Raw genomic sequence first — 57,671 nt, 5'->3', positions numbered from 1 at the left:
CTGCAAGACCGAAGGTAACTGGAAACCGCGGCCGGCCCCGGGTGCCGTTCGTGCAGCCGTGCGTGAGCTTGGCCCCCTGATTCCCTATGCCCTGACAGCAGCAGCTGTGATCCTGGTCATCTGGGTTGTGCTCGGGCTTCAGTTCAATGAATACAGTGCGCCACTGATTCTGCCGCTGGTGATGCTGGCTGTGGTGATGCTGGATGCCGGCAAGGCAGGCCAGGAAACCGGCCAGTCCAGAACCCAGGCGTTCTTCGATCGCAGCAGCTCTGCTGCCAGTGATTCGGCCGTGCATATCGGCGCCTTGCTGGCCCTGATCGGTTTCTCGATCTGCCTGGGTGGTATTCTGGAGCGTTCCGATATCGTACACGCCCTGTTCCCCGAAAGCCTGACCAGCCCCTGGTTGGCCATGATGGTGATCGTGCTGATGCTGACCGTGATCGGCATGGTGATGGACCCGTTCGGTGCCGTTATCCTGGTATCGGCCACCATTGCCCAGCCGGCCATCCAGATTGGTATCGACCCGCTGCACTTCTGGATTGTGTGCCTGGTGGCGTTCGAGCTGGGTTATCTGAGCCCGCCCGTGGCCCTCAACCACCTGCTGACCCGGCAAGTGGTTGGCGAAACCGAAGTGCTGGCTGCCGAGCGCACCGGTTCCTTCTGGCATCGTTATCAGCGCCTGTTGTTGCCGCTGGCGGTAATGGTACCCACGCTGTTACTGGTGGCGTTTGTGCCCATGCTTTTCTACGCTTTATAAGCGCAGTAGCATAAACAAAACCCGCGAAGCTCTGCTCTCGCGGGTTTTTTTACGATCAGGCTGGTGCAATATGCCTGTAAAGGTCGGTCAGGGAAGATTGGCCGTATAACCGGTAAACCTGTTGATAACGGAAAACATGCCCCGTGAAATATCTAAGTCGATCTATGGTTCTGGTGTCAGGGATGGCGGTGTTGGCCGGCTGTGGTGGCGGAGGCTCCAGTTCGTCGGTGCCTGCTTTGCCGCCTTCGCCGCTGTCCGGCGTGATCAGTATTGAAGCCAACAGCCGGGTTGACCAGGATACGATGGACCAGCTGGGGCTTGAGGGCGCACAAGCTGCAACCGGCATACAGGCTCTGCCTGCCAGCTTTGTGCTGGCCGGCTATGTCAGCGGAGCGGCAGGGACCTATCCTTCCGCCTCTGCCCAGTGCCAGCCTTTCGCCTATGCCGAGGATGCGGTGGACGAGTACTCGGTGCCCCTGGCGGCGGGGGAGACCCTCGTTCTGGAAAGTTTTGGCAGCTGCCTGGCTGACCCGGAGCTCGAGTTGCAGGTTGAAGGTGCCGGCCCGCTGCCAGCCTCTGTCAACGCTGGCCCGGCCCGTTATACCCTCACAGCCGGCGATAGCACGGAATACCGCGTAACGGTGCGCAACGCCGGGAATGCGCCCGCCCGCTACATACTGGCCAAGTCAGTCGCTTTTGGCGCCGAAGGGATGGCGTTTGACTGGCCCCGCTATCGCTTTATTGAAGGCGAAGCCGTTGTTGCCCTGGCCGACGATGACACTGTCCGAGCTGCCATGGCGACACCTGCCGCTGAAAAGGCTCGTGGCCTGGGAGCGGGTAAATGGCTGATGACCATGCCCGGCAACCGGGTTCGCAGTGCACAGGCCGGGCCAGTGGCCGACGATACACTGAACTGGATCCGGGAGTTGCGGGCGACGCCCGGTGTGCTGTCGGCTACGCCTAACTACGTGGTTTCCAGCCAGCAAACCGGTACGCCGGTGTCTGAACCGCTGTACACCCGGCAGTGGCATTATGACCTGATCAACGGGCCTGCGGCCTGGCAGCTGGCGCCCGGCGGTGGCACTGGTGTGAACGTGGCGGTGCTGGATAGCGGTTTGTTGCGTGTGCTGCCATCTGGTAACTGGCATCCGGATCTGAACGCGAATGTCTTGGCAAACACGAAGGACTTCGTTGATGGTGACAATGATCCGGAAGACCCTGGCAGCAGCGTTGGCGGCGATGTGTTCCATGGTACCCACGTAGCCGGCACGGTTGCAGCCGTGGTGAATGATGCCGGCAGTGGCGGGGTAGCTTACGGAGCGGGGCTGGTTCCGGTGCGGGTGCTGGGTGAGGGGGGTACAGGCTCATCTGCAGACCTGATTGCCGCCATCAACTGGCTGGTGGCCGGGAGCGATGGCCGGCCCTATGCAGATGTGGTCAATATGAGCCTGGGCGGTTTGCCCAGAATTCAAGACCTGGAAGACGCGATTGCCAGGGGAGTCGACAAGGGAATGGTTTTCGTGGCCGCTGCAGGTAACGCAGCTACGTCAACTTTGTCCTATCCGGCCGCATCTCCTAACGTGCTCGCTGTCAGTGCCGTGGACGGCGGAGGCCAGCTGGCTGGCTACTCCAATTTTGGCAGCTGGATTGACCTGGCAGCCCCCGGTGGTGATGCCAGCCGCGATGGCAACCTCGACGGTGCCGGTGACGTGGTCTGGAGTACTAGTGGTGAGCGGGACGGAGATATTTCGATTGCGGGTTACCGGGGGCTGCAGGGTACGTCTATGGCCTCGCCCCATGTGGCGGGCGTGCTGGCGCTGATGAAGGCCCGTGACCCGGCCATGAACTATGACAAGGTGCGCGTTTGGCTTCAGGGCGGTCAGATGACGGACGGCCAGGCACGCCGGAATGACACCCTGGGCTGGGGTGTACTGGATGCTGCCCGGGCAGTTTCTGCGGCTGGTACCGGCTTTGCGGATACCATTCTTTCGGCATCGCCGGCCCTGGTGTCACTCAGCAACGAGGGCGAGCAGAGCGTATCGGTAGAGCTCAGCGTTTTCGGCGATGGTAATGTTTCCAACCTGTCGCTGGGTGATATGCCGGCCTGGATAGACGTCACCGGGTGCCAGTCCGCGCCGCCATGCGCACTGCAGGTAACGTTGCTCAAAGACCAGCTCACGCCGGATGAACCGGCCCGGGGCTCTATCGTGGTGAACTACCAGGTAGATGGTGCCAGTGCAGATCCGCTGTCCATCCCGGTCATCGGCCAGCTGGTCAGCGACGAACAGGCCCGAAACGCCGGCCGGCACTTTGTGCTGCTGGTTAACACCGAGCCCAATGAAGATAACCTGTATATGGCCGAGTCCCAGGTGACCCTGGATGCGGAAAACGGCGTCTATTCGTTCCGCTTCGAGAACGACGATGGCGAAGAGCCGCAGCAGCTTCGCGAGGTGCGCCCGGGAGACTACTATCTTGTAGCTGGCAGTGACCTGGATGGTGACGGAATCATCTGCCAGCCGGGCGAGGCCTGCGCCGAATATCCGATTACCGGCTTGCGGGAGGTGATTACCATCGAGGAAGGCCAAAGCCTCTCGGATATCCGCCTGACCACCGGTTTCTCCCGGCCCACGATTTCTGCGGCTTCACCGGATATACTGCCCCGGCCCGGTTTTCAGGGGTATCAGCTGAGGACTCCGGAGACACAAACCGGCCCGGCCGACAATCGAATCAGGATGACGCAATGAACCGATTTCCCCTTAAACCTGCAACCGCAGTACTCGCTGCCACGCTGCTGGCGGCCTGTAGTGCCAATGCCCCCAAGGAAGCCCAGCCTGCGCCGCAGGTGCGGCAGGTTACCCAGTCGGCCCATTGCGGCCTGACCGGTCCCGGTGTGGCGCCGGTCAGCTCGCCGGAAGCGCTGGAGAAGCTGTTGGGTGTCAGTGGCCAGAATATGGCCACCGGCGTAATCCGGCAGGTGGACCTGGCGTCAGAGCAGCTCATTATCGTGACTCTGGGGCAGAAACCTACGGCCGGCTACAGTGTCGGCCTGCAGGATTTCCAGTGGCAGGAGCCGGTACTGAAACTGGCCATGCAGGTGAATTCACCGGCACCGGATATGATGGTGGCGCAGGTGATTACTTCACCTTGTGTGGTGCTGGCGGTGAAGGGCGACCACTGGCAAAGGCTGGAAGTGTCTGGCCTTACGCCTCAGCCCATCGTCAAAACCGCTGGAAAGTGACGCGGTCCGGCACCGGCACAAAACAACCGTTGATCTTTCAGCGTGAATCCCTAAGCTATGGCTCAGCTTTCACGACCAATTGCGGAGTCATGCCGTCCCTATGAGCCAGCAACAATATAACGCCGACGCTATTGAAGTCCTCAGTGGCCTGGACCCGGTGCGCAAGCGCCCGGGCATGTACACCGACACCTCAAGGCCCAACCACCTGGCTCAGGAAGTGATCGACAACAGTGTGGATGAGGCACTGGCCGGGCATGCCCGCAGAATCGACGTAGTTCTTCACAGTGACAATTCCCTGAGCGTGGAAGACGACGGCCGGGGGATGCCCGTCGATATTCACAAAGAACAGGGCGTGCCCGGGGTCGAACTGATCCTGACCCGCCTGCACGCCGGCGGCAAGTTCTCTGAAGGTAACTACAACTTCTCCGGTGGTTTGCACGGTGTGGGTGTCTCGGTTGTGAATGCCCTGTCCACCCACCTGGAAGTGCTGATCAAGCGTGACGGCCAGCTGCACCGGATGACCTTCGCCAACGGCGATAAGGCTTCCGAGCTGGAAGTGGTCGACACTGTTGGCAAGCGCAACACCGGTACCCGCCTGAAGTTCACGCCGGATCCGAAATACTTCGACAGTCCCAATTTCTCGGTCAGCCGCCTGCGCCATAACCTGCGCGCCAAGGCCGTACTGTGCCCGGGCCTTCGGGTGACCTTCCTGCAGGAAAAGACCGGCGAAAAAGACGAGTGGTTCTACGAGGACGGCCTGCGGGATTATCTGCGCACGGCGCTGGCGGATATCGAAGCGGTCCCGCTGGAACCGTTTACCGGCAGCTTCTCCGGTAACAAAGAAGCCGTAGACTGGGCCATCCAGTGGTTGCCGGAAGGCGGCGACGCGGTGATGGAAAGCTACGTAAACCTGATTCCTACCGCCCAGGGCGGCACCCACGTAAACGGCCTGCGTACCGGCCTGCTCGAAGCCATGCGGGAATTCTGCGAGTTCCGCAGCTTGCTGCCCCGGGGCGTTAAGCTGTCACCGGAAGATATCTGGGAGCGGGTGGCCTATGTGCTCTCGTTCAAGATGCAGGAACCCCAGTTCTCCGGCCAGACCAAGGAGCGTTTGTCGTCCCGCGAAGCCGCGGCGTTCGTGTCTGGCGTGGTCAAGGATGCCTTCAGCCTGTGGCTGAACCAGCATACCGACATCGCCGAGGTACTGGCCGAGCTGTTTATCAGCAATGCCCAGCGCCGTCTGCGGGCCAGCAAGAAAGTAGCCCGTAAGAAAGTCACCTCCGGCCCGGCGCTGCCCGGCAAGCTGGCCGACTGTTCCGGCTCGGACACCAACCGCTCGGAGCTGTTCCTGGTGGAAGGGGACTCGGCCGGTGGTTCTGCCAAGCAGGCCCGGGACCGGGAGTTCCAGGCGGTCATGCCGCTACGGGGTAAGATTCTGAATACCTGGGAGGTGGATTCCGGTGAAATCCTCGCGTCTCAGGAAGTTCACGACATTGCCGTTGCCATCGGGGTAGACCCCGGTTCTGACGACCTGGCCGGCCTGCGATACAACAAAGTATGCATCCTGGCCGATGCCGACTCCGACGGCCTGCACATCGCGACCCTGCTGTGTGCGCTGTTTGTGAAGCACTTCCGGCCGCTGGTATCCGCCGGCCATGTGTTTGTCGCCATGCCGCCGTTGTACCGGGTGGATCTGGGTAAGGAAACCTTCTATGCCCTGGACGAGCACGAGAAGCAGGGCATTATTGACCGGCTGGAAGCCGAGAAGCGCCGGGGCAAGCTTCAGGTAACGCGCTTCAAGGGCCTGGGTGAGATGAACCCGCTTCAGTTGCGGGAAACCACCATGGCCCCGGATACCCGCCGCCTGGTGATGCTGACCCTGGAAGACGGTGATGACACCGACGAGCGTATGGACATGCTGCTGGGCAAGAAGCGCGCCTCGGACCGCCGGGCCTGGCTGGAAGCCTACGGCAATATGGCAGACGTTGCGGTTTGATATTCCTTAATAAACTATAAAAATCGATAGTTATTCTTTCTCAGAATTTGTCTGCCTCGCTATCCTGCCAGTTTTTGAACCGGAAAAGACCGAGTTATGGACTGGCAAGGATGGTTTTCCCTGGGGCTTGCGCTGGCGGCCCTGTTATTGATGAGTTCCGGCCGCTTTGCACCGCACATGGTGATGATGGCGGCCTTGGTGGTGCTCAGTGCCAGCGGCATTATCTCGGCTGACCAGGCACTGGCCGGGTTCAGCAATAGTGGTCTGATTACTGTTGTCGCCATGTTTGTGGTAGCGGCGGGTATTCATCATTCCGGCGGCGTTGATCTGTTGGTGAACCACCTCCTGCGCAGCCCCAAATCCGTCCGTTCCGCCCAGGCCCGTATTGCGCTGCCCGTCGCCTTGTTGAGCGGTTTCCTGAACAACACGCCGGTGGTTGCCACCATGATCCCCGCCGTTCATGCCTGGTCACGGAAGATCGGCATCGCACCCTCCAAGCTAATGATTCCGTTAAGTTACTCGGCCATTCTGGGGGGCACCCTGACGCTGATCGGCACCAGTACCAATCTGGTGGTCAACGGGCAGTACCAGCAGCTGACAGGTGAAGCCGGATTCTCGATCTTCTCGATCAGCGTTGTTGGCCTGCCGGTGGCCATCATCGGGCTGGCGGTGATGTTGCTGGTGATGCCACGGGTGTTGCCAGACCGTAAAGACCAGCAAAAGTTTGGCTCCATGAGGGAGTTCACCCTGGAGGTGGCGGTGTCCCCCGGCGGCCCACTGGTCGGGAAAACCGTGGGTGAAGCCGGATTGCGGGAGCTGGAGCGCCTGTACCTGGTGGAGATCGAGCGGGACGGTAGCCTGGTTACGGCGGTACCCTCCGAGGAACGGCTGCGTGGCGGCGACCGGCTTGTGTTTGCCGGTGACACCCAGGCGATTTCTGACCTGCTACGCATCAATGGCATCGTGCCGTCGGTGCACGATGATGAGCCCAGCCTCAGTAAGGACCGTGCGGAGCGGAGGTTGGTTGAGGCCGCGCTGTCTCCCCAATCTGACGTGCTGGGGCTGACCATCCGGGACGCAAGGTTCCGGGACCGTTACGGTGCAGTGGTGCTGGCGGTTGCCCGGGGTGGCGAACGGGTGTCCGGCAACCTCGGCAATATCCGGCTGAAGCCCGGGGACGTGTTGCTGCTGGAGGCGCGCCCGGCGTTTGTCAGTCGCCAGCGCTACAACAAGGATTTCCTGTTGATTAATGACCTGGAAACCGAAACGCCACGGCATGACCGGGCGTGGTTATCCTGGGGTATCCTGCTGGTTTTTGTGGGGCTGGCGGCTTGCGGAGTGCTGAGTATGCTCAATGCGGCCCTGCTGGGGGCTGCAATGATGATACTTTTAGGTTGCTGCTCGGTGGGCCAGGCCCAGAAGTCGGTGGATGTGCCGGTTATGCTGACCATTGCCGCGTCCTTTGCACTCGGAGCAGCACTGGAAGAAACGGGAGCGGCCACGTTTATGGCCGAGGGCATTCTGGCGCTCAGTACAGGTCAGGCTTTGCTGACGCTGTTTCTGGTCTACTGCGCGGTTTCGTTTCTGACGGAAGTGATCACCAATAATGCAGCCGCAGTGTTGGTCATTCCGGTTGTGCTATCGATGACCAACAGCATGGGCGTTCCGGCAGAGCCTTTCGTGATTGCCGTGATGATGGCCGCCTCTGCCAGCTTTGCCACGCCCTTGGGGTATCAGACCAATATGATGGTTTTCGGGCCCGGAGGTTACCGCTTTTCCGACTTTGTGAAAGTGGGGTTGCCAATGAATCTTTTGGTGGGGCTGACGACGGTGGCAGTCATTGCCACTGTGTATGGGTTGTAAAAAGAAAACCCGGCCTTGGCCGGGTTTTCCAGAAATCAGTTGTTGCTGGGTACTACTACGGATTCGTCGAAGTCGAGTTCCATGTCGTTTCCTCTCGGTCACTGAGGCCCCGCGACGGGGCGGATTTAAAGTATGAGTAAATTTTATATCCGACATGAATTTCGACAATCCGTAGAACCGCATACGCCAAAAGTGGTGGATGTCAACCTCTGTGGATTCTTGATCAGAAATTCTGATGCTGGCCTGCAAAACATTCTGGTTGGTTCACTGTCGGAGGCTCTCTAGACTAGCGCTTAAAGATTGCGAACTCGATTTCAGCCCGGGAGGGGCATTGGCATGTCGCTAAAGAATTCTGAACATCACTATGGCTGGCTGGCCGTTGTCCTGCACTGGCTGGTAGCGGCTGTCGTGGTTGGGCTGTTCGCCCTGGGATTCTGGATGGTGGATCTGTCCTACTATGATGAATGGTATCGAAAAGGGCCGGACCTGCACCGGAGCATCGGGCTGATACTGTTTGCGGTGGTGGTGTTCCGGTTGCTGTGGCGGCTTGTAAACACCAGCCCCAGGCCCCTGGCCAGCCACAAGCGCTGGGAAGTCGTCTCGGCCCATGTGGCCCACAGCCTGCTGTACGTGCTGATGTTTGTCGCGATGGGCAGTGGCTACCTGATTACCACGGCAGACGGTTCGTCGATCAGTGTCTTCGGCTTGTTTGACGTGCCGTCGCTGACCGGTCGGGTGAAGGGTATGGAAGACACTGCGGGTGCCGTTCACTACTGGAGTACCTGGGCACTGGTCGGCCTGGCGGGACTACACGCCCTTGGCGCCCTGAAACACCACTTTATAGACCGGGATGAAACCTTACGCCGGATGTCAGGCCGCGCCTGATTGCCGGAATGTTGTAGAAATTGCTCAAATAAACTGTGTAACAGGAGAACACCATGAAAAAGATTTTCTTGGCATCTGCATTGTCACTGGCCGTTGCCGGCACCGTCCAGGCGGATGATCACAGCGGCACCTACGCGTTTGATACCCAGGGTGCGCACCAGTTCGTTACCTTCAAGATTTCTCACCTGGGTTACAGCTGGCTGTATGGCCGCTTTAACGACTTCGATGGCGAGTTCACCTACGACGCGGAAAACCCGGAGAACAGCTCGGTATCTGTAACCATCGATACCTCCAGCGTCGACTCCAACCACGCCGAGCGGGACAAGCACCTGCGCAGCGAAGACTTCCTGCACGTGGGTGAGTTCCCGGAAGCCACCTTCAAGAGCAAGCGCGTAGTGCTGGATGAAGAAGGCGAGGCAGACATTATCGGCGACCTGACCCTGCGCGGCGTAACCCGTGAAGTGACCCTGGATACCGAGCTGCTGGGCCACGGCCAGGATCCCTGGGGCGGTTACCGCATGGGTTTCGAGGCTGAAACCGAGCTGAAACTGAAAGACTTCGGTATTCCGATGGACCTGGGCAAGGCCTCAGAGACAGTGAAAATCGAGATTTCTGTAGAAGGTATTCGTCAGTAAGTACGAAAAAAGGCGCCCCGGGAATAACCCCGGGCCGCCTTTTTCAGCTATTTCCTTTCCTGAGCGCCGCTCAGCTTTCCTGGGCGCTTCCTGTGTGTTCTGCAGACCGGCACAAATACCGCTGCCGCCAGAACTGTCCCGAAAAAACCACGATCCAGATAACGAAACCCGCCCATAAATAGGGCTCGGGTACCTGGAACGTGCCACTGATAGCAAACTCCACCAGTAGCATCAGGACAACCGCCAGAACGGCGTTGACCAGGGCCGTGACCATGGCATGCCCGCAGGCTTTCAGATTGGGTTTCATAGGTTTCCGCTTGGTTAAAGATAAGACGGCTTTCTACTCACTGTGGCGAGAATACGGCGCACCTTACAGACTCTCCATGCGGGAATTCCGCTATTGGAAATTGGTGTATCCGGGCTGGCGTCCATATAATGTGCCGACATTGCCCGAAGCACACGGCGGGCACAGAGGTTAGCACCACAACCACATTTCAAAACAGGCAGTTAAGGCAAAGAGGCATCTATGCCAGAGTTTCAGACAACGGATGAAGGTTTCGAGCGGGTCTCCCTCAGGGATTATACCGAGAAGGCCTATCTGGACTATTCCATGTACGTCATCCTCGACCGGGCATTGCCCAACGTGGGTGACGGGCTCAAGCCGGTACAGCGCCGGATTGTATATGCCATGTCGGAGCTGGGACTGAAGTCCACCTCCAAGTACAAGAAGTCCGCCCGTACCGTGGGTGACGTGTTGGGTAAGTTCCATCCCCATGGCGACAGCGCCTGTTATGAAGCCATGGTGCTGATGGCCCAGCCGTTTTCCTACCGCTATCCGCTGGTAGACGGCCAGGGTAACTGGGGTTCCCCGGACGATCCCAAGTCCTTTGCTGCCATGCGTTATACCGAATCCCGCCTGGCGCCCTTCGCTGATGTGCTGCTGGGAGAGCTGGGGCAGGGCACCGTGGACTGGACGCCTAACTTTGACGGCACCATGGAAGAACCTTCGGTACTGCCGGCACGCCTGCCCCATGTGCTTCTGAACGGTACTACCGGCATTGCCGTGGGTATGGCGACCGACATTCCGCCCCACAACGTGCGGGAAGTGGCAGCTGCCTGTATCCGCCTGCTGGATGAGCCGGATGCCACCGTTGACCAGCTGTGTGAACACATCAAGGGCCCGGATTTCCCGACCCGTGCTGAAATCATTACCCCGCGCAAAGACCTGCGGCAAATGTACGAAACCGGCCGCGGTTCGTTGCGCATGCGCGCCCGCTGGGTTCGCGAGAGCGGAGAGGTCGTCATTACCGACCTGCCGCACCAGGTTTCCGGTAACCGGGTGCTGGAGCAGATTGCCCAGCAGATGCAAACCAAGAAGCTGCCCATGGTGGCAGACCTTCGGGACGAGTCAGACCACGAAAATCCCACCCGCCTGGTGATTGTACCGCGTTCCAACCGGGTAGACCTGGACGGCCTGATGGCCCACCTGTTTGCCAGCACAGACCTTGAGAAAACCTACCGGGTGAACATCAATGTGATCGGCAATGACGGCCGCCCCGGGGTGAAAGGCCTGCGTACCATGCTGACCGAGTGGCTGGCGTTCCGGAAAACCACCGTCACCCGCCGCCTGCAGCATCGCCTGGATAAGGTCCTGGCGCGCCTGCACATTCTGGAAGGCTTGCTGATCGCCTATCTGAATATCGATGAAGTGATCGAGATTATCCGTACCGAAGACAAGCCCAAGGCCGAGTTGATGGCCCGTTTCGGGCTGTCGGCGGACCAGGCCGAAGCCATCCTCGAGCTGAAACTGCGCCACCTGGCCAAGCTCGAGGAAATGAAGATCCGTGGCGAACAGGACGAGCTGGCCGCCGAGCGCGACGAGCTGCAGTCCATTCTGGGCTCGGAAGACCGTTTGCGGGAACTGATCAAGACCGAGCTGAAGCAGGATGCCGAAACCTTCGGTGATGATCGCCGTTCACCGATCGTTGAGCGGGAAGAGGCCCGGGCCTTCAGTGAAACCGACCTGGTATCTAACGACCCGGTTACCGTTGTGCTGTCTGACAAAGGCTGGGTGCGGGCCGCCAAGGGCCATGATATCGATCCGGCAGGCCTCAGCTACAAGTCTGGCGACCGCTTTGCCCTGGCTGCCCGGGGCCGCAACAACCAGCATGCCATCTTCCTGGACTCCACCGGCCGGGCCTATGCCCTGATGGCTCATAGTCTGCCCTCTGCCCGGGGGCAGGGTGAGCCTTTGACCGGCCGCATCAACCCGCCGTCCGGCGCCACCTTCTCCGGCTTGCTGATGGGTAATCCTGAACGTAAGGCGCTGCTGGTGACCGATGGCGGCTACGGCTTTGTGACGTCACTGAACGACATGGTCAGCAAGAACCGCGCCGGCAAGGCGGTGGTTTCGGTGCCGAAGGGGGCGCGGATCATGCCTCCGGTCGTAATCCCGGAAACCGCGTCCACCCTGTATCTCGCGGCGGTTTCCAACGAGGGCCGGATGCTGGTGTTCCCGCTCACAGAGCTGCCGGAACTGGCCAAGGGTAAGGGTAACAAGATCATCAGTATTCCCTCGGCCCGGGTACAGAGCCGCGAAGAGTATGTGGTTGCGGTCGCCGTGTTCGGCGAAGAAGACCAGGTGGAAGTGAAGGCCGGCAAGCGCAAGCTGGGGCTGAAATTCGGCGACCTGGAACATTACCTCGGTGAGCGTGGGCGTCGTGGCCACAAGTTGCCGAGAGGCTTGCAGCGGGTAGATGGCATTGATGTGATTCCGTCTGCCTCCCGGGCGCAGGAAGAAGCACAGGAACAGGAAGGGGAGAGCACAGACAGTGAGTGAGCTGGTACTGGTAAACGTATCCGGGCGCGACAAGCCCGGGCTGACGTCGGAAATTACCGGCATCATGGGCCAGTATGATGTGCGCATCCTGGATATCGGCCAGGCGGTGATCCACGATCACCTGACCTGGGGCATCCTGATCGAAATTCCGGACGAGTCCAAGTCGTCTCCGGTCATCCGGGACCTGCTGTTCCGCCTGCACTCGCTGGACCTGCAGGTGCGCTTTGCGCCGATTACCGTCGAGGAATACCAGGCCTGGGCGGAAGGCCGTAACCGTGCCTGTTACATCGTCACCCTTCTGTCCCGTGACATCAAGGCAGAACAGATTGCCCGGGTGTCGGCGATTACCGCCCGCCATGGCCTGAACATCGATAACATTACCCGGCTGTCGGCCCGGCCTTCGCTCAATCCGAGCGACAACCGGATTGCCTGTGTGGAGTTTTCGGTGCGCGGCACGCCGTCAGACCTGGAACAGCTGCGGGCGGATTTCCTGCACATTGCCGGCGAGATGAATGTGGATATCGCCTTCCAGGAAGATTCCATCTTCCGGCGTAATCGCCGCCTGGTGGTGTTTGATATGGACTCCACCCTGATCGAGGCGGAAGTGATCGACGAGCTGGCCCATGAAGCCGGTGTCGGCGAGCAGGTGGCCGAAATCACCGAGCGGGCCATGCATGGCGAGCTGGATTTCAGCCAGAGCTTTGCCGAGCGCCTGGCGCTGCTGAAAGGCCTCGATGAATCCGTTCTGGAGGGTATCGCTAACCGCCTGCGTATGACCGAGGGCGCCGAGCACCTGATCCGCAGCCTGAAGGCGCTGGGCTATCGTACGGCTATTCTGTCTGGCGGCTTCACCTACTTTGCCCGCCACCTGCAGCAGAAGCTGGGCATCGATTATATCTATGCCAACGAGCTGGAGATTGTCGACGGCAAGGTGACCGGCCAGGTAAAGGGCCAGATTGTCGATGGCAAGCGCAAGGCCGAGTTGCTGCTGGAGATTGCCGGTAAGGAGCATATCTCCCGGGAGCAGGTGATTGCCGTGGGTGATGGTGCCAACGACCTGCCCATGCTCAGCCAGGCTGGCCTGGGCGTGGCGTTCCGGGCCAAGCCGCTGGTGAAGGAGTCCGCCCGGCACTCCATCTCCACCCTGGGGCTGGATGCGATTCTCTACCTGATCGGTTTCCGGGAAAGCGAAACCAACCTGTTTTTGCAGAATCCCGACCGCTGAAACGAACAAAGGGCGAGGTATCACACCTCGCCCTTTGTTTTTCTGGCACCTGTTGCCGGATCAGCCTGCCCCGAAATCGTAGTTCATGGCCGGCGACGGTGCCTGCAGGTAGTTACCCTGGATAAAGTTCACACCCGCCTGGTACAGCAGGGCCAGCACGCTGGCATGCTGCACATCCGGGATGATGGTGATCTTGCCAGCGTTCTGAAGGCCCTTCACCATGGCTTTCAGTTGCTCCTTGCCGGCATCACCCTTGTCCACTTCCTCCACAAAGGATCCATCCAGGCGAACGTAGTCGGCTTCAATGTGTTTCAGGGTGTTGTACGGGTCCAGCGCGCAGCCGAACTGGGAGATAGACACCTTGCTGTGCAGCTGGTGCGCCGCCTTGGTGAACTCCTTGGCCTGCTTCATGAAGTTGTTGGCATCGCCTTCACGGAACTGGAAGATCAGGGCATCACCGGGCAGCCTCGCGGCTTGCAGGGCAACGCTCAGCCAGGGTGTGAAGGTCTTGTCCTGAACGGTTTCAGCAGACAGGTTGAGGAACAGCCGGGTATCGTGGCCGCTGGCACGATGGCTGGCCAGTTGCTTGATGGTCTGCAGGATCATCCAGCGGTCAATCCGGGTGGCGGCATCGTCACGGCCAACCGGCGGCAGCTTGTCGAAGGGCGAGACTTCGTTGTTGTCTTTATCCAGCATCAACACGGTGACTTCGTAGTGCTCATCGCCTTCACCGCGCAGGTTCATGATCGGCTGGTACATCACCCGGAACCGGCCATCTTCCATGGCCTTGAGAATCGCATCGGCGGAATTGGATTCCTCGATGGTTTCGTAGTCTGCGGGGTTGTATACCTTGACGCCGTTGCCGCGCTCGTGGCCTTCCAGTTTCTTTACATCGCCGGAAGCGACATGGGCACGCCCCATCAGTTCTTCAGCCTTCGGGGAGTTCTCCGTAATGGCGGCAACACCAATGGATACCGTTAGCGGCACGGTACGGCCATTGATGTCGAACAGGTGATCATCCACCGCCTTGCGAACGCCCTCGCACAGCATGGCCATGCCTTTCTCGTCACAGGGCATGCACATCATGCAGAAGGCGTCGTCGCTGAGCCGGGCCAGGGTAATGCCCTCGCCGCTGTTGTCCTTGAGCAGGGCGGCAACATCGCCCAGCAACAGGTCTGTGCCGGAGATGCCGATCTGGTGTTTGATGCTCTGGAAGTTGTCCAGGGCAATGTAGGCAAGGGCACCGGTCTGGTTGTTCTTGCCTGCCTCGGCGATGGTGCGGGCCAGTTCGTCCATTAGGTACTGACGGTTGTAAAGGCCGGTGAGCAGGTCCTGGCTGCTGATCTGCTTCAGCTTTTCTTCCAGCTCGGCATCATTGTGTTCCGGTTGCAGCACAATCTGGGTGCAGGCTTCGCCGTCGTAGGTGGCGGCAGAGACCGACATGGTAACGGCCAGCTCCTGGTCGTCGCTGCGGCGGGCGGTGCAGTTCATGGTCATGCCGTCTTTGCGTTCTTCGGCAAAGGCTTTCATGAATTCCTTGTACCGCTCCTGGCTCTCCGGCGTCAGGGTATCCAGGACCGGGATGCAAATCAGGTCGTCGATATCGTCGTAGCCGAGGAATTCCATGTACGACTGGTTGGCGTAGATGTGCATGCCGTCGTTGATGTAGGCAATGGCATCCTTGGAGCTTTCCAGCAGCAGCTGGCAACGCTGCTCGGCTTCGCGCAGGTGGGATTCGAGGGTTCGGCGCCGGCGCCGGTCTTCCAGTGCGGCAAGCTCACGCTTGGCCACCAGAACCAGCAAGTCTTTGTATTCAAAGGGTACTGCATCCTGGGCGCCGGCCCGGATGATGTTGACGGTACGCTCGCGATCGTATTCTTCAGTCAGCAGAACAAAGGGAATGTCCTTGTCCATCCGTTTGATGGTAGCCAGGGCATCATCCGGGCCGAATTCCTGCTCCAGGTCCCGGGCCAGGAACAGGTCCCAGTTGGAGTTTTTCAGGGCGTCTTCGAGGTCTTCTTCGGATGTGATTCTGTGCGCCCTGGTCGCTTTGCCGGAGTTGCGCAGCAAGCTGACCATGGATTCTGCGTCGTTCTGGGAGGGATCCAGAATCAGAAGGTGTACGGTCGCGGTTTTTTTCTGCATTCCGAGGGCTCTGCATCAAGAAAGGTAGACATACGTTAATGCCTGAATGATGCAGGGGTTGGCGACCAATAACAACCCTGAAGCGCCCCGGTTGTGGCAGGCGTCCCGTTACAGGGACGGCCAGAGGGAGTCGAATTCGTCTTCCCGGCTACCTGGTGCAGACGGCGGATTCTGGTTATCTCCGGGGAGTATTTCCGGGCTGCGCAGCTTCAGCTCGAACTGGCTGATGCTGCCGGTTGAGGAGACTTTCTTCAGCAGTTGACCGTGGTCTTCCCGGCCATCGTGCATCAGTGAAATGCGGCTGCCGGTCTGGAATGGAAGCCGGGGCGTAATCAGGGTGGCTGCGTGATGCACCGCACTGATTTCCGGTAACAACAAGCCCCGGAGGTATTCACTGCTGTTGCCCATTTTCTGGATCAGCCGGATGGCGCAGGGGGCTGCACTGGGGGCCAGCAATTCAATGCCGATCTGGGTGCCCTGGTTGCGTACTTGCCGCAGCCAGCGAACCACCGCAATGCTCCAGGGGTGGCTGCTTTGCTCCCGAACCCCGAGAACTTCTCCGGCCTGCAGGGTTTTGGGTACGTTGTTCTCCCAGGCCACGCAGTAACCGCCGGGGCTGGTGTTCACCAGCAGCGCTTGGTGGGACTTGGGCAGGTTGCGGTCGTGGTGTTCGGTGACTGCATGGCTGCTGCCGCGGAAGTTGATCGGGGTGTCGGCCGAGTGCAGGCGGTCGTCGTGGGGGCCGGCATCATGGGCGTTAGACCAGGGATCGGCCTTGCGGTTGGCATTGCGGATAAAACGGTTGTCCTGGTGGTGGCCGTTGTCGTTGCCATCCAGGAACTCCGCAAAGCTCTTCTCGCCCGAGACGAAGTAATGGGTGGCCGACAGGCCAACAGAGATTTCCAGGGTGCCCTGGCTGGCGATACGGTTAAAGTTACGCTTGGCAATGATGCCGAGCGCCTGGCTCAGGTGGGTGAGCAAGGTATCGCTGACCCGGCCGGGAACCTCCAGGCGGGTCTGGGCCTTGCTGTGGGATCTGCGGGCATCAAGGGTTTCGGACAGATAGCCGGATAGCTCCTGGGTGTCGAAGCCGAATCCGTTGTCGCCTGCCTTGCCTTCCAGCAGGCTACGGTAGACCGGAGCGCTGTCCCGCTCCATATTGACCACGAACAGGCTGTCAGGGCCGACATCAGGGCCGCATTGGCAGTATTTTGTCCAGCCTTCGAACAACTCGTAGATCTGGGTCAGCTCGGATTGCCGCAGCTGGTTCGGGCGCGCGCATCCGAGTAACAGGATGCGTATATAGCTGTCGGCCACGGTGCTGCCCCGGCTTGCGCTCAGGGTGTCGTCTTCCACATCGTGGTCTGCCAGCTTGTTTCGGCAGGCAAAGCGGTACAGCCGGTGACATTCAAGCCAGCTGTGGGCCGGGCTGGGGCAGTAGAGCTGGTGCGAACGGACAATGGTGGCCGCCAGTTCGGAAATCGCCCGATGGATGGCGATGGCAATGTGTTTGCGGTTCTTGTCCAGGCCACCGTTATCCAGGTATTCCAGCAGGCAGAGCTTATAGCCGGAAGCCAGGTGCAGCTGAAGGGCCTGGGTCAGGTTGGCAATCTTGCGCTGTTTTTCCGGCAGGGCGACGGCCAGGCCCAGGAAGTGGCGCGAAAGCTCGTTGCACACGAAGTGGATGCTGCCGCGGATAGCCTCCAGGTACTGGATGCGCATCTGGGGTGTCAGAAACAGGTGGTTGAGCTCGATAATGGCGTGGTAAAGCTGCCGCGATGATTCGCCAATATTGGCCATCGGCAGCTGGTCGACCCAGGCCCGGAATGCCTTCGGCGTTGTATCGCAAAACGACAGGCTTGCTGTTTTCTGCTCGGGAACCTTGAGCTCTGGTTTGAGTATCGTGCCTTCCATGTTCTCACGCCAATGTCTGGGCAGCATCGTATTCGGGCTGAAATTGCCACAAATACAGGCCGTTATTGTTAGTCGATCATGAACTCTAAGATAGCAAAGCGGCAACAAAAAGCGAGAAAAACACGAGTTGACAATGTTTTACAAGTTGCGGTGCGCCAACTTATGCGACAGGTCTCAAACTCCGACAGGAATCGGGGTCTTGCTGGCCTCTCCGGGCAGCTCCCGAACCAGCTTTGGCACCAGGAATCCCGGGAGTTGCTCCATGAGTTCCCGCACCAGTGTTGCAGCCCTGGCATCACTGACATCGAAATGGTGGGCGCCGGCGACCGGGTCGAAGGCATGCAGGTAGTAGGGCAGTACGCCGGCCTCGAACAGGGACTCGCTCAGCTGAGCCAGGGTTGCCGCTGAATCGTTCACGCCGCGCAGAATAACGCTCTGGTTAAGCAGGGTGACACCGGCGGCTTTCAGCTTCCGGAAGGCCTCTCGGGTGGCGTCATCGATTTCTGCCGGATGGTTGATATGCACCACCAGCACGGTTTGCAGTCGGGTGTTCGACAGCCAGTCCAGCAGCTGGTCGTTGACCCGTTGAGGGATCACCACCGGCAGCCTTGAGTGGATTCTCAGCCGGCGCAGGTGCGGCACGGTATCCAGTTGTTGTGCCCAGCTGGCCAGCAGCTGGTCGTTGACGGCCAGGGGGTCGCCACCGCTGAAAATAATCTCGTTGATCTCGGGGCTCTGATGCAGGGTGTCGATAACCTGCCGGCGGTCCTCCGGGCCAAGCTTCTGGGAGCCATAGGGGAAGTGGCGGCGGAAGCAGTAGCGGCAGTTGATCGCGCACTGGCCGGTCACCATCAGCAGGGCGCGGCTGCGGTATTTCCGGATCAGCCCGGTGGTCTGGATGGCGTTGTCTTCCTGCAGCGGGTCGCGAACGAAGCCCGGTTGCTCGGCGGTTTCTTCCAGCAGGGGCAGTACCTGCCGCAGCAACGGGTCGTCCGGGTTGCCCGGCTGCATGCGTTCGATAAAGGGTTCCGGAACCCGTATCGGGAACAGCTTATGGCCCGCCTGTGCACCGCCCAGCCAACGCTCAACCGGTAACCTGAGGCGCTCCAGCAGCTGTTCCGGCCGGGTGACAGACTGGCTCAGGATCTGCTGCCAGGAGGGGCCGGAACCCTGCTTTGGGGCAATGTTCTGTGTGCGGGATGCGGGTTGGGTCAAATCACGGGCTTCTGTCAAATCATGGGCTTCTATAGGGGAGGGGGTTCGCTGTATCATAGCGACCTTTGAAAATTTAACGACAGTCTGTCAGGTGGACATTTCATGGCTTCATATTCTACCAACGAATTTCGTAGCGGTCTCAAGGTTTTGCTGGATGGCGACCCTTGTATCATGCTCGAGAACGAATTCGTCAAGCCGGGCAAGGGCCAGGCATTCAACCGTGTAAAACTGCGCAACCTGATGACCAACCGGGTCTGGGAACGTACGTTCAAGTCCGGCGAATCCCTGGAAGCGGCCGACGTAGTCGAGCAGGACATGGAATACCTGTATACCGACGGCGAGTTCTGGCATTTCATGCTGACTGACGGCTCCTTCGAGCAGTTCGCTGCCGATGCCAAGGCGGTAGGCGATACCGTGAAATGGCTGAAAGAGCAGGACGTATACACGGTGACCCTGTACAACGGTGCGCCGCTGTCTGTTACGCCGCCTAACTTTGTGGAACTGGAAGTGGTGGATACCGATCCGGGCATGAAGGGCGACACAGCCCAGGGTGGCTCCAAGCCGGCAACCCTGTCTACCGGCGCCGTGGTGAACGTGCCCCTGTTCATCACCATTGGTGAGGTGCTGAAAGTAGACACCCGCTCCGGTGAATACGTGAACCGCGTCAAGAGCAGCTGATCCCTGCCCATGACTGACAAACCTGTCTGGCAGCCCACTGCCTCGCGGGATGTTCTGAAAAGCCGCGCACAGCTACTGGCATACGTGCGCGGCTTTTTTGCACAACGGCAGGTGCTGGAGGTGGAAACCCCGGTGCTTGGCCGCCATGGCGTAACCGATGTGAACCTGGACGGCATCCCGGCTTCGGTCAATGCGCCCGGCATCACGTCCGGCTGGCTGCAGACTTCCCCCGAATACCATATGAAACGGCTGCTGGCGGCCGGTTCCGGCTCTATTTTCCAGGTTGCCCGGGTGTTCCGGAATGGCGAGCGCGGGCGCCGCCACAACCCGGAATTCTCGATGCTGGAGTGGTACCGGGAGGGTTTTGACGACCGGCAGCTGATGGCCGAGGTGGCGGACCTGGTTTGCGGCTGGCTCGGTTGCAAGCGCCCCCTGGTGCTTGCCTACCGGGATGCGGTGCAGGCCTATGCCGGTTTTGATCCGATGACAGTCAGCGATCGGGACCTGGCCCGCTATTGCGAACAATGGCTGGAGCCGGAGCAGCTGGCCGGCATGGGGCGGGATGCCTGTCTGGACCTGGTGATGAGCTTTGTGGTGGAGCCGAAGCTGGGCGTAGATGCCCCGGTATTCCTTACCCGTTATCCGGCCTCGCAGGCAGCTCTGGCCAGGGTATCCGATGACGACGGCTTTGCCGTTGCCCACCGGTTCGAGCTCTATATCAATGGCCTGGAGCTGTGTAACGGCTACTGGGAATTGACCGACCCGCAGGAACAGCGGCAACGATTCGAGGCGGATAACCGCCAGCGCCGGGCGGCAGGAAAATCGGAAATGGCGGTCGACCAGGCGTTTCTGGATGCGCTGGATGCCGGCTTGCCGGAGTCTTCCGGGGTTGCGCTGGGCCTGGATCGGTTGTTAATGCTGAAGGTGGGAGCAGCCAGCATCGAAGAGGTGCTGGCATTTCCGGTCGAGCGGGCCTGAGCTCGCCGCCCTGGTCAGGCTTTTGAGGCACGCAAGGTGCCGAAGGCTTCGCCCATGCGCACGGTTTTACCGGGCACCTGGTTCGGCTTCCATTTCATGGAGCCCCTGGGCATCACCAGCACCACGGTAGAGCCCAGCCGGAACCGACCCATTTCCTCGCCTTTCTCGAAGCTGACGGCCTCGTCGCCCTGATACTGCCAGTGGGATACCTTATGGGGGTTGGGTGCAATCACACCGCCCCAGGTGGTTTCTACACTACCGACAATCATTGCGCCGACCAGAACCAGTGCCATGGGGCCGGCTTCGGTATCAAAGATGCAGGCCACCCGCTCGTTGCGGGCGAACAGGTTGGGTACATTTTCCGCGGTTACCGGGTTAACGGAGAACAGCTTGCCCGGCACGTAGACCATTTCCCGAAGAGTGCCGGCCAGCGGCATGTGCACCCGGTGGTAGTCCTTCGGTGACAGGTAAATGGTGGAGAACTCACCTTCGGCAAAAGGCTTTGCCCGGTCCTCGTCACCACCGAGCAGTTCGGTCAGGCTGAAAGACTGGCCCTTAGCCTGGAACACCCGGTCGTCGCCGACCTGGCCGATCTGGCTGATGGCGCCGTCTACCGGGCTGACAAAGGTATCGGCAGCTTCTGCGACCGGCCGGATGCCGGGCTTCAGGGCCCGGGTAAAAAACTCGTTGAAGGTGGCGTAGGCCTCGGGGTTGGACTCGGCCGCCTCGCTCATATCCACGCCATAGCGATTGATAAACCAGCGGGTGAAGCGGTTTTTAAATGCGGGTGATTTGTCGCTGTCGGCAAAACGGCCAGCCAGGCGGGAAACCGCCAGTTGCGGCGTTACGTACTGGCTCAGGACAAACAGTTTATCAAGCATCCGGAAAGTCTCTTACCTCGGGAAAGCGGCGAAGTTTAGCAAAACGCAGCCGCCGAATAGAAATGAATTCGTGCCATAAGGGGTGTTGAGGTCACGGTCAGGGCAGCTTCAGGCCGCGGGCCTGTTGTTCTGCCATGTCTTGCAGAATCCGGTGGAAACTCTTCAGTCGCTCGGTGGAAATCTCCCCCTCCGCAGCCGCCCTCTCCAGGGCGCAACCCGGATCGCCCATGTGCCGGCAGTTACGGAACTTGCACAGGCCAATCAGCGGCCGGATTTCCCGGAATCCGTACTCCAGCTCCTGGGGTGTCATATGCCACAAGCCAAACTCCCGGATACCCGGAGAATCAATCAGGTCACCGCCGCCGGGCAGGTGAAACAGCTTGGCGGTCGTGGTGGTGTGCACACCTTTACCGGTACTCTCTGAGACCGCGCCCACCCGCAACAGTTCATCCGGCAGCAGGGTCTGGATGATCGACGACTTGCCCACCCCGGACTGCCCCACAAACACACTGGTCTTGCCCCGCACCAGCGCCTCGACTTCCGGCGCCGCTTCGCCCTCGCAGGCCGCAGCCGACGTGCGTTCAACCTGGTAACCCAGGGCTTCGTAGCGGGTCAGCAGGGTTTCGATCTGCTCCCGGTTACGATCGTTAATCAGGTCGGTCTTGTTCAGCAGAATCACCGCCGGAATATCGGTGCTTTCCGAAGCCACCAGGTAGCGGTCAATCAGGTTGTCATGGGGCTCGGGCTCGGGGGCGATCACCAGGATAATGTGGTCAATATTCGCCGCAACCGGCTTCAGCGCCCCGAAATTATCCGGCCGCTGCAGCAGGTTATCCCGCTCACACCGGGCCACAATCACTCCGGTTTCACTCTTACCGGGCCGCCAGACCACCCGGTCGCCGGTTACCAGGCTGTCGATATTGGCCCGGACAAAACACCGGAACACCTGCCCGGTGTCTTCGCCTTCCAGCGCCTCGATATCCAGTTGCTGCCCGTAGTGGGCAATCACCAACCCTTCCTGCTCCGGCCCCAATTCCCCGGCCTCGGCCTGGGCCTCCACGGCTTTTTCTTTGCGGGCCATGCGCTCGGTGCGTTCTTTCTGGATTTTCTCGATGCGCCACTGCTGGCGTTTATTCAGTTTTCTCTTGGCCATCGGCTCTCAAATGTTCCGGGGGAAGTGGTGTGACACATGATACGTGAATCATGGACAATAGGCAGAGTTTCTGATGTTTGGCGCATGTCTGTCTGGACTCTGACTTAGGTGCAGGTGCTGGCCGGGGACACCTTTCCGGGAGACGCTACGAGCACGTCCCTGTGCGCTTGACTGAAGCCATCCTTGGCTTCAGACACTCCCGGAAAGGTGTCCCCGGCCAGCACCACTAACCACGGCGTGGGTTTCAGCTCAACACGCGGCCAGCAATGTAGCCCGAAGTGCAGGTGTGGTTGTGCTTTCCGGAAATGTGCGGAGCCATGGATGGCGGAGCAGAAGCGCCACATGGATGTGCCGCAAGGAGCGGTTTCCGGAAAGCACAACCACACCTGCACCAGCTCCCAAACTAAACCGCATAGGACAAAAGAATGCCCGACCACAACCGATTAGTGTGGATAGACCTCGAGATGACCGGCCTGGATCCGGAGAAAGAGCGGATCATCGAGATGGCCACGATTGTTACCGATTCGGAACTGAACCTGGTGGCCGAAGGCCCGGTGATAGCCATTCACCAGCCTGACAGCCTGCTGGACGCCATGGACGAATGGTGCACCAACACCCACGGCGCCAGCGGCCTGATCCAGCGGGTGAAGGACAGCAAAACCAGCGAGGCAGAAGCCGAGCAGGAAACCCTGGCGTTCCTGAAGCAGTATCTGTCTGCCGGCGAATCACCGCTGTGTGGCAACAGCATCGGCCAGGATCGCCGGTTTCTGGTGAAGTACATGCCGGAACTGGAAGCCTTCTTCCACTACCGGAACCTGGATGTATCAACCGTCAAGGAGCTGGCTCGCCGCTGGCGGCCGGATGTGCTGGATGGTGTGAAAAAGAAAGGCAGCCACCTGGCGCTGGACGATATACGCGATTCCATCGAGGAACTGCGCCACTACCGCGAACACTTCTTCAAGCTGTAAGGCCGTGCCGGCGCAACGCCCAGGTTACGTGTTCCCGCACCAGTTCTGACGGGTGGTCCGCCCGTTGCTTCAGTGCCTCGATCACCGGAATGGTGCTCGGGGCATTGCCTAGTCCTACGGCCAGGTTGCGCAGCCAGTTCTCGTAGCCGGTTCTGCGTATAGCAGAGCCTTCGGTGTTTTTCAGAAACTGTTCTTCAGTCCACAGGAACAACTCGGCCAGGTTGGTGTTGTCCAGGCCGTGTCTGGGCTGGAAGTCGTCTTCCCGGGTGGGCTTGCTGAATTTGTTCCAGGGGCATACCAGCTGGCAATCGTCGCAACCGAATACCCGGTTACCCATTTTCGAGCGTAGCTCTTCCGGGATCGGACCTTTCAGTTCAATGGTCAGGTAGCTGATGCAGCGGCGGGCATCCAGTAAGTGAGCGCCAACAAAGGCATCGGTCGGGCATATTTCCAGGCAGGCGGAGCAGGAGCCGCAGTGCTGTTTGTCGAAGGGCTCATCCACCGGCAGCGGTGCACTGGTGAAGATTTCACCGAGGAAAAAGTAAGAGCCGGCTTTCGGGTGAATCAGCATGTTGTTCTTGCCGATCCAGCCCAACCCGGCCCGTTGCGCCAGCCCCCGCTCAAGGACCGGGGCGCTGTCCACAAAGGCCCGGTAGTCGTAGCCACTGACGGCTTCATCGATCTGTTTGGCCAGGGTTGCCAGGCGTTTGCGCATCAGCTTGTGGTAGTCCCGCCCCAGGGCGTAGCGGGTGATGTAGGCGGTTTCCCGGTTAGTAAGCGCTTGTTTCGGGTTGTCGGGCGAAGGCAGGTAATCCATGCGCACGGAGATGACCCGCAGGGTGCCGGGTACCAGGGAGTCCGGGGTGTAGCGTTTGTCGCCGTGGTCGGCCATGTAGGCCATGTCGCCGTGGTAACCGGCGGCCAGCCAGCGTTGCAGGCGTTCGGCATGGGGGCCGGTGTCGGCCAGGGTAATGCCAGCATCGGCAAAGCCGAGATCCCTTGCCCACTGCCGGATTTGCTCCGGCAGGGCGGTCAGTTCGGTGCCGGGCGGTTGGTTTTCTGTGGTCTCGGGCTGGCTGGTCATGATCGCAACGTCGGCCTTTGAAGCCTGCAGAGATTTAATTTGATTAAGTTATGACCTTTTTTCCTGTTTTGCTATGCTTAACAGGTATCTGGCCAATTTTCTTAAACCGGTTTCTTTAACGGGATACCCCATGCGCTATGCGGACAGTCTACCAGAAGCTCTGTACTCCGCCGACTCGGTTCGAGCGATGGATCGGTATCTTATTGATCAGCAGGGTGTTGATGGCTTTGAGTTGATGCAGTCCGCGGCCAGGGGAGCGTTTCGCCAACTGCTCCGGCATTGGCCGTCGCCTGCTTCGATTCTGGTGCTGTGCGGGGCTGGCAATAATGGCGGCGATGGTTACCTGATCGCCCTGAATGCCCATAAGCAGGGGATTCCTGTGCAGTGTGTGGCGGTCAGCCCAGCCGGCAAGCTGTCGGGGGATGCTCTCAAGGCCTTCAAGGCAGCCGAACAGGCCGGTGTTGCAGTGGCCGATTTCGCCGGGTTGCCGGAAGGTGATCTGGCCCGACGGCTTGCCGTTGCCGGCGTGGTGGTGGATGCCATGTTGGGTACCGGTGTGGCGGGTGCCCCCCGGGAACCGGTTGTCGGCATTATCCAGGCATTAAACCAGGCCCGGGTGCCGGTGCTGGCAGTGGATTTGCCTTCCGGCCTGAATGCTACGACGGGTGCGGCCGAAGGCGAGGTGGTTCGTGCCACTGTTACGGTCACGTTTATCGGCGCCAAGGCCGGGCTGTTTACCGGTGCAGGTGCCGGTGTTTGCGGGCGGGTGGTTTTTGAATCCCTGGGCGTGCAGGAGCAGCTGCAAGGCTATGCCGGCCAGCCGCTGGCAAGTTTGCAATCCTGGGCCCGGTGCCGGGCCTGGTTTCCTGAGCGGCCCCTGAACGCCCACAAAGGGCAGTTTGGCCATGTGTTGGTGGTGGCGGGTGATCGTGGCTTTGGTGGCGCCGGCATCATGGCAGCCGAGGCGGCGGCCCGTTCCGGTGCGGGGCTGGTCAGCCTGGCTACCCGGCCCGAGCATGTAACCGCAGCCCTGGCCCGGTGTCCGAATGTCATGTGCCATGGCCTGATTCATGGGTCGGAACTGGCGCCGCTGTTGCAGCAGGCAGACATTGTGGTGTGTGGCCCTGGCATTGGCCGCTCGGCCTGGGGCCAGCAGATGTTGCAGCAGGTTCTCGACAGCGGGAAACCGCAGGTGCTGGATGCCGACGCCCTGAATCTGATGGCTGCCCGTGCGGTGGCAACGGCCGACAACCGTGTACTGACCCCGCATCCGGGCGAAGCGGCACGGCTGCTGGAATGCAGCGTGGCCGAGATTGAAGCAGACCGTATGAGAGCGGCCACACGGATTCAGAAGCTTTGGGGTGGTATCGTTCTGCTCAAAGGCGCAGGAACCGTGATTACTGACGGGACCAACACGCCGTTTGTGGTGGCCGGGGGCAATCCCGGTATGGCAACCGGAGGCATGGGTGATGTGTTGTCCGGCATGATTGGAGCGTTTCTTGGCCAGCTGGAGGATTTTACCCGGGCCACGGTTGTGGCGGCCTCTGCCCACCTGGCAGCGGCAGACCTGGCATCGGAAAGGGTTGGATACAAATCCCTGGTGCCAGCAGATGTCCTGGATGCTTTGCCGCCGGTATTGAAGCAAACTGAAACCATGTCATTCCATGACGACCGGGAGGCGCGATGAGTATTTTTGGCAACGAACGCCGGTTGTTTCTCGAAGGCGAGGCCGAAACCGTGAAGCTGGGCTCCGAGCTGGCCCGGCTGGCCCAGTCCTCGGAGCAGGGGCTGACGGTGTTTCTGGATGGCGACCTGGGTATGGGCAAAACCACCCTGAGCCGCGGTGTGATCCGTGCCCTGGGCCATGAAGGCGCGGTTAAAAGCCCCACCTATACGCTGGTGGAGCCCTATGAAGACCTTGAACCGCCGGTTTACCACTTCGACCTGTACCGGCTGGGCGATCCTGAAGAACTGGAATACATGGGTATCCGTGACTATTTCGCCAGTCGCAGTTTCCGCCTGATCGAATGGCCGGAGCGCGGCGAAGGCATATTGCCGGACCCGGATATCGAGATTCACCTGGAACGGGAAGGCGAGGGGCGTTCGGTCGTGCTCAGGGCACGTTCGGAGCTGGGCGCCAGCCTGCTGAACGAAATTGAGTTAATTGGGCCGGAATCATGAGAGTTGTACTGGGGTTCTTGTTGATAATGACTGCAAGCCTGGCCAGCGCCGCTGCTCAGGTGGAGGGTGTGCGTATCTGGCCGGCACCGGATCACACCCGCCTGGTGCTGGATACCGCCGGTGCAGTGGAGCACAACGTGTTTTCGTTGTCTGACCCGTCCCGGCTGGTTATCGACCTGAAAAATGTTTCCCTGAAAACCGACTTCAGCAAGGTGGACCTGGAAGGCAGCCCGATTCGCCGCATTCGCAGCGCGCGGCGTAATGGCAGCGACCTGCGCGTAGTGCTGGATCTTGCCAGTGATATCAAGCCCCGAAGCTTTGCCCTGGAGCCCAACCAGCAATACGGACACCGGCTGGTGGTTGACCTGATCGACGAGAAAGGCAGCCGCATAGAGCGGGCTACCAGCCCCACCGTCACCCAGGACTCAGCAGGCAAGCGGGATATCATTGTGGTGATCGATGCCGGCCACGGTGGCGAAGACCCCGGCGCCATCGGCCCCCGGGGCACCCGTGAGAAAGACGTCGTTCTGAGGATGGCGAAAACCCTGGCAGACCTGGTTAACAAGCAGCCGGGCTTTACCGCTAAGCTGACCCGCACCGGGGATTACTACATCGGCCTGCGCAACCGCACCATCCTGGCCCGCAAATACAACGCCGACCTGTTTGTGTCGGTGCATGCGGATGCCTTCCGCACACCGCAACCCAGTGGAGCCTCGGTGTTTGCGCTGTCCCAGCGCGGCGCCACCAGTGAAACGGCACGGTGGCTGGCCCAGAGTGAAAACAGTTCGGACCTGATCGGCGGTGCCGGAGGTCTTTCGCTGGAAGGTCGGGACGAAATGCTGGCCGGTGTACTGCTGGATCTGTCCATGACGGCCAGCATCAATGCCAGCCTCGGTGTCGGTAGTTCGGTTCTGGGCCGGCTGGGCAACGTGGCCAAGCTGCACAAGCCCGGTGTGGAGCAGGCGGCCTTTGTGGTGCTGAAATCCCCGGATATCCCCTCGATCCTGGTCGAGGCCGGCTTTATTTCCAACCCCAAGGAAGAAAAGAACCTGGCCAGCCAGTGGTACCGCGACAAGCTGGCGAGCGCGATCATGGATGGTATTCATGAATACTTCCGGCGCACGCCGCCGCCGGGCACCCTGTTGGCCTGGCAAAAACAGAACAAGGGTAGCCCGGAAGTGAGTCAGTACCGGATTCGCCGTGGAGATACCCTGTCGGGCGTGGCCCGGCAGAATCAGACCACCGTCAGTGAGCTCATGCGCTTTAACGGCATGAGCGATGATCGTGTTATGGTAGGGCAAACCATTCGTATTCCCTCATCCTGATCAAGAGGTAGTTCCCGGTTATGCCCCACATCCAATTGCTCTCGCCCCGGCTTGCCAACCAGATAGCCGCCGGCGAGGTGGTGGAGCGCCCTGCATCCGTAGTTAAAGAGCTGGTAGAAAATGCCCTGGATGCAGGGGCCGGCCGGGTAGATATCGAGATCGAGCAGGGCGGGGTCAAGCTGATCCGGGTTCGTGATGACGGTTCCGGTATTGCCGAAGCGGACCTGCCCCTGGCCCTGAGCCGCCACGCCACCAGCAAGATCCTGACCCTGGACGACCTCGAAGCGGTGGGTACCCTCGGCTTTCGGGGTGAAGCCCTGGCCAGTATCAGCTCGGTATCCCGCCTGTCCCTGACGTCCCGAACCGAGGCGCAGGAAGCCGCTTCCCGGGTGGAAGTGGAAGGCCGGGACATGGACGCGAAAATCTCGCCGGCCGCCCATCCGGTGGGCACCACGGTGGAAGTGCGGGACCTGTTCTTCAATACCCCGGCCCGGCGCAAATTCCTGCGCACCGAGAAAACCGAATTCAACCACGTGGAAGAATGCATTCGCCGGCAGGCCCTGAGCCGTTTCGATGCCGGCTTTACCCTGCGCCACAACCAGCGGGTAGTGCAGAGCCTGAGACCGGCGGAATCGCCGCTGGATAAAGAACGGCGCATCAGTTCCCTGTGCGGCCAGCAGTTTATCGACAACGCCGTGGTGATCGATGCCGAGGCCAGTGGCCTGCGGTTGTGGGGCTGGGTGGCGCTGCCAACATTCTCCCGCTCCCAGGCGGATCTTCAGTATTTCTTCGTCAACGGCCGGGTTATTCGCGACAAGCTGGTGGCCCACGCCGTGCGCCAGGCCTACCGGGATGTGCTCTACAACAACCGCCACCCGGCCTTCGTGCTGTACCTGGAAGTGGACCCGGCCACGGTGGATGTGAATGTGCACCCCACCAAGCATGAAGTTCGCTTCCGGGATGGCCGGCTGGTGCACGATTTTATTTTCCGTACCCTGCACCGGGCACTGGCCGATGTGCGCCCGGATGATCACCTGCGGGGCGCCGTGGCGCAATCGTTCGGGCGTGAGCCGGAGCCTGCTGCTGGTGCGGGTAACGACGCTCCGGCATTCCAGTCGCAGGCGCACCAGATATCCGGGCAGCCGTCGGCCTTTAGTGGTCATTTCGGGCAGGCAGGAAGCCCACAGCCGCAGCAGGAATGGAAAGCCAGCGACCAGATGGCTTTCTATAATTCCCTGAACGAGGGCGGTGGTGTGGCCACCGCATCCCGGTCTGAAGGTTTTACGCCGCAGCCCATGCCAACGCCGCCACAGGATGGCGAGGAAGAACCGCCGCTGGGTTATGCCATTGCCCAGCTGCACGGCATCTATATCCTCGCCCAGAGCCGGGCAGGGATGATCGTGGTGGATATGCACGCCGCCCATGAACGCATTACCTACGAGCGTATGAAGCGTGCGCTGGTAGAGCAGGACCTGAAAAGCCAGCCGTTGCTGGTGCCCGTGTCCCTTGCCGTCAGCCAGAAGGAAGCGGCGCTGGCGGAAACCCATGGGGAAGAATTGCAACACCTGGGCCTGCAGATTGAACGCATCGGGCCGGAAACCCTGGCGGTTCGGCAGATTCCCGCGCTGCTGCGGGGTGCCGACACTGAACAGCTGGTGCGGGATGTGCTGGCCGACCTGATCGAGCATGGCCAGAGTGACCGGGTAGAAGCCGTCACCCACGAATTGTTGGGCACCATGGCCTGCCATGGATCGGTGCGGGCCAACCGGCAGTTGACCATTCCTGAAATGAATTCCCTGCTGCGGGATATGGAAGCCACCGAACGCAGCGGCCAGTGTAACCACGGCCGGCCTACCTGGACCCTGGTGACCCTGTCCGAGCTGGACAAGCTGTTCCTCAGGGGGCGCTGATCGCCATGACCCAGCCCTCTGCCGGTGCCGGACAGCCATTGCCCTCGGCCATTTTTCTGATGGGGCCCACAGCCTCCGGTAAAACCGACCTGGCCATGGCCCTGTGTGAACGGTTGCCCTGCGAGATCATCAGTGTCGATTCCGCCATGATCTACCGCGGCATGGATATCGGCACCGCCAAGCCGAGCGCTGAAGAGCTGGCCCGGGCACCACACCGCCTGATTGATATTTGCGACCCGGTCGATACCTACTCGGCGGCGGACTTTCGCCGGGATGCACTGGCAGAAATGGCCGATATCACCCGCCGCGGGCGAATACCGCTGCTGGTGGGCGGCACCATGATGTACTTCAAGGCCTTGCTGCACGGCATGTCAGGCTTACCCTCTGCCAGCCCGGAGTTGCGCCGGCAAATCGAGCAGGAGGCCGAATCCCTTGGCTGGCAGCACCTGCATGATGAGCTTTCGGCTAAGGACCCGGTGGCGGCTGAGCTGATTCACCCCAATAATCGCCAGCGCCTGATGCGTGCTATCGAGGTGATTCGCCTGACCGGCCGGCCGATTTCTGAACTCTGGCAGGCAGAGTCGGGAACTTCTGCACAGCAACATCGGTCCGGTATTGAGGATTACACGTATTTCACCAGGTGGCAGGCAGACGAAACTGGCGACCTGCCGTATACTGTTTTCCAGTTTGCTCTGGCCCCCGAGGAGCGCAAGGTTCTTCACGAGAGAATCGAAAAACGCTTCCTGCTGATGCTGGAGTCCGGTTTTCTGGAAGAAGTCCGGAGCCTGATGGCCCGGGGAGACCTGAACCCGGAGCTGCCGTCCATGCGTTGCGTGGGCTATCGACAGGCATGGGAATACCTGGCTGGCGATTGTGACTACGAAACCTTTGTAAACCGGGGCGTGGCGGCTACCCGCCAGCTGGCAAAGCGCCAACTTACCTGGTTGCGAAAATGGCCGGATTTGCACTGGCTGAACAGCGGTGATCCGCAAGTGGTGCTGGAAACCTTGAAAAAGTCCGGACTACCCACCACATTTAATTCTGAAAAATGACGATCTGCACTTACATATAAACAGGAGAATAAACATGTCAAAAGGGCATTCCTTACAAGACCCTTACCTCAACGCTCTGCGCAAGGAACGCATTCCGGTTTCTATCTTTCTGGTAAACGGCATCAAGCTGCAGGGCCAGATCGAATCCTTTGACCAGTTCGTAATCCTGCTGAAGAACACTGTCAGCCAGATGGTTTACAAGCACGCTATTTCTACCGTGGTGCCGGCCCGCAATGTGCGTTTGCCGCAAGCGACCGCGGCAGGAGAGGAAGAATCTGAAGACTGATACCTCCGGAGTTTCCGGTTTTAACACCCGCGTTCCAGGACAGCCCTTGAGCTGGAGTGGCCGCGGGTGTTTGTTTTTATGGAGTAGACCGAATCTTGTTTGAACGTCCTGACGTCGGAGAACGGGCGGTTCTCGTCCACATCGATTTTACCGCCCACGAAGACACTGAAGACCCGGGCGAGTTCCGGGAACTGGTTACCTCGGCCGGCGTTGAGCCGGTTGCCAGCGTAACCGGAACGCGAAAGCAGCCCAGCCCCCGGCTGTTCGTAGGGGAGGGCAAGCTGGAGGAGATCCGTGATGCGGTTGCCGCCAGCGAGGCCGACGTGGTGCTGTTTAACCACGCCCTGAGCCCCAGTCAGGAGCGCAACATCGAGCGGGAGTTGCAGTGCCGGGTACTGGACCGTACCGGGGTTATCCTGGATATCTTTGCCCAGCGCGCCCGCACCCACGAAGGCAAGCTGCAGGTAGAACTGGCTCAGCTCGAGCATATGTCGACCCGGCTGGTACGGGGCTGGACCCACCTGGAACGCCAGAAGGGCGGTATCGGCCTGCGCGGCCCGGGTGAAACCCAGCTCGAAACCGACCGCCGGCTGCTGCGTGAACGCATCAAATCCATTCACAAGCGGCTGGAAAAGGTGCGTAAACAGCGGGACCAGGGCCGGCGTGCGCGGAAGCGGGCGGATATCCCGACCCTGTCCCTGGTGGGCTACACCAATGCCGGCAAATCCACCTTGTTCAACCGGATTACAACTTCCAGCGTATATGCTGCAGACCAGTTGTTCGCAACGCTGGACCCGACCCTGCGCCGGCTGGAACTTCCGGACATAGGGCCGGTCGTAGTGGCGGACACGGTGGGCTTCATCCGGCACTTGCCTCACAAGCTGGTGGAAGCCTTCCGCGCGACGCTGGAAGAAACCATCCAGGCGACGATCCTGCTGCATGTGATCGATTGTCATGACGATCGTCGTGATGAAAACATCGAGCAGGTCGAAGAAGTGCTGGTAGAAATCGGCGCCGACGAAATTCCCCAATTGCAGGTGTTCAACAAGATTGACCTGCTGGAAGATTTCGAGCCCAGGGTAGACCGTAACGAAGAAGGTATTCCGGTGCGGGCCTGGGTATCGGCCGTCACCGGCGCCGGCCTGGATTTGCTGTTCGATGCCATTGTCGAGCGGCTGGCAGAAGACGTCGTGCATCACTTTGTTGTGCTCGGGCCGGCCGATGGCAAGCTTCGGGCATTGCTGCACGAAGCCGGCTCGGTGCTGAGTGAGGAGCATCGGGACACCGGTGAATCGGTAGTAGAAGTAAGGTTGCAGAACCGGGACTGGCAGCAACTGCTGAGCCGGGCAGGGGTGCGTGAAGACGCCATACGCCTTGAGCAGCGGAACGCCTGAATCCACCCGGCTATTGCCGGGGGCAGGATAAATCCCTAGTATTTGCAGCCATTCGATATAACACGAACGGAGAGAACTATGGCCTGGAACGAACCGGGTGGAAACCGCAACGACAACGATCCCTGGGGGACCGGTGGTCGTCGCGGCAATGATCAGGGTCCGCCGGACCTCGACGAAGCGCTGAAAAAGGGCCTCGACAAACTCAACCGGATGCTGGGCGGCAAAGGCGGCTCTGGCTCCGGCAACAACGGCAGTAGCTCGGGCGGTAGCAGTGGTGGCTTTGGTGCCATCCTGGCCATCGCAGCGATCCTGGTTGTCGGTTACGTGATTTACCAGTCGTTCTACACCGTAGACGAACAGGAGCGCGCCGTTGTGCTGCGTTTCGGTGAATACAGCCGTACCGAGAGCCCGGGCTTGCGCTTCAAGGTGCCGTTGATCGATAACGTGTACAAGGTGCGGGTAACGAACGTACGTACTGCCCAGTCCTCCGGCCAGATGCTGACCCAGGACGAGAACCTGGTGACCGTGGATCTCCAGGTCCAGTACCGGGTTGGCGATGCCAAGGCCTACGTGCTGAACATCCGGGATTCCAACCAGGCCCTGGCCTTTGCCACCGACAGTGCCCTGCGCCATGAAGTGGGTAGTTCATCCCTGGATGACGTGCTGACCGAAGGCCGTGCCGAGCTGGCTGTACGGGTTGAACAGCGGTTGCAGAGCTTCCTGCGTGACTATGGCGCGGGTCTTGAGATCGTTCGTGTCAACGTGGAAAGCACCCAGCCGCCAGGACCGGTGCAGGACGCCTTCCGTGAAGTTCAGCGTGCCCGTGAAGACGAGCAGCGCCTGAAGGAAGAAGCGGAAACCTACCGTAACAAGATTGTTCCGGAAGCCCGCGGCCAGGCCCAGCGCATGATTGAAGAAGCCAGCGCCTACAAGGAAGAGGTGATCGAGCGGGCCCGTGGTGAAACCGCGCGTTTCAACCAGTTGCTTGCCGTGTATGAAAACGCCCCGGCGGTTACCCGTGAGCGTATGTACATCCAGGCCTTGGAACAGGTTCTGGGTAACAGCAGCAAGATCTTTGTCGACACCGAAAGCAGCGGCAACATGATGTACCTGCCCCTGGATCGTCTGACTCAGGGTCGCCTGCCGGCGAACAGTTCCGGTAATTCCGGTTCCGGTAACCAGCAGCTTGATATCCAGACACTGACCGACCAGGTACTGCAGGAACTGCGTACCCGTCAGGACACCAACATCCGGAGGAGCAGATAAGCCATGGGACCTAAAGGTGTAGTGGGTCTTGCAGGCGCCCTTATTGTTGTCCTGCTCGTGCTGTCCAGCGTGTACATCATTCCCGAAACCCATCGGGGCGTGAAACTGCGTTTCGGTGAGTTGGTGGAAACCAATATCCAGGCAGGCATCCATTTCAAGGTGCCGGTGATCGACCAGATCCGTGAGTTCGATATCCGGGTGCTGACCATGGACCTTCCCTCCCGTCAGTACCTGACCATCGAGAAGAAGCCCCTGGACGTGGACTCCTACGTGGCCTGGAAAATCCGTGATGTGGACCAGTACTATCGGGCTACCGGTGGCGATGAGTTCCGTGCCCAGACGCTGATCCTGTCCCGCGTGGACAATGGCCTGCGTGACGAGTTCGGTATCCGCACCATGCACGAGGTGGTATCCGGCCAGCGTGATGAGCTGATGCACACCCTGCGTGACCGTGCCAACGAAACCGCCATCGCGGAATTCGGTATCGAAATCCTGGATATCCGGGTCAAGGCCATCGAACTGCCGGGCTCCGTCAGCGAGAACGTGTATCGCCGGATGGCGACCGAGCGCCATAAGCTGGCCCAGGAATTCCGTTCCCGGGGTCAGGAGCTGGCTGAAGGTATCCGTGCCGATGCGGACCGTCAGCAAACCGTTATCCTGGCAACGGCCTTTGCCGAAGCGGAGGAAACCCGCGGTGAGGGTGACGGTGAAGCCGCCCGGATCTACGCGGACTCCTACGGTGCTGACGAGGAATTCTACAGCTTTTACCGTAGCTTGCAGGCGTACCAGAACACCTTCGCCGGCAAGGATGACATCATGGTCATCGATTCCGACAGCAACTTCATGAAGTTCCTGAAGGACCCTGCCGGCGCCAACTGATGGGCCAGCAGGCACTGAAAACCGGAATACTCAGGTATTCCGGTTTTTTTGTGTCTGCCAAGGGTGTAGAATTCTGGCGGTTTTGTGCGGGTATTTTTGGCCCGCTCATCCTGAACCCTGAGTCATTCCCCCGGCACGTGGCCGGAAAGGGAAAAACGGACAACCGAATCTCATGACTGTATCTGATCGCTGGTTACTGCCAGATGGTGTCGAAGATATTCTTCCACCGCTGGCCGGACAGATCGAATCCCTGCGCCGGGAAGTAATGGACACCTGCCAGCGTTGGGGCTACCAACTGGTAATTCCCCCGCTGATCGAATATCTCGAATCCCTGTTCACAGGCACCGGACACGACCTGGAACTGCAAACGTTCAAGCTCACCGACCAGCTGACTGGCCGGATGATGGGTGTGAGGGCAGACATGACGCCGCAGGCCGCCCGTATCGACGCCCATACCCTGGGCCACGAGGGCATTACCCGCCTGTGCTATGCCGGCCATGTGCTGCACACCCGGCCGCGCCATATGCTGACCGGCCGCACGCCGATCCAGGCCGGGTGCGAGCTGTTTGGCAGTGCCTCTGAATCTGCAGACCTGGAAGTCATCAGCCTGATGCTGGAAACGCTTCGGGTGGCTGGCCTGCCCCGGGTGCATCTCGACCTTGCCCATGTTTCCATCTACGAAAGCCTGATTTCCGCTGCCGGCTTCGACAAAGACACCGAAGCTGCGGTGTTCGATGCCATGGCCCGCAAGTCAGTACCCGAGCTGGACGAGCTGCTGGGCGACTGTGCCGAAGGCTCAGCCGGTGCCCGCCTGCGCAAATTGGCGCGGGTAAACGGTGGTGTGGAAGCGCTGGATGAGGCCCGCAGTATTCTGGGCGGTGCGTCCGACGCTCTGGATGCAGCCCTGGATCAGTTGTCGCGGGTGGCAGACATGCTGCAACGGGACTATCCGGAAGTGAGCCTGGGCTTCGATTTCTGCGAACTCCGTGGTTACAACTATCACACCGGCCTGGTATTTGCGGCCTATGTGCCCGGCCACGGCGACTCGGTTGCCAAGGGTGGTCGCTACGACGCCATCGGCAGCGATTTCGGCCGTGCCCGCCCGGCGACCGGCTTCAGCCTGGATATCCGGGCCCTGGTGGCCCTGGGGCAGCGCTCTGTGCAGCGTCCGGGCTCTGTCTGGGCACCGGCAGATGCCGATCCTGCCCTCGAGCAGGCGGTCGCCGCGCTTCGGGCAACCGACACCGTCATTCGGGCACTGCCTGAAGATGCACACACCGATCCGGCCTCAAAGGGCTGCGACCGGCAACTGGTCAAGCGTGACGGCCAGTGGATTCTGGAAGCTCTGGGCTGAGACATCGCCCGTTGCTTGATGATATTTTCGCGTAAATTTGCAAGGCGCCTGCCTCCGGGCTGCCTGATGTGAGAGAGAATCATGGGTAAAAATGTAGTTGTGCTGGGCACCCAGTGGGGTGATGAAGGCAAGGGCAAGATTGTCGACCTTCTGACAGACAAGGTGTCTGCCGTTGTACGGTTCCAGGGTGGCCATAACGCCGGTCATACCCTGGTAATCGATGGCAAGAAGACCGCGTTGCACCTGATTCCGTCCGGTATTCTGCGTAAAGACGTCCAGTGCCTGATCGGTAACGGTGTGGTTCTGTCGCCGGAAGCCCTGCTCAAGGAAGTCCGTGAGCTGGAAGCCAACGGTGTACAGGTTCGCGATCGCCTGAAGATCAGCCTGGCGTGTCCGGTTATCCTGCGTACCCATGTTCGTATCGACCAGGCCCGCGAGCGCGCCAAGGGTAACGACAAGATCGGCACCACCGGTCGTGGTATCGGCCCTGCCTACGAAGACAAGGTGTCCCGTCGCGGCGTACGTGTCGGCGATCTGTGCAACAAGGCCGACTTTGAAGCCAAGCTGCGCGAGATCATGTCTTACCACAACTTCGTGCTGACCGAGTACTTCAAGGAAGAAGCGGAAGATATCGATGCGGCCCTGGAAGAACTGATGCAGATGGCGGAGGAAATCCTGCCCATGTCTGCCGACGTAACTGACATCCTGCACGACTACCGCAAGCGCGGCGAGCATATCCTGTTTGAGGGTGCGCAGGGTTCCTTGCTGGATATCGACCTGGGTACCTACCCATACGTAACGTCGTCCAACACCACGGCCGGCGGTACCGCCACCGGTTCCGGTTTCGGCCCGCTGTACCTGGACTACGTGCTGGGTATCACCAAGGCCTACACCACCCGCGTGGGCTCCGGTCCGTTCCCCACCGAGCTGTTTGATGCCATGGGCGAGCACCTGGCCGTGAAGGGTAATGAAGTGGGCACCACCACGGGTCGCTCCCGCCGCTGTGGCTGGTTTGATGCCGTGGCCCTGCGCCATGCGATCCAGATCAACAGTGTATCCGGCATCTGCCTGACCAAGCTGGACGTTCTGGACGGCCTGGAGACCGTGAAGGTGTGCGTGGGTTACAAAACACCGAACGGCGAGATTGCCCGTCCGCCGATCGGCTGTGATAACTACGCCGATATCGAGCCTGTCTACGAAGAGCTGCCGGGCTGGAGCGAAAGCACCGTGGGCCTGACCAGCGTCGACCAGCTGCCGGAGAACGCCAAGGCGTATATCCGCTTCCTGGAAGAGCAGATTGAGGCGCCGATCGACATCATCTCGACCGGTCCGGACCGCATCGAGACCATTACCCTGCGCCATCCTTTTGGGGAATAAGGCCCAGGAGTAAAAAAAACCGCCTGCAGCGAGAGCTTCAGGCGGTTTTTTTCGTTTCTTTTCGTTTCAGGGGCAGGCTTCAGAGCTTTTCAGCGATAATGGTTGCCCGCTTGGGCCCCGGGTAGCCTTCGATGGTTTTCGAGGGGTTGGCGGGGTCCAGGAAGTCTTTCAGGGAGTTGAAACGCATCCAGTCGGTACTGCGCTGTTCTTCGGTGGTGGTAACGCTGACATCCACCACCCGGGCATTGCGGAAACCGGTGCGGTCGAGCCAGCGTAGCAAAGTGGCGCAGCTGGGCAGGAACCAGACATTGCGCATCTGCCCGTAGCGGTCCTCCGGCATCAGGCTGTAGCCTTCCGGGCCGTCCACCACCAGGGTTTCCAGTACCAGCTCACCGCCCCGGCGCAGGGTGCCTTTCAGCTCCAGCAGGTGGTCCAGCGGTGACCGGCGGTGGTACAGCACCCCCATAGAGAAGGTGGTGTCGAAGTGCTCCAGGTTTTCCGGCAGGTCTTCCATACGCACCGGCAGCAGGTCCACCGGTGCCTCGCCCAGATAGCCTTTCACGGCGAGGAACTGGAACATAAACAGCAAACCCGGATCAATGCCAACTACCCGGTTGGCCCCGGCACCGGCCATGCGCCAGCAATGATAGCCGGAGCCGCAGCCCACATCCAGTATGGTACGGCCATTCAGGTCGGCCAGGTGCGGCGCTACCCGGTCCCATTTCCAGTCAGAGCGCCACTCGGTATCAATGTGGGTGCCGAAGAATTCAAACGGGCCTTTGCGCCAGGGCATCAGACCCCGAAGGCCCTGCTCAAGGCTTTCGGCCTGTGCCGGAGAAAGGGGCTCGGGCACTGACACCGTTACCGCAGAGGTGTCGAGGTTAACAGAGGCGCCAGGCACCGCCGGAAGCGCCTCAAGGGCGGCCTGCCAGCGGGCCATGTCGCCGTGCGGGTTGTCTTCGAACCGGCTGACCAGCTGGCCGGTGAGCACGCTGGCCCAGGCCTGCTTGTTCTCGCCGTTGAGATAGTCCAGGAACGGAGTGAAATGGGTGCGCCAGTCGAAAGCTGCCATGGGTCTTGGAGGGCCTCGGAATCAGGGGTTCTTGATGGCCAGCATGGACACAAAGTTGAAGCATTGGTACCACACCAGTACCTGGTCAAAGCCGGCGTTCATGAGCCGTTCGCGGTGAGCGGCCAGGGTTTCCGCGATCAGCACCTTTTCAATGGCGGCACGTTTCTGGCTGATTTCCAGGTCAGAATAGCCGTTGGCCCGCTTGAATTCGTGGTGCAGGCGGGTCTGGGTATCCTGCTCGGCGTCTGACTCAAAGCGGATTTTTTCCGACAGGATCAGCACGCCACCCGGGAGTGTCGCATCGGCAATGCGGGTTAACAGGTCCAGCCGCTGTTCGGGGGGCACAAACTGCAAGGTGAAGTTCAGGGTTGTGACCGACGCCCGGCTTAATTCTGTCGCCAGAATGTCTTCGCACCGGAGGCTGACCGGCAGCTCGTGGTCATCCAGGGCAATGTAGTGTTCACAGCGTTCGATCATGGCGCTGGAATTATCCACGCCCACCAGTGTGCAGTCGCTGTAGGGGATGCCGTGGCGCATGGCCAAGGTAGACGCACCCAGAGAGCAGCCCAGGTCGTAGCAGTGGGACCCTGGTTGCACATACTGCTCGGTGATCACTTCGATCATCGGAATAATGGTGGTGTAACCGGGCACAGACCGGCGGATCATGTCCGGAAATACGCGGGCTACCGAGGCATCAAAGCGGAAATCTTCCGGGTTGCGTTCGGTGGCAAACAGGCGGTCGGTCAGTTGCTCCGGCTTGGCTGGCTTGCGGTCACTCATGGCCGGATTCTCCGGCAGGCTCTGAGGCCAGGTCCTTGTCGGTGGGTGACGGCCGCTGGCAGCGAACGCCGCGGTTCTTGTAGTCCACCAGGATACCCCGGAATGACGGGTCCACATCGGCCGCAATGGCCAGGTAACCGTTTTCACACACCGCGTGCAACTCGGACGATTTCCGGGACATGCGGAATTCTTCGCCCGGCTTGATGTGGATAGCCTGGAAGTCACCCACCGGCACGTGGTCCTTGTTGTCCGAATGGCTGATACGGCCGCTGGCTTCCAGTGCCAGCACGGTGCCCACCACAGTCACCAGCGCGGTGACAATCAGGCTGCGCACGGAATAACGGTTTTCGTTGTCGCTCATTGCTTACCTCTTTACGAAATTCAGTATTGCCCGGGCAGGGAAATAGCAGGCTCCTGCAGGGCCGACAGTTGCTCACGCAATGCCAGGACCTGGTCGGACCAGAAACGGGGCTGGGCAAACCAGGGGAAGAACCGGGGGAAGGCAGGGTCTTCCCAGCGCCGGGCCAGCCAGGCGCAGTGGGCGATCTGCCGATAGCAGCGCAAGGGTTCGATCAGGTGCCGTTCCCGGCGGTTGAAGTCCCGGAACATTTCATAGCCTTCCAGCAGCTCGCCTAGCTGGCTGCCCCTTTCAGTGGCCTCGCCGTTCAGCAGCAGCCACATATCCTGTACCGCGGGGCCAGTGCGGCAGTCATCCAGGTCGACAAACAGCATGGTTTCGTCACGACACAGGATGTTGCCGGCGTGGCAGTCTCCGTGAATGCGCAGGGTGTCGACAACACCGGCCTCTTCGATGCGCTGCTGGCAGCCCCTGACCAGGTCCGGAATCAGGCTGTCCCATGCCGGCCGGAGATCGTCCGATACCCAGCCACCATCAATCAGCAGGGCATTATGATCCTGAATGCCTTGCACCAGATCAAACCCGGGGCGGTGCTGAAAGCTTTTGGTGGCGCCCAGGTTGTGGATCTGGCCCAGCCACTGGCCGAGACGATACAGGGTGTCGGTAATGCTGGTGTCCGGCGCCTGTCCGCCCCGCTGGGGGAACACCGCGAACCGGAAGTCGCCATGCCGGCCGAGGGATTCGCCATTCTCCATGATCATGGGGGCGATGACCGGAATGTCTGCGGCCTGCAGCTCCAGGGAAAACTCGTGTTCTTCCATAATGGCTGCGTCTGACCAGCGCCCCGGCCGGTAAAACTTGGTGATCACCGGCGGCCCCTCCTCCAGCCCTACCTGGTACACCCGGTTTTCATAGCTGTTCAGGGCGAACAGCCGGCCACTGACTTCAAAACCGGCGTCTTCCATGGCGTCCAGGATCACTTCGGGTGTGAGACTGTCGTAAGGGTGGGTAGACGCGGCTATGTCTGAAGACTCGGTGTTCATAAGGCCCAACTGGAAGCAGGATTTGGCGCAAAGTATACCTGTTATGGGGGCTCAGGTAATGCAACGGCCCGCTAACTGCGGTAATTTCTGCAGTCCGTGCCGGAAAGCAGGAATGGGTGTGAGCGAAGACAGTTACAAGGTACAAACGGTGGTGATCGGCGCCGGCGTGGTGGGGCTGGCGATTGCCCGTGAGCTCGCCGCCAGCGGGCGGGAAGTCATTGTTCTGGAAGCGGGCCCCCGCTTTGGTGAAGGCATTTCTTCCCGAAACAGCGAGGTTATCCACGCCGGCCTTTATTATCCGCAGGATTCCCTGAAGGCCCGCTTCTGCGTGCGTGGCCGCCAACTGCTGTATGACTACTGCCGGAGCCACAAGGTGGGCTACCGCAAGTGTGGTAAGTGGATCATCGCCAAAGACGCGGCCCAGAGCGAAAAGCTGGCCGGCATTCGTGAACAGGCGGCCCTGAATGGCGTTTCGTTGCAGCTGGCAGACGGTCAGGACATCACCCGGAAAATTCCGGTTATTAATGCCGAAGCCGGGCTTTGGTCACCGGAAACCGGCATTGTCGACAGCCATGGCCTGATGTTGTCCTTGCTGGGGGAGTTGGAAGACGCTGGTGGCCAACTGGTGCTCAACAGCCCGGTGACGGCCGTTTGCTCGGACGGTCCGCTCCATACCCTGACCGTTGGTGGAGCTGCAGGCGTAACCCTGCAGGCCCGGGAAGTGGTCAATGCGGCAGGCCTCGGCGCTCCGGCACTGGCCGGTAGCTGGCAGGGCTTGCCGGATACTGCCTGCCCCCGACAATGGCTGGCCCGGGGCGTCTATTTCAGTTATAGCGGCAATCATCCTTTCGATAGCCTGATCTATCCGTTGCCAGAACCAGGTGGCCTGGGCGTGCACCTGACCCTCGACCTGGCGGGCCAGGCTCGCTTTGGCCCGGATGTGGAGTGGATTGATGCCGAAGATTACACCGTGAACCCGGAACGGGTGCATCGGTTTGTGGAAGGTATCCGGGCCTGGTGGCCGGGCGTGGACGCCGGTCGCCTGCAACCCGCCTACGCGGGAATCCGCCCCAAGCTTGCGGGCCCCGAGGGCGGCTTCTTCGATTTCCGCATCGATGGCCCGCAGCAACATGGCCTGGCCGGGCTGGTTAACCTGTTCGGCATAGAGTCCCCGGGGCTCACATCCAGCCTGGCCATCGCCGGGTATGTGAAATCGTTGCTTGCGGATACCTAACCCGGAGTTCGTGCCAGCGCCCAGACCTGAATGTCCCGGGCACCCGCTTCGCGGAGCGCATCAGCCAGCAACTTCACCGTTGCCCCGGTGGTCACCACGTCATCCACTATGGCGACCCGCGCCGGCACCGGGCCGCACACCTCGAATACTCCCGCCAGGTTGACCAGCCGTTCGGCCCGGTTCAGTTTCCGCTGGGCCGTCACCCGCCGCCGACGCCGAACCACATCGCCTGCCACCGGAATGTCCAGCTGTGAACCCACGAATTCGGCAATATCCCGGGCCTGGTTGAAGCCTCGCTGCCACCTGCGTGACCAGTGCATGGGGGCGGGAATAAGTGCATCGGGCCGCTGGTTGGGAGCCAGTTGTTGTTCGAGAAACTCACCGAAGCCGGCCAGAAGTGGCCGTACAAACTTGCGGTGGCCGTTGTACTTGTAGCGGCCGATCATGCCGTCTACCGGGAACTGGTAGCGCCAGGGAATCAGTGCTCGGGAAAAGGGTGGTTTTGCCACCTGGCATTCCCCGCACTGGAGCCCGGGGCTGGCAAAGGGCAGCGGCAACGCACAGGTGTGGCAGGCCCAGCGAATGGCTGGAAGGTCGTCCCGACAGCCCTGGCACAACCCGAAGCTGGCATGGGGCGAAAGACAGGTGACACAGCGGCCACCCTGTTTTGTGCTGTTAACCTTTTGGTCAATCAAGGTTGACAGCGATTTCAGTCCGTTTATCATCGCGGTTTATCCGTAAACCAAAAACCTTGCGAAGGTTAACAGGACTTTGCCATGACCGCTACTGCCCTCCGTCACGACTGGACGCTTCAGGAAGCCCGGGATCTTTTCAACCTGCCGTTCAACGATTTGCTGTTCCGTGCCCAGACGGTTCACCGGGAGCATTTCGACCCCAACGAAGTGCAGGTCAGCACCCTGTTGTCGATCAAAACCGGCGCCTGCCCGGAGGACTGCAAGTACTGCCCCCAGAGCGGTCATTACAACACGGGGCTGGAAAAGGAAAAGCTGCTGGAAATCGAAAAGGTGGTCGCAGAAGCCCGCGCAGCCAAAGAGAAGGGCGCGTCCCGGTTCTGCATGGGTGCCGCCTGGCGTAGCCCGTCCAGGAAAGACATGCCGTATGTGCTGGATATGGTAAAGCAGGTGAAATCCCTGGGCATGGAAACCTGCATGACCCTGGGCATGCTGAAAGAGGAGGAGGCCCGGGAGCTGGCTGACGCCGGACTGGATTACTACAACCACAACCTGGACACCTCCGAGAAGTACTACAACCACATCATCACCACCCGAACCTACCAGGATCGGCTGGATACCCTGGATAACGTGCGCAAGGCCGGCATGAAGGTGTGCTGCGGCGGCATTATGGGTATGGGCGAAGACGAAGACGACCGGGTAGGGCTGCTGGTTCAGCTCGCGAACCTGCCCCAGCATCCGGAGAGTGTGCCGGTGAATATGCTGGTGAAAGTGAAGGGCACGCCGCTGGAGAATGTAGACGACCTGGACCCCTTCGAGTTTGTTCGGATTATCGCGGTGGCGCGGATTCTGATGCCGGCGTCCCATGTTCGCTTGTCTGCGGGGCGGGAGCAGATGAATGAGCAGATGCAGGCGCTGTGCTTTATGGCGGGTGCCAACTCCATCTTCTACGGCGAGAAACTTCTGACCACGTCCAACCCTGAGGCGGATGCGGATATGCAGTTGTTCCGTAAGTTGGGTATCCGGCCGGAGCAGCGGGAGCAGTGTGCTACGGAGGAGCAGGAGGTGGAGGCGCTGGCCGACGCCGTCGAGTATGAGGCGACGCGGCATCTGTTCTATGACGCGAGTCGGGAGTCTGCCGGGGTTTCCTGATGCGGGCTTTGGTGCAGGGCCGCAGGGCGGGGTCCCCTTCCCGGGACTCGCTCAAGACGTCCCTGTGCGCTCAGGTCGGGCCATCCATGGCCCTCTATGGTCCCGGAAAGGGGACCCCGCCCCGCGGCCAGTAAACCTGGGCGATTGTGACCCTGCAGGCTACGCCCCAAGTGAGCGGCGAACCGGGTAGGGCTTTCCGGGACTATCTTTCGCCAGGGATGGCGAAAGCTAAGCGCACAGGGATGTCTTGAGCGTGTCCCGGAAAGCCCTACCCGGTTTGGCGCGACAGGCGTTGTATGCAGGCTCGATTTTCTCCGTATTGGGTGATGGAATTTATGCGTGACTTTCGGGCTGAGATTGAGCAGCGAAAACAAGCCGGTTTGTACCGGAGCCGGCGCCTGGTGACGGGGCCGCAGCAGCCGGAGTTGGTCGCTGACGGGAAGCCGCTGCTGTCGTTCTGTAGTAACGATTATTTGGGGCTGGCGAATCACGCAGGAAACATCGCAGCGCTGCGGGATACGTTGCCAGAAACCGGTCTGGGCGGCGCCGCTTCTCACCTGGTTTGCGGCCACCACGATGCCCATCATCAGCTGGAACAGCGGCTGGCGGAGTTCACGCAGCGTAGTTCAGCGTTGTTTTTCTCGACTGGATACATGGCTAACCTGGGTGTGATTTCAGCGTTGGCAGGGCGGGGGGATACGATTTTTTCGGATCGGTTGAACCATGCTTCGATCATCGATGGCTGCGTTCTCAGTCGGGCGAAGGTGCGCCGGTATGCCCATGGTGATGTGCCTGCGCTGGAGGCGATGCTGGCGGAGACGTCGGGCCATAAGCTGGTGGTAACCGATGGCGTGTTCAGTATGGACGGTGATATCGCGCCGTTGAAGGAGCTTGCCAGGGTGTGTAAGGCCCATGACGCGTTGTTGGTGGTGGATGATGCCCACGGTATTGGCGTGCTTGGCCCGCAGGGGCGGGGTAGTGTGCTGGCGGCGGGGTTGTCGGAGGCGGATGTGCCGGTTTTGATTGGAACCCTGGGCAAGGCCGTGGGCACCGGCGGGGCGTTTGTGGCCGGGCCGGAGGTGTTGATGGATTACCTCGTGCAGAAGGCGCGCACTTACATCTACACCACCGCCATGCCGCCGGCACTGGCGAAAGCGACTTGCGCCAGTATCGATCTGATCGAGCGGGATGATGCGCGCCGGTTACATTTACAGGCCTTGATTGCCCGTTTCCGTTCCGGGGCGCAGGAACTGGGTTATCAGTTGATGCCCTCGTACACGCCCATCCAGCCCATTATGGTGGGTGATAACCACGCGGCGCTGGCACTAAGCCGGGCGCTGGAGGAACAGGGCATACTGGTCACTGCCATCCGCCCGCCCACGGTGCCGGAAGGCGAAGCCCGGTTGCGGGTGACCCTGAGCGCCGCGCATTCGGAAGCGCTGGTTGATCGGTTGTTGAAAGCTTTGGCCCAGTGCCGCTCCCTGTTACCGGAGCAGGCCGTTCAGGAGCCGGTGGCGGTATGAGTGCCTATAGCGATCTGACGGCAATAGCCCGTTCCGAAGGCGGAACCGGCAGCAAAGCCTGCATCGCCCGGGGCTTCGGCAGCGCCAGCGGAACCTACGACAGCGCCTCCCGCCTGCAAAAAGCCATGGGCGATACCATGCTCGCCTGCATTCCGGGGAGTCTGAAACCGGCAAACATATTAGACCTTGGCTGCGGCACTGGCTGGTTCACCCGCAAACTGGCAAACCAATACCTGAATGCCGCCGTCATCGGCGCAGACCTCGCCCCCGGCATGCTGCAACAGGCCAAAGCCCGCAGCCCCGAAACCATCGGCTGGCTCAACGCAGACGCCGAACAGCTCCCGCTGGCGGACAACAGCGCCGATCTGATCTTCAGCAACCTGATGATCCAATGGAGCACCCGCCCGGAAACCGTGCTGGCCGAATGCAAGAGAATCCTCAAACCCGGCGGCACCCTCGCCATCTCCACCCTGCTGGATGGCACCCTCGAAGAACTCAAACAAGCCTGGACCAAAGCCGACCCCGGCCAACCCCACGTAAACCGTTTTACCCACCATGCTGACTGGCAGCAATTAACCAGCCGGCAACTCCCCGGTTCCACCCTCGAGACGGCAACCCTCACCTTGCCCTATGATTCCCCCATGGCCCTGAATCGTGAGCTCAAACACCTCGGCGCTGTGTTCAAAGGCGAAGAACGCCGCAGAACCGTTACCGCTCCGGGAAGGTTCAAGGCGATGTGTGCCGCTTATCCGACATTGGAAAACGGTGAGATCATCGCCAGCTACCATGCAGGCTGGTTGTACTGGTCAAAGCCGATCTGACTACGACTTTCAATGACCGGATGAGGACGGCAACCTCGAAAGTTTGCGGTGAGGGTGTGGTGTGTCTTTCCGGGACTATAGAGGGCCAGGGATGGCCCGACCTAAGCGCACAGGGAAGTCTTGAGCGTGTCCCGGAAAGACACACCACACCCTCACCTTGCACCCGAAACCGATACAGTAGGAACTCCAGAAAATGGCAAAGAAAACCTATTTCGTAACAGGCACCGACACCGGCGTAGGCAAAACCATCGTAGCCGCCGCCATCCTTGAGGCCGCCAAGGCCCAGGGCAAACGCACCCTTGCCATGAAACCAATTGCATCGGGCTGCGACCAGACCCCCGACGGGCTGCGCAATGAAGACGCACTGATGCTGCAAGCGGCCATGACCGAACAACTGGCCTACGACGCCATCAACCCCATCGCCATGGAACCCGCCATTGCCCCCCACGTAGCCGCCCAGCAAGCCGGCAAACAACTCAGTGCCCAGCGGTTGGTCGGCTTTTGCCGCGGAATGCAGATTCGCCCGGCCGATCTTATGCTGGTGGAAGGCGCCGGCGGCTGGCGGGTCCCCCTGAGCGACCGCGAAACCTACGCAGCAGTGCCCCGCGAGCTGGAGCTGCCGGTGATCCTGGTGGTCTCTCTCAAACTCGGTTGCATCAACCACGCCATGCTCACGGTGGAGGCCATTCAGAATGACGGCCTGACGGTAGCCGGCTGGGTTGCCAACCACCCGGAGCCGGAAACCATGAGTTGCGAACAGGAAACCCTCGGTTACCTGGTGAACCATATTCCGGCGCCGTGTCTGGGCATATTGCCCCGCCTTGATGACACACCAACCGAGCGCCTGCCGGCCCGGCTGGCGGAGTTTCTGAATATCTCGCCGTTATTTGATGGCTGACAGGTTCTGCAGGCTGGGCCACACAAAATTTGCTCAGGGCTATTGACAATTCCGTGCCTCAAAACGTATGTTTCAAACAAGTGTTTAATTAAGGCCGCGGTGCAGCGCATCGTGGTGTCTGAGCAAACCCAAGGCCGAAGGCTGTTACTGCATTCAGCCGAGACCAAACCGAGGTGGATTCCATGCCTGAATACAAAGCGCCCCTGCGTGACATTAAATTCGTAATGAACGAGCTGCTGAACAGCGAGCAGCACTACGCCAATCTGGAAGGTGCTGAAGACGCGACTCCGGATATGGTTGATGCCATCATCCAGGAAGGCGCCAAGTTCTGTGAGCAGGTATTGTCTCCGCTGAACCAGGTAGGTGACCAGGAAGGCTGTACCTGGAGCGAAGACGGTGTGAAAACCCCGACCGGCTTCAAAGAAGCTTACCAGCAGTACGTTGAAGGTGGCTGGCCGTCCATGACTGCCGACCCCAACTACGGTGGCCAGGGCCTGCCGCACTCCATCGGCCTGGTGGTCAGTGAAATGGTTGGTACCTCCAACTGGTCCTGGGGCATGTACCCGGGCCTGAGCCACGGTGCCACCAACACCATCGAAGCCCACGGCACCGAAGAGCAAAAGCAGACCTACCTGACCAAGCTGATCAGCGGTGAGTGGACCGGTACCATGTGTCTGACCGAGCCGCACTGTGGTTCTGACCTGGGCACCCTGCGCACCAAGGCCGAGCCGAACGCTGACGGCACCTACAGCATTACCGGTACCAAGATCTTTATCTCTGCCGGTGAGCACGACATGGCCGAGAACATCGTCCACATCGTACTGGCCCGTCTGCCGGGCGCACCGGAAGGTACCAAAGGTATCTCCCTGTTTATCGTGCCCAAGCACCTGCCGAACGAAGACGGTTCTGCCGGTGAGCGTAATGCCGTTTCCTGTGGCTCCCTGGAGCACAAGATGGGTATCCACGGTAACGCGACCTGCGTGATGAACTTCGACGGCGCCAAGGGCTGGCTGATCGGGCCTGAGAACAAGGGCCTGAACTGCATGTTCACCTTCATGAACACCGCCCGTATCGGCACTGCCATCCAGGGTCTGGGTGCTGCAGAGCTGGGCTTCCAGGGCTCCCTGGCTTACGCCAAAGAGCGTCTGGCCATGCGCTCCCTGAGTGGTCCGAAGAACCCGGACGGCATTGCTGATCCGATCATCGTGCACCCGGACGTACGCCGCATGCTGCTGACCCAGAAGGTTGTAGCGGAAGGCGCCCGCGCCCTGATCTACCTGGCTGGCCAGCAAGTGGACGTGGTTCACTCCGGCAAGACCGAAGAAGAGCGCAAGCACGCCGATGCACTGCTGGGCTTCCTGACTCCGATCGCCAAGGCGTTCCTGACCGAGATCGGTTACGAGTCTGCCAATCTGGGTATGCAGGTATTCGGTGGCCACGGCTTTATCGCTGAGTGGGGCATGGAGCAGAACGTTCGTGATTCCCGCATCGGTATGATCTACGAGGGTACCACCGGTATCCAGGCACTGGATCTGCTGGGCCGTAAGGTTCTGATGACCCAGGGTGAAGCCCTGAAAGTGTTCACCAAGCAGGTGCACGTATTCTGCAAAGAGAACGCCGACAACGAGCAGCTGAAAGAGTTCATCGAGCCGCTGGCAGCGATCAACAAGGAGTGGGGCGACCTGACCATGAAGGTTGGTATGACCGCCATGAAGAACCGTGAAGAAGTCGGTGCCGCTGCGGTGGACTACCTGATGTACTCCGGTTACGCGGTATTCGCCTACCTGTGGGCCCGCATGGCCAAGGTTGCACTGGACAAGATGGCGGACGGCACCTCCGAGGAGATGTTCTACAACGCCAAGGTTCAGTCTGCGCGCTTCTACTTCAAGCGCCTGCTGCCGCGCACCAAGACCCACGCAGAAACCATGCTGGCCGGTGCAGACAGCCTGCTGGACATGCCGGAAGAAGCCTTCGCTATCTAAGGCGGGGTTGCTATCTGGTTGAAGGCACAGCAAAAGCCCGTTCTCCGCTCGGAGGCGGGCTTTTTTCATGAGTTTGGTGGCACGTTTGAGGTAGAATGGCGGGCCACAGAATAACAACCTTGTTTCGGACACATAGCCGAGCGGGCGAACCAGAAGACCTTTACACAGAAGGCGTTGTTACCCGGTTCCCCAAGTGACTGACTGAATTTCTGGAGAGTTATACATGGCTGATTATCAGGCACCCCTTCGTGACATGCGTTTTGTATTGAACGAAGTGTTCGACGCGCCCGCACTCTGGGCCTCACTGCCAAAGATTGCCGAAAACGTAGACCCGGACACTGCCGACGCGATTCTTGAAGAAGCTGGCAAGATCACCGGCGGCGTACTGGCGCCCCTGAACCGCGAAGCGGACGAGCAGGGTTGTAAGTGGAATGAAGGCGAAGTAACCAGCCCGGAAGGCTTCAAAGAAGCCTACCAGACCATCGTTGAGGGTGGCTGGAACGGCCTGGGCGGCAACCCGGAGTTCGGCGGCATGGGCATGCCGAAAACCCTGGTGGCCCAGTTTGAAGAAATGATGCAGGGCGCCAACATGGCCTTCGGCCTGGCCCCGATGCTCACCGCCGGCGCCTGCCTGGCCCTCGACGCCCACGGCAGCCAGGAGCTGAAAGAGAAGTACCTGCCGAACATGTATTCCGGCGTATGGTCCGGTGCCATGGACCTGACCGAGCCCCACGCCGGTACCGACCTGGGCATTATCCGCACCAAGGCCGAGCCCAATGACGATGGCTCTTTCAACGTGACTGGCACCAAGATCTTCATCACCTGGGGCGAGCACGACATGGCGGAGAACATCATCCACCTGGTGCTGGCCAAACTGCCGGATGCTCCCAAGGGACCGAAAGGCATCTCCCTGTTCCTGGTGCCCAAGTTCATGGTGAATGACGACGGTTCCCTGGGCGAGCGCAACCAGTTCAGCTGCGGTTCCATCGAGAAGAAGATGGGTATCAAAGGCTCAGCCACCTGCGTGATGAACTTCGACGGCGCCAAGGGCTGGCTGGTTGGTGAAGAAAACAAAGGCCTGGCCGCCATGTTCACCATGATGAACTACGAGCGCCTGGGTGTGGGCATCCAGGGCATCGGCGCCGCCGAAGCTTCCCTGCAAAGCGCCCGCGAATACGCTAACGAGCGTATCCAGAGCCGTGCGCCGACTGGTGCCCAGCAGCCGGAAAAAGCAGCTGACCCGATCCTGGTACACCCGGACGTACGCCGCATGCTGCTGACCATGAAGAGCTACGTGGAAGGCGGCCGTGCCTTCTCTACCTACGTGGCCCAGTGGCTGGACATCTCCAAGTACTCCCAGAACGACGAACAGCGCAAACACGCCGAAGGCATGGTTGCCCTGCTGACCCCCGTCGCCAAGGCCTTCCTGACCGACCGCGGCCTGGAAACCACCATCATCGGCCAGCAGGTCTTTGGTGGCCACGGCTTCATCCGCGAGTGGGGCCAGGAACAGCTGGTACGTGACTGCCGCATCACCCAGATCTACGAAGGCACCAACGGCATCCAGGCCATGGACCTGATGGGTCGTAAAGTGGTTGGCAGCCAGGGCCAGCTGTACGAACTGTTCGTACAGGACGTAGCCACCTTCATCGAAGCAAACACCGGCGACGCCGCCCTCAAGCCTTACCTTGAGCCGCTGGCGGCTGCTGTTGAGCGCCTGTCCGACGTTACCGAACACGTCATCAAACAAGCCGGCGACAACCCCAACGCCATCGGCGCCGCTGCAGTCGATTACCTCGACATGTTCGGCTACACCGCCCTGGCGTACATGTGGGCCAAAACCGTCAAAGCCGCCGCTCCGAAGGCAGAGGCTGACACCTCCGGCTTCTACACCGGCAAGCTGAAAACAGCCCGCTTCTACTTCGACCGCCTGCTGCCAAAGACCGTGTCCCTGGCCGAAGGCATTCGCAGTGGCAGCGGTGCCATGATGGCTCTGGCGGCTAACGAAATCTGATACAGGTTTCGTTCTTCCAGCAAGCAAAAAAGCAGGCCTAGGCGGCCTGCTTTTTTGTTGATAGCGAACTGAAATATATGGGCGCCGGTCAGGGGGTAGCTATCCAAAACCTTGCGGAGCCAGGGATGGCGGAGCAGAGCGTACACGGACGTATCCACAGCGTGTTTTGGAAAGCTACCCCCTGACTGGTGCATACTCCCAAAGTGAGATCAAAGTCTCAGAGCCGACTAATCAGCCCGGGATTAACCACAAAGGGATTCTCATTACCCTGAATCTCGGCAATCCGGCTATGCCGCGCCAACTCGCCATCATCCGGCGGATCCAGCTCGTTCCAGCCCTGAAACAGCGTAGTAGCCCCCAGCCACGGCAAACCGTACGTATCAACCATGTACGCCATGGTCCGGGCCACATCACCCTTGGCATGCTCGGGTGGCTCGAAAAACTGGGTGCTTTCACGAATACCGCAGTCATCCGGTTGGGCGCTGGCGCCAATGTTTTCATAGCGGGCATTGCGGCGACGCATCTCTATCCGGCTGGTTACCGGCACCATATTGTGCAAATCCGAGGCAATCTGCCGGTAGCGGTTGTCCCGCTTGCACTGCGATGTAGTACCGCAATCCAGGGCGGAACGCACATCGGCCAGCGGGTAGATATAACCGTCGGTCAGCACAAAGCCCTTGCTGGTAAACGGCTTTTCGCAGAAGAAGGATGAACCGCCTTCCGCATACAGGTTGCCCCAGAACTCATTCTTGATAACGGTTTCGGGATCACTGAAACGGATGTTCTGGCCAGTGACCAGACCGGCAGAGAGAGACAGGGCGAGAGTGGCAGAGAGCGCAGTAACTTTTTTCATATGACAGGTATACCTCACAGTATGTGCCATATTCCTTGGCCAGCCAGACGGCAAGTTGGTGGCAAAATGAACAACACGACAAAATTATGACGCAAGATTCATTTGTTACTGTGAAGTATGGCACAGAGACGATGAGAAGTGTGTCTCTGTGCCTGTCTTGATGTGTCTGTTTGTTAACGGGTTAACGTTTACTTCAGCTTGTTGCGGATGTTCTGGTAGCCGGATTTTAGCTCTTCACCCATCTTGCGGGCGGTTTCCCGGGCTTCCTGGCTGGCGTCTTCTGCGTCATGGAAAATCTGGTCGAGCTTCGAACGGAACTTGTCCCAGTTCTGCTCCAGGTCGTCCCATTCGTCCTTCACATCTTCCTTGGCCAGGTGCATCTGCACCTTGGCTTCGTCGCGGTATTGTCTGACTTTCTCGGACAGCTTGTTGAATTCGTCTTGCAGGCTCATGGCAGGTTCTCCTTCCCTGATTGAGTGGAGAATGTACAATGCGCCCGATTGCAAAATGGTGTCAAGTGCCGCCGGGGCCGGTACTCTCCCGGGTTTGACCCAGGTCAGCCGTTACGGGTTGCGGCCAGCAGAATTGAGAGGTCACGCAGGTAATGCCATGGCGTCAGGTCATCAAAGCCCTTGGCGGCTCGGTCAGTCAGGCTGCACAGGGCCAGGGCCTGGTTCAGGCGGGGCAGGGTAAGGCGGCGGGCTGCCTGCTGGATGGCAGACGCTCGCCGGGGCTGGAAAACGCCCCGTTTCTTCAGGAAGCCCGAGGGGTTATCGCCCGGGGGCAGGGCGGTCTTCAGCTCGATAATCATGTTCAGGTCGCGCACCAGCACGCTCAGCAGGCCCAGGGGATTTTCGCCTTCCTGCTGCAGCACGCCGATGATGCGGCTGGCGTGGCCGGCCTTGCCGGTGAGCAGTTCGGTGACCAGTTCAAAGCCGTTGAAGCGGGCGCTGTCCTGAACCGCCTGCTCTACGGTTTCCTCGTCAATGGTTTTGCCGTTGGTCAGCAGTGTCAGGCGATCCAGCTCCTGGCTCGCAGCCAGAAGGTTGCCTTCCAGCCGTTCAGCCAGCATTCCCAGTGCACCGCGGGTCAGGCTCAGCCCCTGATTGCTTGCCCGTTGCTGCAGCCAGTTGGCGAATTTGTCCGCCTCAACCGGCCACACCGGCACATGTACGCCGGTTTTCTGAAGGTCCTTGTACCATTTACGCTTGGTTTCCGCGGCATCTAGCCTGGCGCTGATCAGCAACAGGATGACGTCCTCAGGCGGGGCCTGCAGGATTTGCTCGAGTACCTTGCGGCCATCGCCGAGTTTGCCGGTGGGCAGGTGAATCTCGATCCGGCGTTTTTCCGCAAACAGCGACATCGCGTTGCATTCGTCTGCTACGGAGTTCCAGTCGAGCTGGTGATCTGCGTGGTAGGTGAGGCGGTCCTGGTACCCGGCTTCCCGGGCGGCCTTTCGAACCTGGTCACAACATTCCTGAACCAGCAGGGGTTCATCACCGGAGATCAGGTAAACCGGTGCCAGGCCTTTTTTCAGTAACTGAGGGAGCTGGCCAGGCTGGGTTTTCATCGCGTCTCAGCCTGTTCCTGGCTGGCCCGGTAATCGTCGATGATGGCGTCTATCCGTTCCCGGGTCATGGGGGCCAGGCGGAAGATAACCTGCTGGGCTAGTCGGTGGCCCAGCTGTTGCCGAAGCTCCTCTTCCTCGCGCTGCTTGGCGAGTACGTTGGTTTCGTCGTAGCGGTAGGTTTCGCTGGCATTCAGGTTGGTGCTCGCAATCAACGGGATCCGGTCAGCCGTGAGCAGTTCAATGGCTACCGTGTGGCGCAGAACGTACTCTGCGGCAGCGGCCTGGGCGGTAATGGCCGAGGCCCGGCGATCCTGCCGGTAATCTCGCAGGCGCAGGATGTAATCGGCCTGGGCGGCGCTGTCGGTAACCTGTACACCGCCCAGGGTCAGCTGATCCCGGACCGATTGACAGAAACGGCCGGGCAGGTTGTCCGGGCAGTCTACCGCCAGGGGTTGCAGCGCGGCCGGTACCGGCGATGTGCCCCGTAACTGAAAGCCGCAGCCGCTGGCCAGCACCAGGGTAACCAGGGCCAGGGCGGCGAGTTTCAACGCTTTCAGGAACGGGGCGGTGGTGGTCATATCAGTTGGCCACCACGTTGACCAGTTTGCCGGGCACTACAATCACCTTGCGAACGGTATTGCCTTCAACAAAACGCTGAACGTTTTCGTTCTCCAGGGCCAGCTTTTCCAGGTCCGGCTTGCTGATATCGGCCGGGACTGTGGCCTTGGCCCGTACCTTGCCGTTGACCTGCAGGACCACTTCGATCTCACTGCGGACCATGGCGCTTTCATCGGCAACCGGCCAGCTGGCGTCAACCACCGGCTCACTGTGGCCCAGCACCTGCCAGAGTTTATGACAGATATGAGGCACGATCGGAGCCAGCACCCGTACCGCGGTGTCCAGGGCTTCCTGGCGCACGGCGCGGCTCTGGGGTTCGTCATCACCCAGGCGGCCCACTTCATTCAGCAGTTCCATTACGGCTGCAATGGCGGTGTTGAAGGTCAGGCGGCGACTGATGTCGTCACTGACCTTGGCAATGGTCTCGTGGGTCTTGCGGCGCAGGTCTTTCTGGCTGCTGTTCAGAGCGCTGGCATCCAGCGCAGCAACATCGCCGCCGGCGGCATGCTCGGTCACCATGCGCCACAGGCGCTTGAGGAAGCGGTGCGCGCCTTCCACGCCACTGTCAGACCACTCCAGGGACTGCTCTGGCGGTGCGGCAAACATCATGAACAGGCGTACAGTGTCGGCACCAAACTCATCGATGATCGACTGGGGATCGATGCCGTTGTTCTTCGACTTCGACATCTTGGTAACGCCGCCGATTTCCACCGGCTGGCCATCGGCTTTCAGGATGGCGCGTACCACCTGGCCCTTGCCGTCGCGTTCTACGGTGACGTCCGCCGGGTTGAACCAGGTCTTGCCGCCGTTGTCTTCGTTACGGTAGTAAGTCTCGGCCAGCACCATGCCCTGGGTAAGCAGGCGGTTGAACGGCTCGGAACTGTTTACCAGGCCTACGTCCCGCAGCAGCTTGTGGAAGAAGCGGGCGTACAACAGGTGCAGGATGGCGTGCTCGATACCGCCGATGTACTGGTCTACCGGCAGCCAGTAGTTGGCGGCGGCCGGGTCCAGCATGCCCTTGTCGTAGTTGGGGCTGCAGAAACGGGCGTAGTACCAGGACGACTCCATGAAGGTGTCGAAGGTATCGGTTTCCAGGGTGGCGGCCTGACCGTTGAACTCGGTTTTGCACCACTCCGGGTCGGCCTTGATAGGAGACTGCACGCCGTCCATCTCGACATCTTCCGGCAGGCGAACCGGCAGCTGGTCGTCCGGAACCGGCATTTCGGTGCCGTCTTCCAGGGTCATCATCGGGATGGGCGCGCCCCAGTAACGCTGGCGGGAAACGCCCCAGTCGCGCAGGCGGTAGTTAACGGTGCGCTTGCCAATGCCGTTGGCTTCCAGGTAGCTGGCGATTTCCTCGAAGGCTTCATCGCTGGTCAGGCCGCTGTATTTGCCGGAGCTAACCAGTACACCTTTTTCGGTGTAGGCCTTTTCCTGGACATCGATATCTTCGTGGTTGCTTGGCGCAATCACCTGCTTGATGGCCAGTTTGTATTTGCGGGCAAACTCGTGGTCACGGTCATCGTGGCCCGGTACGGCCATCAGGGCGCCGGTGCCGTAGTCCATCAGCACAAAGTTGGCGACCCAAACCGGAATCTCTTCCTGGGTCAGCGGGTGGATGGCTTTGAAACCGGTATCAATACCTTTCTTTTCCATGGTGGCCATTTCGGCCTCAGCTACCTTGCTGTTACGGCACTGGTCGACAAACTCGGCCACGTCGCGGTGGCGCTCTGCTGCTGCCTTGGCCAGCGGGTGTTCGGCAGCGACCGCCATGTAGCTCACGCCCATCAGGGTGTCCGGGCGGGTGGTGTAAACGGTCAGGCCGTCTTCACGGTCTTTCAGCGGGAAGGTCAGCTCGGTACCGGTGGACTTGCCAATCCAGTTGCGCTGCATGGTCTTGACCTGTTCCGGCCAGCCTTCCAGGTCGTCCATGTCGTTCAGCAGTTCTTCCGCGTAATCGGTGATGCGGATGAACCACTGGGGAATCTTTTTCTGCTCTACCAGGGCGCCGGAGCGCCAGCCGCGGCCATCAACCACCTGTTCGTTGGCCAGGACGGTCTGGTCAACCGGGTCCCAGTTGACGGTGGACATCTTCTTGTACACCAGGCCTTTTTCATACAGGCGGGCGAAGAACCACTGTTCCCAGCGGTAATATTCCGGGTCACAGGTGGCCAGTTCGCGGCTCCAGTCGTAACCGAAACCCAGCTGCTTGAGCTGGTTTTTCATGTAATCGATGTTGGAGCGGGTCCACTTTGCCGGCGCGGACTTGTTGGCAATGGCGGCGTTTTCCGCAGGCAGGCCGAAGGCGTCCCAGCCCATGGGCTGCATCACGTTCTTGCCCTGCATGCGCTGATAACGGGAAATCACGTCGCCGATGGTGTAGTTGCGAACGTGGCCCATGTGCAGCTTGCCGCTGGGGTAGGGGAACATGGACAGGCAGTAGTACTTGGGCTTGCCCGGCTCTTCCTTCACCTTGAAGGTTTCGTTGGTTTCCCAGAAGTTGCGGGCGGTCTGTTCTACGTCACGTGGGTTGTATTGCTCGTCCATTCCTGCCATTACCAAAAGTACCCTGTGAGAAAAGGATGTTCGAAAAGGCCGAACATTCTAACGCACCGAAGGCTTAACAGGTAGTCTGCCAAATTCTGCGGGATGTGCCAGACTGTCAGTAATGGCGAAGGCCGCAGGCCAGTGCCCCGAAGTCAGGTTGGAAGTCAGGTTGAAGGAGCCGTTATGACAGAACCGGAACGCAGTCACCTTTCAGGTAAAGCCCTCGAGGCCTATGACCGGATGCTGGAGCGGGTGCAGACCCGCCTGCACGATCTGCAGGAGACGTCCTTGCAGACTCTGGAAGAAGAAGTGCAGAAGGCGGTCGAGTTTGAATACGAACTGGAGGAGATGACCCGGGAGGAAGCCGACCTGCTGGGCGCCTACCTGCAGCGGGATCTCCAGCATTTGATGCACTTTGTGGAGGAAACCGGGGAAGGCCTGAAAGAGTGGCTGCAGCTGGACATCTCCCTGCTGGAGCAGACCCTGGCCGACCGCCTGCTGTCGGTGGCCGACCAGACCCTGGTGGACACCCTGGAGCTGTCCCAGAAGCTGGAGAACGAAGATGTCAGCCACTACATCTCCGGCGAAGTGGCCACCGCCGGCATGTTCCGCTGCCTGAACTGCAGCCATATGCTGTGCCTGACCAAAACCAGTCACCTTCACCCTTGTGAGGCCTGTGGCTCACACTACTTTGAGCGCGTAACCAGCCGGTGGCCGCCAAAAAAAGAGTAATTTTTGCCACGGAATCCACGGAAGGACACGGAAAAATAAAAGACTTAAAGACTTTTTTGCCACGAAATCCACGAAAAAACACGAACAAAGATTACTGACTAGAACCTGAAACGTCTTTGTCTTTATTTCGTGTTCTTTAGTGGATTTCGTGGCAAATCATTTTTCTTTTTTCCGTGTCCTTCCGAGATGGGATGGTCTCCTCCCCACTCCAAATCGGCGTCGCAATGCGCCAGGATAGAGGTTGCAGACACTATCCAAGAGTTAAGGAGGAGACCATGCATCAGAATACCGTGATCGGCATCGA

49 protein-coding genes (1 of these 49 running past the window's edge) are annotated in these 57,671 nt (G+C 60.1%); 31 read left to right on the top strand and 18 right to left on the bottom strand.

Annotated elements, in window-relative coordinates; all coding sequences use genetic code 11:
* The 7 genes from LWH94_RS06495 to LWH94_RS06465 form a co-directional block, all read left to right on the top strand.
* Positions 1 to 757, top strand: partial view of a TRAP transporter large permease subunit gene (locus LWH94_RS06495; protein WP_232901611.1) — the 3' portion only. It extends 1,295 nt beyond the left edge of the window; 757 of the gene's 2,052 nt are visible here — the last part of the coding sequence; its start codon lies beyond the left edge, outside the window; the stop codon is at positions 755 to 757.
* Between the two features lie 182 nt (positions 758 to 939).
* A complete protein-coding gene (locus tag LWH94_RS06490) occupies positions 940 to 3,501 on the top strand; it encodes a S8 family serine peptidase (RefSeq protein ID WP_232901610.1) in 2,562 nt (853 codons plus the stop codon).
* Positions 3,498 to 3,995, top strand: a complete 498-nt coding sequence (locus tag LWH94_RS06485; protein ID WP_022989959.1) for a protease complex subunit PrcB family protein — start codon at positions 3,498 to 3,500, stop codon at positions 3,993 to 3,995. Before LWH94_RS06490 ends, LWH94_RS06485 begins: the two co-directional genes overlap by 4 nt.
* Positions 3,996 to 4,095: 100 nt before the next feature.
* The gene (gene parE, locus LWH94_RS06480) at positions 4,096 to 5,991 is read left to right on the top strand and encodes a DNA topoisomerase IV subunit B (RefSeq protein ID WP_199458021.1); all 1,896 of its coding nucleotides are present in this window, start codon (positions 4,096 to 4,098) and stop codon (positions 5,989 to 5,991) included.
* A 96-nt stretch (positions 5,992 to 6,087) separates the two neighbouring features.
* The gene (locus LWH94_RS06475) at positions 6,088 to 7,854 is read left to right on the top strand and encodes an SLC13 family permease (protein WP_232901609.1); all 1,767 of its coding nucleotides are present in this window, start codon (positions 6,088 to 6,090) and stop codon (positions 7,852 to 7,854) included.
* Between the two features lie 336 nt (positions 7,855 to 8,190).
* Positions 8,191 to 8,739, top strand: coding sequence for a cytochrome b (locus tag LWH94_RS06470; RefSeq protein WP_232901608.1), 549 nt, complete (start codon positions 8,191 to 8,193; stop codon positions 8,737 to 8,739).
* Between the two features lie 53 nt (positions 8,740 to 8,792).
* The gene (locus LWH94_RS06465; RefSeq protein WP_022989955.1) at positions 8,793 to 9,374 is read left to right on the top strand and encodes a YceI family protein; all 582 of its coding nucleotides are present in this window, start codon (positions 8,793 to 8,795) and stop codon (positions 9,372 to 9,374) included.
* 70 nt (positions 9,375 to 9,444) lie between these two features.
* Here the strand turns inward: LWH94_RS06465 and LWH94_RS06460 are convergent, their stop codons facing one another.
* On the bottom strand, positions 9,445 to 9,681 hold the full coding sequence (locus LWH94_RS06460) for a hypothetical protein (protein ID WP_058341355.1): 237 nt from the start codon (positions 9,679 to 9,681) through the stop codon (positions 9,445 to 9,447).
* A 219-nt stretch (positions 9,682 to 9,900) separates the two neighbouring features.
* Between LWH94_RS06460 and parC the strand changes: the two genes are divergently transcribed.
* Entirely contained in the window at positions 9,901 to 12,213 is a 2,313-nt protein-coding gene (gene parC / locus LWH94_RS06455; protein ID WP_232901607.1) for a DNA topoisomerase IV subunit A, read from the top strand.
* Entirely contained in the window at positions 12,206 to 13,438 is a 1,233-nt protein-coding gene (gene serB / locus LWH94_RS06450; RefSeq protein WP_232901606.1) for a phosphoserine phosphatase SerB, read from the top strand. Before parC ends, serB begins: the two co-directional genes overlap by 8 nt.
* Before the next feature lie 60 nt (positions 13,439 to 13,498).
* On the opposite strand, the gene LWH94_RS06445 is transcribed toward serB, so the two are convergent.
* The 3 genes from LWH94_RS06445 to epmB all read right to left on the bottom strand — a co-directional run bounded on the left by LWH94_RS06445 (position 13,499) and on the right by epmB (position 18,712).
* Positions 13,499 to 15,583 carry an EAL domain-containing response regulator gene (locus tag LWH94_RS06445; protein ID WP_232901605.1) on the bottom strand — a complete coding sequence of 695 codons (2,085 nt, stop codon included), beginning with the start codon at positions 15,581 to 15,583 and terminating at the stop codon, positions 13,499 to 13,501.
* A gap of 108 nt (positions 15,584 to 15,691) precedes the next feature.
* Positions 15,692 to 17,497: a GTPase gene (locus LWH94_RS06440; protein ID WP_232901604.1), complete on the bottom strand. Its 1,806-nt coding sequence runs from the start codon at positions 17,495 to 17,497 to the stop codon at positions 15,692 to 15,694.
* A 174-nt stretch (positions 17,498 to 17,671) separates the two neighbouring features.
* Entirely contained in the window at positions 17,672 to 18,712 is a 1,041-nt protein-coding gene (gene epmB / locus LWH94_RS06435; RefSeq protein ID WP_420538066.1) for an EF-P beta-lysylation protein EpmB, read from the bottom strand.
* 102 nt (positions 18,713 to 18,814) lie between these two features.
* Between epmB and efp the strand changes: the two genes are divergently transcribed.
* Positions 18,815 to 19,390: an elongation factor P gene (gene efp, locus LWH94_RS06430; protein WP_022989948.1), complete on the top strand. Its 576-nt coding sequence runs from the start codon at positions 18,815 to 18,817 to the stop codon at positions 19,388 to 19,390.
* 9 nt (positions 19,391 to 19,399) lie between these two features.
* Positions 19,400 to 20,368 carry an EF-P lysine aminoacylase EpmA gene (gene epmA / locus LWH94_RS06425; RefSeq protein WP_232901602.1) on the top strand — a complete coding sequence of 323 codons (969 nt, stop codon included), beginning with the start codon at positions 19,400 to 19,402 and terminating at the stop codon, positions 20,366 to 20,368.
* A 14-nt stretch (positions 20,369 to 20,382) separates the two neighbouring features.
* Here the strand turns inward: epmA and asd are convergent, their stop codons facing one another.
* Positions 20,383 to 21,249 carry an archaetidylserine decarboxylase gene (asd, locus tag LWH94_RS06420; RefSeq protein WP_232901601.1) on the bottom strand — a complete coding sequence of 289 codons (867 nt, stop codon included), beginning with the start codon at positions 21,247 to 21,249 and terminating at the stop codon, positions 20,383 to 20,385.
* A gap of 97 nt (positions 21,250 to 21,346) precedes the next feature.
* On the bottom strand, positions 21,347 to 22,402 hold the full coding sequence (gene rsgA / locus LWH94_RS06415; RefSeq protein ID WP_232901600.1) for a small ribosomal subunit biogenesis GTPase RsgA: 1,056 nt from the start codon (positions 22,400 to 22,402) through the stop codon (positions 21,347 to 21,349).
* A gap of 425 nt (positions 22,403 to 22,827) precedes the next feature.
* Here rsgA and orn point away from each other — a divergent pair, with 425 nt between their 5' ends.
* The gene (orn, locus tag LWH94_RS06410; RefSeq protein WP_232901599.1) at positions 22,828 to 23,370 is read left to right on the top strand and encodes an oligoribonuclease; all 543 of its coding nucleotides are present in this window, start codon (positions 22,828 to 22,830) and stop codon (positions 23,368 to 23,370) included.
* Here orn and queG read toward each other — a convergent pair.
* Entirely contained in the window at positions 23,360 to 24,454 is a 1,095-nt protein-coding gene (queG, locus tag LWH94_RS06405) for a tRNA epoxyqueuosine(34) reductase QueG (RefSeq protein WP_232901598.1), read from the bottom strand. The genes orn and queG overlap by 11 nt on opposite strands.
* A 130-nt stretch (positions 24,455 to 24,584) precedes the next feature.
* On the opposite strand from queG, the gene LWH94_RS06400 reads away from it, so the two are divergent.
* The 11 genes from LWH94_RS06400 to LWH94_RS06350 all read left to right on the top strand — a co-directional run bounded on the left by LWH94_RS06400 (position 24,585) and on the right by LWH94_RS06350 (position 37,478).
* A complete protein-coding gene (locus LWH94_RS06400; protein ID WP_232901597.1) occupies positions 24,585 to 26,141 on the top strand; it encodes an NAD(P)H-hydrate dehydratase in 1,557 nt (518 codons plus the stop codon).
* Positions 26,138 to 26,635, top strand: coding sequence for a tRNA (adenosine(37)-N6)-threonylcarbamoyltransferase complex ATPase subunit type 1 TsaE (gene tsaE, locus LWH94_RS06395; protein WP_232901596.1), 498 nt, complete (start codon positions 26,138 to 26,140; stop codon positions 26,633 to 26,635). The genes LWH94_RS06400 and tsaE overlap by 4 nt, the downstream gene beginning before the upstream one ends.
* A gap of 26 nt (positions 26,636 to 26,661) precedes the next feature.
* A complete protein-coding gene (locus LWH94_RS06390; RefSeq protein WP_442914968.1) occupies positions 26,662 to 27,960 on the top strand; it encodes an N-acetylmuramoyl-L-alanine amidase in 1,299 nt (432 codons plus the stop codon).
* A 20-nt stretch (positions 27,961 to 27,980) separates the two neighbouring features.
* A complete protein-coding gene (gene mutL / locus LWH94_RS06385; protein ID WP_232901594.1) occupies positions 27,981 to 29,870 on the top strand; it encodes a DNA mismatch repair endonuclease MutL in 1,890 nt (629 codons plus the stop codon).
* A 5-nt stretch (positions 29,871 to 29,875) separates the two neighbouring features.
* The gene (miaA, locus tag LWH94_RS06380; RefSeq protein WP_022990692.1) at positions 29,876 to 30,922 is read left to right on the top strand and encodes a tRNA (adenosine(37)-N6)-dimethylallyltransferase MiaA; all 1,047 of its coding nucleotides are present in this window, start codon (positions 29,876 to 29,878) and stop codon (positions 30,920 to 30,922) included.
* Between the two features lie 34 nt (positions 30,923 to 30,956).
* Positions 30,957 to 31,208, top strand: coding sequence for an RNA chaperone Hfq (gene hfq, locus LWH94_RS06375; protein ID WP_058341342.1), 252 nt, complete (start codon positions 30,957 to 30,959; stop codon positions 31,206 to 31,208).
* A gap of 92 nt (positions 31,209 to 31,300) precedes the next feature.
* Positions 31,301 to 32,602, top strand: a complete 1,302-nt coding sequence (gene hflX, locus LWH94_RS06370; protein WP_227498386.1) for a ribosome rescue GTPase HflX — start codon at positions 31,301 to 31,303, stop codon at positions 32,600 to 32,602.
* 78 nt (positions 32,603 to 32,680) lie between these two features.
* Positions 32,681 to 33,868, top strand: coding sequence for an FtsH protease activity modulator HflK (gene hflK / locus LWH94_RS06365; protein ID WP_232901593.1), 1,188 nt, complete (start codon positions 32,681 to 32,683; stop codon positions 33,866 to 33,868).
* A gap of 3 nt (positions 33,869 to 33,871) precedes the next feature.
* Positions 33,872 to 34,747, top strand: a complete 876-nt coding sequence (hflC, locus tag LWH94_RS06360) for a protease modulator HflC (RefSeq protein WP_094623888.1) — start codon at positions 33,872 to 33,874, stop codon at positions 34,745 to 34,747.
* A 172-nt stretch (positions 34,748 to 34,919) separates the two neighbouring features.
* On the top strand, positions 34,920 to 36,101 hold the full coding sequence (locus LWH94_RS06355) for an ATP phosphoribosyltransferase regulatory subunit (protein WP_232901592.1): 1,182 nt from the start codon (positions 34,920 to 34,922) through the stop codon (positions 36,099 to 36,101).
* 81 nt (positions 36,102 to 36,182) lie between these two features.
* Complete coding sequence (locus LWH94_RS06350) at positions 36,183 to 37,478, top strand: adenylosuccinate synthase (protein WP_232901591.1); 1,296 nt, start codon at positions 36,183 to 36,185, stop codon at positions 37,476 to 37,478.
* 79 nt (positions 37,479 to 37,557) lie between these two features.
* Here LWH94_RS06350 and cmoB read toward each other — a convergent pair whose 3' ends face one another.
* From cmoB to LWH94_RS06330, 4 genes are read right to left on the bottom strand one after another with little or no spacing between them, the layout of a single operon-like run.
* The gene (gene cmoB / locus LWH94_RS06345; protein ID WP_232901590.1) at positions 37,558 to 38,550 is read right to left on the bottom strand and encodes a tRNA 5-methoxyuridine(34)/uridine 5-oxyacetic acid(34) synthase CmoB; all 993 of its coding nucleotides are present in this window, start codon (positions 38,548 to 38,550) and stop codon (positions 37,558 to 37,560) included.
* 21 nt (positions 38,551 to 38,571) lie between these two features.
* Positions 38,572 to 39,330, bottom strand: coding sequence for a carboxy-S-adenosyl-L-methionine synthase CmoA (cmoA, locus tag LWH94_RS06340; RefSeq protein ID WP_022990700.1), 759 nt, complete (start codon positions 39,328 to 39,330; stop codon positions 38,572 to 38,574).
* Positions 39,323 to 39,691, bottom strand: a complete 369-nt coding sequence (locus tag LWH94_RS06335) for a kinase (RefSeq protein WP_232901589.1) — start codon at positions 39,689 to 39,691, stop codon at positions 39,323 to 39,325. Before LWH94_RS06335 ends, cmoA begins: the two co-directional genes overlap by 8 nt.
* 20 nt (positions 39,692 to 39,711) lie before the next feature.
* Complete coding sequence (locus tag LWH94_RS06330) at positions 39,712 to 40,731, bottom strand: serine/threonine protein kinase (protein WP_232901588.1); 1,020 nt, start codon at positions 40,729 to 40,731, stop codon at positions 39,712 to 39,714.
* A 118-nt stretch (positions 40,732 to 40,849) separates the two neighbouring features.
* Between LWH94_RS06330 and LWH94_RS06325 the strand changes: the two genes are divergently transcribed.
* A complete protein-coding gene (locus LWH94_RS06325) occupies positions 40,850 to 41,965 on the top strand; it encodes an NAD(P)/FAD-dependent oxidoreductase (protein ID WP_232901587.1) in 1,116 nt (371 codons plus the stop codon).
* Here the strand turns inward: LWH94_RS06325 and LWH94_RS06320 are convergent.
* Entirely contained in the window at positions 41,962 to 42,474 is a 513-nt protein-coding gene (locus tag LWH94_RS06320) for a ComF family protein (RefSeq protein ID WP_232901586.1), read from the bottom strand. The two genes, LWH94_RS06325 and LWH94_RS06320, sit on opposite strands and share 4 nt — an antisense overlap.
* Positions 42,475 to 42,741: 267 nt before the next feature.
* On the opposite strand from LWH94_RS06320, the gene bioB reads away from it, so the two are divergent.
* The 6 genes from bioB (at position 42,742) to LWH94_RS06290 (ending at position 51,047) form a co-directional block, all read left to right on the top strand.
* The gene (gene bioB, locus LWH94_RS06315; RefSeq protein ID WP_232901585.1) at positions 42,742 to 43,809 is read left to right on the top strand and encodes a biotin synthase BioB; all 1,068 of its coding nucleotides are present in this window, start codon (positions 42,742 to 42,744) and stop codon (positions 43,807 to 43,809) included.
* A 335-nt stretch (positions 43,810 to 44,144) separates the two neighbouring features.
* On the top strand, positions 44,145 to 45,332 hold the full coding sequence (gene bioF / locus LWH94_RS06310) for an 8-amino-7-oxononanoate synthase (protein ID WP_232901584.1): 1,188 nt from the start codon (positions 44,145 to 44,147) through the stop codon (positions 45,330 to 45,332).
* Entirely contained in the window at positions 45,329 to 46,153 is an 825-nt protein-coding gene (gene bioC / locus LWH94_RS06305) for a malonyl-ACP O-methyltransferase BioC (protein ID WP_232901583.1), read from the top strand. Before bioF ends, bioC begins: the two co-directional genes overlap by 4 nt.
* Before the next feature lie 193 nt (positions 46,154 to 46,346).
* Positions 46,347 to 47,051: a dethiobiotin synthase gene (gene bioD, locus LWH94_RS06300; protein WP_232901582.1), complete on the top strand. Its 705-nt coding sequence runs from the start codon at positions 46,347 to 46,349 to the stop codon at positions 47,049 to 47,051.
* 182 nt (positions 47,052 to 47,233) lie between these two features.
* Positions 47,234 to 49,033 carry an acyl-CoA dehydrogenase C-terminal domain-containing protein gene (locus LWH94_RS06295; RefSeq protein WP_022989720.1) on the top strand — a complete coding sequence of 600 codons (1,800 nt, stop codon included), beginning with the start codon at positions 47,234 to 47,236 and terminating at the stop codon, positions 49,031 to 49,033.
* 223 nt (positions 49,034 to 49,256) lie between these two features.
* Positions 49,257 to 51,047: an acyl-CoA dehydrogenase C-terminal domain-containing protein gene (locus LWH94_RS06290; protein ID WP_232901581.1), complete on the top strand. Its 1,791-nt coding sequence runs from the start codon at positions 49,257 to 49,259 to the stop codon at positions 51,045 to 51,047.
* A 217-nt stretch (positions 51,048 to 51,264) separates the two neighbouring features.
* On the opposite strand, the gene LWH94_RS06285 is transcribed toward LWH94_RS06290, so the two are convergent.
* The 5 genes from LWH94_RS06285 to leuS all read right to left on the bottom strand — a co-directional run bounded on the left by LWH94_RS06285 (position 51,265) and on the right by leuS (position 56,635).
* Positions 51,265 to 51,900 (bottom strand): endonuclease, encoded by a 636-nt coding sequence (locus LWH94_RS06285; protein WP_232901580.1) that lies wholly within the window; start codon positions 51,898 to 51,900, stop codon positions 51,265 to 51,267.
* A gap of 188 nt (positions 51,901 to 52,088) precedes the next feature.
* Positions 52,089 to 52,352, bottom strand: coding sequence for a hypothetical protein (locus tag LWH94_RS06280; RefSeq protein ID WP_022989716.1), 264 nt, complete (start codon positions 52,350 to 52,352; stop codon positions 52,089 to 52,091).
* 104 nt (positions 52,353 to 52,456) lie between these two features.
* Positions 52,457 to 53,470, bottom strand: a complete 1,014-nt coding sequence (gene holA, locus LWH94_RS06275; protein WP_058341328.1) for a DNA polymerase III subunit delta — start codon at positions 53,468 to 53,470, stop codon at positions 52,457 to 52,459.
* On the bottom strand, positions 53,467 to 54,048 hold the full coding sequence (locus LWH94_RS06270; RefSeq protein WP_232901579.1) for an LPS-assembly lipoprotein LptE: 582 nt from the start codon (positions 54,046 to 54,048) through the stop codon (positions 53,467 to 53,469). The genes holA and LWH94_RS06270 overlap by 4 nt, the downstream gene beginning before the upstream one ends.
* Before the next feature lies 1 nt (position 54,049).
* Entirely contained in the window at positions 54,050 to 56,635 is a 2,586-nt protein-coding gene (gene leuS / locus LWH94_RS06265) for a leucine--tRNA ligase (RefSeq protein ID WP_232901671.1), read from the bottom strand.
* Positions 56,636 to 56,818: 183 nt separating this feature from the next.
* Here leuS and LWH94_RS06260 point away from each other — a divergent pair, with 183 nt between their 5' ends.
* A complete protein-coding gene (locus tag LWH94_RS06260; protein WP_022989712.1) occupies positions 56,819 to 57,367 on the top strand; it encodes a zinc ribbon-containing protein in 549 nt (182 codons plus the stop codon).
* Positions 57,368 to 57,489: 122 nt separating this feature from the next.
* Here the strand turns inward: LWH94_RS06260 and LWH94_RS06255 are convergent.
* Positions 57,490 to 57,671: hypothetical protein (locus LWH94_RS06255; RefSeq protein ID WP_232901578.1), on the bottom strand; the 182-nt coding region annotated here is incomplete at its 5' end.

The sequence above is a fragment of the Marinobacter sp. G11 genome (assembly GCF_021282325.1).
Classification (GTDB): Bacteria; Pseudomonadota; Gammaproteobacteria; order Pseudomonadales; family Oleiphilaceae; genus Marinobacter; species Marinobacter vinifirmus.
The sequence above is the reverse complement of the archived record's forward strand: the minus strand, read 5'-3'. Positions and strand labels throughout refer to the sequence as shown.

Bases quoted from the DNA above. Each gene is read 5' to 3' on its own strand.
- LWH94_RS06445 (WP_232901605.1), bottom strand. From the start codon at position 15,583: ATGCAGAAAAAAACCGCGACCGTACACCTTCTGATTCTGGATCCCTCC.
- tsaE (WP_232901596.1), top strand. From the start codon at position 26,138: ATGAGTATTTTTGGCAACGAACGCCGGTTGTTTCTCGAAGGCGAGGCC.
- mutL (WP_232901594.1), top strand. From the start codon at position 27,981: ATGCCCCACATCCAATTGCTCTCGCCCCGGCTTGCCAACCAGATAGCC.
- LWH94_RS06280 (WP_022989716.1), bottom strand. From the start codon at position 52,352: ATGAGCCTGCAAGACGAATTCAACAAGCTGTCCGAGAAAGTCAGACAA.
- hfq (WP_058341342.1), top strand. From the start codon at position 30,957: ATGTCAAAAGGGCATTCCTTACAAGACCCTTACCTCAACGCTCTGCGC.
- LWH94_RS06260 (WP_022989712.1), top strand. From the start codon at position 56,819: ATGACAGAACCGGAACGCAGTCACCTTTCAGGTAAAGCCCTCGAGGCC.
- LWH94_RS06470 (WP_232901608.1), top strand. From the start codon at position 8,191: ATGTCGCTAAAGAATTCTGAACATCACTATGGCTGGCTGGCCGTTGTC.
- rsgA (WP_232901600.1), bottom strand. From the start codon at position 22,402: ATGGCCAAGAGAAAACTGAATAAACGCCAGCAGTGGCGCATCGAGAAA.
- bioC (WP_232901583.1), top strand. From the start codon at position 45,329: ATGAGTGCCTATAGCGATCTGACGGCAATAGCCCGTTCCGAAGGCGGA.
- LWH94_RS06285 (WP_232901580.1), bottom strand. From the start codon at position 51,900: ATGAAAAAAGTTACTGCGCTCTCTGCCACTCTCGCCCTGTCTCTCTCT.
- cmoB (WP_232901590.1), bottom strand. From the start codon at position 38,550: ATGGCAGCTTTCGACTGGCGCACCCATTTCACTCCGTTCCTGGACTAT.
- leuS (WP_232901671.1), bottom strand. From the start codon at position 56,635: ATGGACGAGCAATACAACCCACGTGACGTAGAACAGACCGCCCGCAAC.
- LWH94_RS06290 (WP_232901581.1), top strand. From the start codon at position 49,257: ATGGCTGATTATCAGGCACCCCTTCGTGACATGCGTTTTGTATTGAAC.
- LWH94_RS06270 (WP_232901579.1), bottom strand. From the start codon at position 54,048: ATGACCACCACCGCCCCGTTCCTGAAAGCGTTGAAACTCGCCGCCCTG.
- LWH94_RS06400 (WP_232901597.1), top strand. From the start codon at position 24,585: ATGCGCTATGCGGACAGTCTACCAGAAGCTCTGTACTCCGCCGACTCG.
- parE (WP_199458021.1), top strand. From the start codon at position 4,096: ATGAGCCAGCAACAATATAACGCCGACGCTATTGAAGTCCTCAGTGGC.
- holA (WP_058341328.1), bottom strand. From the start codon at position 53,470: ATGAAAACCCAGCCTGGCCAGCTCCCTCAGTTACTGAAAAAAGGCCTG.
- parC (WP_232901607.1), top strand. From the start codon at position 9,901: ATGCCAGAGTTTCAGACAACGGATGAAGGTTTCGAGCGGGTCTCCCTC.
- cmoA (WP_022990700.1), bottom strand. From the start codon at position 39,330: ATGAGTGACCGCAAGCCAGCCAAGCCGGAGCAACTGACCGACCGCCTG.
- LWH94_RS06490 (WP_232901610.1), top strand. From the start codon at position 940: ATGGCGGTGTTGGCCGGCTGTGGTGGCGGAGGCTCCAGTTCGTCGGTG.
- epmA (WP_232901602.1), top strand. From the start codon at position 19,400: ATGACTGACAAACCTGTCTGGCAGCCCACTGCCTCGCGGGATGTTCTG.
- queG (WP_232901598.1), bottom strand. From the start codon at position 24,454: ATGACCAGCCAGCCCGAGACCACAGAAAACCAACCGCCCGGCACCGAA.
- bioD (WP_232901582.1), top strand. From the start codon at position 46,347: ATGGCAAAGAAAACCTATTTCGTAACAGGCACCGACACCGGCGTAGGC.
- asd (WP_232901601.1), bottom strand. From the start codon at position 21,249: ATGCTTGATAAACTGTTTGTCCTGAGCCAGTACGTAACGCCGCAACTG.
- orn (WP_232901599.1), top strand. From the start codon at position 22,828: ATGCCCGACCACAACCGATTAGTGTGGATAGACCTCGAGATGACCGGC.
- efp (WP_022989948.1), top strand. From the start codon at position 18,815: ATGGCTTCATATTCTACCAACGAATTTCGTAGCGGTCTCAAGGTTTTG.
- LWH94_RS06465 (WP_022989955.1), top strand. From the start codon at position 8,793: ATGAAAAAGATTTTCTTGGCATCTGCATTGTCACTGGCCGTTGCCGGC.
- LWH94_RS06330 (WP_232901588.1), bottom strand. From the start codon at position 40,731: ATGAACACCGAGTCTTCAGACATAGCCGCGTCTACCCACCCTTACGAC.
- miaA (WP_022990692.1), top strand. From the start codon at position 29,876: ATGACCCAGCCCTCTGCCGGTGCCGGACAGCCATTGCCCTCGGCCATT.
- LWH94_RS06460 (WP_058341355.1), bottom strand. From the start codon at position 9,681: ATGAAACCCAATCTGAAAGCCTGCGGGCATGCCATGGTCACGGCCCTG.
- LWH94_RS06485 (WP_022989959.1), top strand. From the start codon at position 3,498: ATGAACCGATTTCCCCTTAAACCTGCAACCGCAGTACTCGCTGCCACG.
- LWH94_RS06295 (WP_022989720.1), top strand. From the start codon at position 47,234: ATGCCTGAATACAAAGCGCCCCTGCGTGACATTAAATTCGTAATGAAC.
- LWH94_RS06440 (WP_232901604.1), bottom strand. From the start codon at position 17,497: ATGGAAGGCACGATACTCAAACCAGAGCTCAAGGTTCCCGAGCAGAAA.
- hflK (WP_232901593.1), top strand. From the start codon at position 32,681: ATGGCCTGGAACGAACCGGGTGGAAACCGCAACGACAACGATCCCTGG.
- LWH94_RS06350 (WP_232901591.1), top strand. From the start codon at position 36,183: ATGGGTAAAAATGTAGTTGTGCTGGGCACCCAGTGGGGTGATGAAGGC.
- LWH94_RS06475 (WP_232901609.1), top strand. From the start codon at position 6,088: ATGGACTGGCAAGGATGGTTTTCCCTGGGGCTTGCGCTGGCGGCCCTG.
- LWH94_RS06355 (WP_232901592.1), top strand. From the start codon at position 34,920: ATGACTGTATCTGATCGCTGGTTACTGCCAGATGGTGTCGAAGATATT.
- bioB (WP_232901585.1), top strand. From the start codon at position 42,742: ATGACCGCTACTGCCCTCCGTCACGACTGGACGCTTCAGGAAGCCCGG.
- hflC (WP_094623888.1), top strand. From the start codon at position 33,872: ATGGGACCTAAAGGTGTAGTGGGTCTTGCAGGCGCCCTTATTGTTGTC.
- LWH94_RS06335 (WP_232901589.1), bottom strand. From the start codon at position 39,691: ATGAGCGACAACGAAAACCGTTATTCCGTGCGCAGCCTGATTGTCACC.
- bioF (WP_232901584.1), top strand. From the start codon at position 44,145: ATGCGTGACTTTCGGGCTGAGATTGAGCAGCGAAAACAAGCCGGTTTG.
- LWH94_RS06390 (WP_442914968.1), top strand. From the start codon at position 26,662: ATGACTGCAAGCCTGGCCAGCGCCGCTGCTCAGGTGGAGGGTGTGCGT.